Here is a 47,654-nt window from a genome sequence, read left to right as displayed (position 1 = left end):
ATTGTAAGACTACTTCGGTAGCAGAACCCAGCGAAGCGTCAAGAATCACTGCGGCTTTAGCCCGGTGAGTATTTCAAGATAATTCTCAAGGTAGAGATAACAGCACCCCAGGAACCAATCACTCTTAAATTAGACCCTGGCTCCAAAACCACGGGAATTGTATTAGTGCAAGGAGAGGACGTAATTTTTGGTGCAGAACTAACTCACGCCCGGTCAAGCGATTAAAACCAGTTTGGAGTCTCGCCGTTCCCTGCGTAGAGGCAGGAGAAGTCGTCATACTCGTTATCGAAAAGCAAGATTTCTAAATAGAACTCGTTCTAAAGGATGGCTGGCTCCAAGCCTACAACATCGTGTTGAAACAACCCTGACATGGGTAACTAGATTAATGAAGGTCGCCCCCATTAGTTTCATTGTTCAAGAACTTGTGCGATTCGACTTACAACAACTAGAAAATCCAGAGATTAGTGGATTAGAATACCAGCAAGGCATTTTATGTGGTTACGAGATCCGCGAATATTTGCTGAATAAGTGGGACAGAAAATGCGCGTATTGTGGAGTTACTAATACACCATTACAAATCGAGCATATTCATCCCAAAGCAAAAGGCGGTTCTGAGCGTATTTCTAATCTTTGCCTTGCTTGCGAGAATTGTAATACTCGGAAGGGAACTCAAGACATTGAGCAATTCCTCTCCAAGAAGCCAGATGTTTTGAAGAAGATTCTATCTCAAGCAAAACGCCCTTTAAAAGACGCAACAGTAGTTAATTCAACTCGCTGGGCGTTATTTAACCGACTCCGCATGACTGGCTTACCAGTTTCTACTGGCAGTGGTGGCTTGACAAAATTCAATCGCACTCGTCTGCAGCTACCTAAATCCCACTGGTTAGATGCTGCGCCTGGAGGCAAAGTCGAAGAATTGAAAGTGCTAACTTTTCAACCGCTGCTAATCAAGGCAACAGGACACGGTACGCGACAGATGTGCGGCACAAATAAGTTTGGCTTCCCAATTCGTCACAAGTCGAGAAAGCAAATTCATTTTGGTTTTCTTGCCTGGCGATATTATCAACGCGACAGTCACCGCAGGCAAAAAAGTCGGATCTTATGTAGGACGAATCCTTTGCCGTGCATCCGGTTCGTTCGATATCGCCACAATGAAGGGAAGAGTAGCAGGGATTAGTCACAAATATTGCAAATCTATTCACAAAAAAGATGGCTATTCCTATTGAGTTTAATTCAAGGCGACTGAAGTCGCAGCCGCTTTCCTCCCCATGTCTAAAGCCAGGGGCTTCTCGCTCGTTTTTTGGTGAAATGAAAGAATAGGTTGGTTGAAAAAACGATTTTAAAAGGAGTGTTTTTCTGATGTCTGACAGTGACCTCGAACCAATTGGTAAAGACAAACGCCTTGCTTACTGGCGTGCCAATACCGCTTTAATTCGGAATCTCTTGATTGTCTGGGCCCTAGTGTCACTCGTCTTCAGCATCCTGCTGGTTGAGCCATTGAACGCCTTGCGTCTCGGTGGCTTGCCCCTCGGCTTTTGGATGGCACAGCAAGGCTCAATCTTGACTTTTGTGGTGCTGATTTTTATTTACGCCATCCAGATGGATAAGCTCGATCGCAAATACGGTATCAGAAATTGACACTCAGGGCGCGTGAACGCGCCCTGATTCTTGGTTCAACCAGTCGGCTTGCTCGTTGATGTTACCACCAACGAGTAGAGGTCGGTCTGTCCCCAAGCGTTAATTCCGGCGTGCCCCGCCGTATTTATTTGAATTCCTGTTTGTCGTAGAGCTTTAGCTAAAATATTCAGTGCTGCATTGTGGTCGCTGTCTAACACTAATCCACAACTACAAATATGAGTCCTTACTGACAACGACTTTTTAACCGTGCTGCCACAACCCGAACAGTCTTGAGACGTGTATTGAGGGGCGACAGCAACAACTGTTTTCCCGTACACGTTCCCTAAATACTGCAACCACTGAGCAAACTGACTCCAAGCTGCATCGCTGATTGATTTAGCAAGCTTGCGGTTTTTTACCATGTTCTTCACCTGCAAATCGACCTAGGCTACGAAATCGCTAGATTTCACTACGCCGGGCGCCGTCTTAACGGCGAAGTCTTTACGTTGCCTACTAACTTTGAGGTGTTTTCTCCCTAACTTGTTGATAGCCTTCTGGCGATTGGACGACCCTTTCTTCTTTTTAGAAACCTTCCGTTGCAATCTGCGGAGCGCCTTCTCACTTTTACGTAAATAGCGAGGGTTGGGTACGGTGTCTCCGTTACTATCAGTCAAGAAGTGGTTTAACCCAACGTCGATACCAATAGCCTTACCTGCTGGACTGATTTCCTCTGTCCGTTTTACGTTGACGCAAAACTGGACATAGTAGCCATCTGCCCTTTTGACAACCCGGACTCGCTTAATCTCGTCAGGAGCATAGAAGTGTAGGTCACGAGAGCCGACTAATTTAAAAGTACCCGCTGCGAAGCCATCGGTAAAAGTCAATCTTCTTTTGTCAGAAGAAAGCTTCCAACCTGATGTTTTATACTCCACAGAACGCGAGTTCTTTTTGAACTGCGGGTAGCCTTTCTTTCCAGGTTTCTTCGCTTTGCAATTAGCGAAGAAACCTTGGACAGCAAAAATGGCACGTTCTGCCATCGCTTGACGCGCCATCGAGTTAAGTTTTCGGGCCCATTCAAACTCTTTAGCCAATATGGTGCAATGTTTGTAGAGATCGGACAGCTTAACATTTTGATTGTCCATCCAATAACGCAGAGCCTTGTTTCGGATAAACTGAGCAGTTCGGATCGTGTCGTCGATGACCCGATATTGCGCTTGTTTACCTTTTAACTTGTACTCTAGTGTTATCATGCAGCTATTCTAGCACTTTATAGCAACTTGTGGCTATAAAAAGAAAAGCCGTCCTCAACGGACGGGGCTTTAAACCCAGGTTTTCGGTAAAGGTGTGTCATGTCAGTTGAAATTTGGACAATTTTCATAGTCGGTCTCACGTTTGCTCTATATATCTATATCGGTTGGCGATCGCGCGTGCGAGACAGTGCCGGTTTCTATGTAGCTGGGCAAGGTGTTCCCGCAATTGCCAACGGCGCGGCAACTGCTGCGGACTGGATGTCGGCAGCATCGTTTATCTCAATGGCGGGGTTAATTTCTGTATTGGGTTACGACGGTTCAATTTACTTGATGGGTTGGACTGGCGGTTACGTGCTGCTAGCGTTGCTGCTTGCCCCTTACTTGCGGAAGTTCGGTAAATATACGGTGCCGGATTTTGTGGGCGATCGCTATTACTCCAACACCGCCCGTTTAGTCGCCGTTGTCGCAGCCCTGTTCGTTTCCCTGACTTATGTAGCGGGACAAATGCGCGGTGTGGGTATTGTCTTCAGCCGCTTTCTTCAGGTAGATATCAGCACTGGCGTGATTATCGGCATGGTGATTGTTGCCTTCTTCTCAGTGTTGGGAGGGATGAAAGGCATCACCTGGACGCAAGTAGCCCAGTATTGCATTTTGATTACTGCTTTTCTGATTCCCGCCGGCGCGATCGCCTTTTTGCTCACGGGCAACCCGATTCCCCAGTTGGCATTCACCTTCAGCGATATTGTTCCCAAACTCAACCAACTGCAGGTTGACTTAGGTTTCAAGGAATACACTCAACCCTTTGCCAACAAGTCAATGCTGGACGTGCTGTTCATCACGATCGCCCTGATGGTGGGAACAGCCGGACTGCCTCACGTCATTGTGCGTTTTTATACGGTGCCTGACGTGCGATCGGCACGGTACTCTGCGGGTTGGGCGCTACTGTTTATTGCGCTGCTGTACACCAGTGCCCCAGCATTAGCCACGTTCGCTCGCTACAACCTGATTAACACCTTGCACGATCGACCCATCGAACAAGTACGACAGCTAGATTGGGTAAACAAGTGGGAAAAAACCAAGTTGTTGACCTTGGATGACAAGAACAATGACGGGCGCGTTGAGCTGACGGCGGATAAGGCAACTAGCGAGATTACAATTGACCCGGACATTATCGTCCTGTCAACGCCAGAAGTAGCAAAGTTAGCTCCTTGGGTAATTGCTCTGGTTGCTGCTGGCGGACTGGCTGCGGCGCTGTCTACAGCATCGGGTTTGCTGCTGGTAATTTCCAGTGCCATTGCCCACGACGTTTACTACCGCATCCTCCGTCCGGATGCCTCAGAGTCCCAACAGGTGTTTGTCGGTCGCGTGATGGTGGGATTTGGTGTGGCGCTTGCTGGGTACTTCGGCATTAATCCACCGGGTTTTGTGGCGCAGGTGGTTGCTTTTGCTTTTGGTTTAGCTGCATCAAGCTTTTTCCCGATTATTGTTTTGGGTATCTTCGATAAGCGGACAAACCGGGAAGGTGCGATCGCGGGCATGATCACAGGTCTTGTCTTCACGCTGTTCTACATCATCGGGGTGAAGTTCGGCGGTATGCAACCCTGGTTCTTCGGTGTTTCCGCTGAAGGAATCGGCACCCTAGGCATGATTATCAACTTTATTGTCACCTTAGTTGTTTCTCGCCTCACCCCACCACCACCGCCAGAAATTCAAGAGATGGTGGAATATCTGCGCGCGCCTGACGGAGAACGACCTGTTGAGGCGGTTCATTAATTTAAAATGAGGTGGACTGACCCAGAGGTGCGATCGCCACCTTCAAATTATCTCAATGAAGCAATTAAAAAACTTCGTAACAGATGCAGACTAAGGCGCTCAAAATGGCTGCGGTCGATCGCACTCCGACTTAAAATTGCCATTCTCTTGCTGCTTTCCCTTGGCGGAGGCAATCGCAGAAAATATCCTCATGCTGCAGGTAATCACGCCTCGGGCACTTCGCAGCAGTACACTCGTCCTTAAAGCCGATCGAGTATCCGTTAGCGAAGCCGACGCCTTAGCGCATAGCATAAGGTGGAGCAGCCTACACTGTATGCGATAGCAGAGCGTGTAGGAGGATGTCAAGAACTTAGTTTCTCAGGATTTAAAGCCTTTAGAGCTTTTCTTTTTCTCCTGCGGTTTGGACTTTGACTTATTAACTTCACCTAAAGCTTCCTGAAATAAGTTGTGCAGGTGCACGGGAACGCTGGCAATTTCCGGGAGTTCGGGTTCTAAGGGTTTTTTAAACTCTTGCATCAGGGCATCTAAATCGCGATCGAGCTGAAAATTAGTCCGCTGCAATACAGTTTGCAAAATTTGTTCTAATTTCGCTGGATTAACTTTAGCTAACCGTTGCCAAATCCAGGCATTAATTGCAGGATCTTCTAGATAGTTACGCACCAGCTTCTCGTAACCGGGAACGGTTGAAAAGTCTTCTGCTGCTAGCATTTGGGTAAATTGAGCGTAAGTAGACAAAAAGGTTTGTCCCCAGCGAGGATGAGAAAGTGCTGTCACCTGTTCGGCTTTCTTGAAGCGATCGGGCAATTCGACTTTCGGCATTACCATTTTTGAACTAGCATTGCTGTCGAGCATTACCTCAACTGCTTTAACATCGGCACCTGCTGCCGCGATGGCGGCTGCTTTGATTTCTTCTGGATCGACTCCGGCATCTTCAACGAGGTCCGCCAGAGATTTACTTTCATCCATGCCGATATCAGCTAGGCGTTTTTTAGTGATAAATTCCTGAAATTCGGCCAACTGTTTATTCAGGTGATATCCCGATAGCGTCAATTCATCACTGCCAAAAAATTCAGTAAAATCTTCGTGGTAGTGTTCTACCGACTGCCAAGCTTGCTCTAACAATTCCGGCGCATCGCTGTACAGGTTCTGTTTGTGATTTTGCTTGAAATTGCCGATCGCCACCGCCAACTTCGGCTTACCCAATTTCCCCATCGGGATGGGAGAGCTCGAAAGTATCCACCAGTCATCGGTGAGGGGAGCAATCCGAGCCCGCAAGATTTCTCCTAACTTAAAGCGAGACATTTCTGCAAGAAAATTAGGACTGTTGGGTTTGACAATGTAGTGCTTTGCCGTCAGCCAGTTCATCAGTTCAAACCTGTCGGGGAAAAGTTGAGTGATTTCAAATAAGCCTGTGAAGCTTCTGTGCCCCCAACTTTCCAGCAAGCTGCGATCGTTATGGGTTAAATCCGGCTGACTTTCGACAAATAGGTCGATCGGCGTTTTGTCTCCGACTTTACCTTCGACTGTAAAACTGTCAATCACTTGATTTTGCTGAGCTATGTCGTAGCGCTCGCCGGTCGATCGAGCGGCAGCATAAGCTTCCAAAGCTACCGCCAACTCTCCCTCAGCATCCAGCACAAAATCAATTAAATTTTGCTTGAGTGTCCAAGCTCTTTCCAACATTTCATCCACAAGTAATACCAATTTTGAATGAGAGGATTTAGATTAACAATTATCGGACTTGAAGCCACCGACCCTTTACGATCCGGCCCAGATTGAAGAAAGCGCATCGCCAACAATGATAAAAATATGCGATCGCTCCCTCAGTCCTGAATTAGTTTAATTTTAAGGCCAATAGTCAAAAAAAAGTCAATTTTAAACCCGAGCATCCCTCTGGAGCGTAAAAAGCGTTTTTTAGGAGTGCCAACGTCCCGCAAAGCTTTGCCTATACATCTGGCTTCGCGAGTTCACAGCGAACAGTCCTGTGAAATAAAAATCTTGCTGAAAAATGCGATTTCACCTTAACCTAAAAATACCCCTCTCCGATGTAGAGAGGGGTCCAAAATCCCCAAAAACTTCCCTAATCTCGCGTCGAAAACTGTGCAACCTATCAACAACAGTCCAAGACGCAGCAACCGGGTTTTTTTTATCAAAACACTTCCCTGCATTCCGGAACCCGGGTAAAAAACCCGGAACGCTTGATTTGGTGGGCGTCCAAGACTGAAAAATACTTGCTCTGGCCCTTAGCGGCCGTCTTTGTCAATGTCGCCGGGGACAGCGCGTTCCACCCGATCCCAAGCGTCGCGCGTGGCGTGCTTAGCTTTTTCCCAAGTCAGATTAGACTTACCGCGATTTGTTTCGTAGTCGCGCTGCAAATCGTTTTCGACCTCGTTGAAGTTCTTACCAGTACCGCGATAGCGGCTGTATCCCTCATAACCAGTGCGGTATGCCGGCTGATAGTCTTCGTAAGTCACGCTGGTGTCGGCGTAAGGACGGGAACTGTAGTTGCTTTGCCAGTAAGCATCTTCTACCGTAGGGTCGATCGCCTCGGCCACACCTTTGCCGGCCAAACCGCCACTAAACGCACCCACAACAGCGCCTACAACTGCTCCCACAGGTCCGCCCACCGCACCGCCGATCGCAGCACCTGCAGCACCGGCACTCGCCGCACCAATACCCGTTCCTACTGGATGAGCCCCGGTTTCCCCGGAAATCGGGTCGAGGTTAGCATCATGTTCATGTACCGTTTTTTTGTCATCGCTCATGATATTTTTTTCCTTTTATCTAACTGTAACTATTATTAAATTTACCTTTTAAATTCCTATCTATTCATCTTCCTTGAGGATGAATCTGCTAGCTTAAAAATAAGCCGGATGACAAAACCTTTCTCTACGCCAAAATTGATTGGACACCCTACTCTAACGACGTAAGGTGCGCAACGCGCACCCTACATAATTAGGTTCAAGTGAGTCCCGATCTCTGCTCCATTGTGTACTCACAAAATATCAGAATTTACCACCCACTTGAGTTAGATATAAATTTTTAGATTTAGTCCTTCCCCGTGACCTTTTGGATCAGCTCTTCAGCTTTTTTAACTATGGTGTCTTGCGGGTTTTCTGCCTTGTACTCCTGTAAGCTTTCGTCGTAAGATTGCTCGACCTTTGCAGGATCTTGACCGGTTTTGACTATTTTTTCGTAAGCTGCTTGGGGATTGAGATCCTCGAAACTTTTTGCGGGGTCAGTAATTTGAGCTTCTGGCGGCGCCTCAGTCCTATCTTGACCTGCGTAAGCAGCCTGACTTGGTACTACCGCTAGACCTGCCAGAACAATGAAAGCCAGCATACACACCAGCAAAATGCTTTGGCTCAATGTTTTTCCGAGAGCTTTTAAAACCCGCTTCATATCAACTTCTCCTCGTATTTTTTCGCAAAATTTATGGTATTTGTCGCCCCTTCACTGCGATCGCACATTTCAAAATTTAGCGATCGGGGGAACTTTCGTTGCCTGTGCTGCGCCCACATACAGCAAAAGGGATATTTACCGTCTTGTAAAGTATATTAAACTCCTGCTCGTTCACTTTACTTCTACCAAAAGATAGATTAGTTAGACAAGGAGAACTCTTCTCGTGTGAGGGGTACTTGCAATTGATGCGATTTACCCTATCTATGGTTTTTCCCATCAATTGCGGACCCCCTGACTGTTGTCTTACTTCGGGTCATAAGCGTGGGCGCGGTTCGTTTTTAAAAGCCCATTCACCCAACATTTTAAAGTGCTATAAACACCCTAACTAACTACAAAAAAACCTGCTCTTGCTCTATATTGAGGTGGCGGTTTTGCATAGCTTTTTCAAATAAATCGGTAGAAAGAGCTTGTTCTACCGACCAAACGCCTGGTTTTTCCAGTTTTCCTTCTAACATTAATTGAGCTATGCTGCCAGTACCGATGCCAGTAGCGGCGGCAGCATTGGGGTGTATCGCTGTCGAGCAAACTTTAGCGGGTTGACCGTTTTTGAGACCGGTCACTTGCGATCGCACAGCTACACCAACCCCACTAAAACTATTAGTAACACTGGTCATCCCGTAACTGACGTAGGAGAGAAATTCAATCACGGAGTTATTTTTGAGCCAGCTAGCGGGCCAATACTTGGCCACAAACCAGGTAAGGTGATTGTAAAGGTCGGGAGACGTACCGAATTTAGTCACAACTGATTTGACGGGGAAAGTTTCGGGCAAAGTGATTGCTTCCGGCATATCGAACCAGTAAACCCCTGTTTTGCCGTAGGGTGCGGGAAATTCAATTGTTTCGCGCTTGCTGTAGGGTTTTACTTGCTGCCACTTGCGATCGAACCAAACATCAAAAGGCGTTTGCAAGCCTAAAAAAGTAGTTCTCATGACAGTAACACCAGCACCGCCCGAACCTCCGACAACATAACTCAAATGGATGTGTTCTGCTTCATCTAATTGTTCCATATCTCGGCGCACCATGCTGTTAGACACGCCGGGGAAAATGCCCGTATTAATAATAGCAGTAATCCCAGCATTTTTAGCAGTTTCGCGCAATTCTAAAGCTCGGCGAGTAAAACTGCGGCTGTCGCTGACATCAGTATAATTAACACCTGCTTCTATGCAAGTTTTCAGTACACTAGCATCTCGGTAGTGAAAAGGTCCGGCACAGTGAACGACGAGGTTAGAGGATGAAACCGCTTGGTGCAGTGCAGCACTGTCTGCTAAATCTAAAGCTTGATACTGCACCCTATCCGGCGGCAATCCAGGCCCAATAGAGGCTTCAGAGTTGCGTCCGGTAACGGTAATTTCTGCGTCGGTATGGGTAACAAGGTCTTCGGCAACGCTGCTGCCAATTCGTCCTCGGCCCCCGACAATCAAAACTCGGTTTGCCATCGCTCAAAAAAGGGTAACGCTAATCTGAGTGTGTATATTTTCGTGCATAATTTCCATCTGCACAAAGGATGAATTTGCAGTAATATTAGGCATCCGCAGGCGAGATCCCGGGCATCCGCAGGCGATCCCGGGTCCAGCAATTCTCCCATACAACCATGCCCTACAATGAGTTCAACAGTATTGTCCCAGTCAAACAAGCCTTTGGTTTAACAACTGTCTGGTTAACAAAGCGAGTTTTAAAAGATTAAGAATTTTCCCGTTATGCTACAATAAAAGTCAGTCGAACGCGCTAGGTTTGAGGATGCCTCAATGGGCGATTGGCATTTTACTTATTATTTTTAGTATTTAAACACTATGGCCAAACAGAAACATGACTTCTGAAGGCAACGTCGCTGACACGGGGATTTTAAAAGAAGCTCAGCAACTCATGCAAGATGGGTCAGTAGCATCAATGGGTGAAGCGCTGAAAATACTTATGGAAAATGCTGAGCGCAATGATGACAAAGTTAAAATTCAGAAAATAAAAACAACTCAAAAAGCTAAAAGAAAGCGTCGCAGTCGCCACCGATAAAAAAATTAAATTAGAGCAGGTTAAAATTATGAACAAGCAAAGTATTGAACTGCTTCTGGATGATTGCGATTCAGACGAACCAACTAGGCAAGCCGGAGCAATTCTCGATCTAGTTGATGCACAAGTTTATGAGGCTGCACCGAAAATAGTGAGGTTGCTGAAGTCACCAGATGCAGCTATCCGATTCACCGCAGCAGAAGCATTGGGTTATCTGGGAAGCGAGGAAGTAGAGACAGTTGGCCCTGCATTAATGGACTTGCTGGACGACGAAGAAGAACTGGTGAGGTCTGAAGCCGTGGAGGCTCTTGGAGATATTGATTATACCCCAGCAGTTGAATCTATAGAATATTTGCTGAGAAAAGATCCTTCAGCGCTAGTTCGCGCATCAGCAGCAGAAACTCTCGGGTATTTAGGAAAATCTCAAGCCATAAACACTCTCGAACTTTCACTGCTCGATACTAATGAGGATGAAGCTGTTAGATGTTATGCTGCTAACTCGATCGGGCTTTTAGGTACGCCGCAGCTATTGCCAAAACTTGAAGAGTATCTAAAATTAGAGCTTCCTTTATCAGTAAAAGCTGAATTGCTGGGTGCAAGGTACTGGTTAGGTGCGAAAGAAGATATGGCGAAGCTAGTGAATTTGTTGGATAAGGCTGATGAAGATTTTGCTCAGCACATTTTGACTATTTTAACAGATTTGACCGAACGGGAGGAGGAGCCAACATTGGCGAAAGATGCTCCCGATTTAGAAAGGGTACTGAGGGCGATCGCAAATCGTTTTCCCTTCACAGGGAATCAACCAGAAAAAATTCTCGCACTCACAGACCGATAAATCAAAACAAACAAACGCAGATGTCATTCATCTGCGTTTATCTGCGTTCATCTGCGGTTAAAAGATCTTACTTCTCATTACTCCGAAATACCGACTTACCCTTCGCCTTCAGAGAATTAGCCGCATCTGCCAAAGTCTGCGCGAAGGGCTGCTGCGAGTGCATGAAAACGCGAGCCGTATTGCGTCCCGGCATCCCGGAAATCGAGCCGCCCGGATGGGTCCCTGCCCCCGTGAGGAACAAACCCTCGATCGGCGTTTTGTAATTCGCCAACTCCGGTAAAGGACGGAAAAATATCATCTGATCCAGCGTCATGTCAACGTGATAATAATTTCCCTTCAAAGCCCCCAAACGCTCTCCCAATTCCGCCGGACTTTCCACGTGGCGGCCGATAATTGACTTCTTGATATTCGGTGCATATTCTGCTAACTTATCGATGCAGCGATCGGCAACTTTGTTTTTGAGCTCATCCGTCCAACCCGTACCGTGCTGGCCGGTTCCTTCAGCATTTTCGATCATGTAAGGAGCAAAAAATTCAATCCAAGCCGTATGATGTCCGGGGGGAGCCATTGACGGGTCTCGTACCGTCGGAAACACTACATACATCGATGGGTCAGAGTCGGGGATTCGGCCGATTGAAGGGTCGCTGTGAGAAATTTCAACGTGTCTCACCGAGTCTGCAATTAAAACCGACCCGATTAAAAATTCCTCCCGATGATTCCAGCGATCGAATCTAGGCGCTTCACTCAGAGCTAAGTCTATTTTGAGAATAGTCTCGTTGTTATTAACAATTTTGCGCTCCAATCTTTCCCGCAAATCCGGGTCGGCACTGTCAACATCGCTGGAGTCCATTAAGTGCAGAAACAAGCGCTTAGCATCAATATTAGAAATGACACCTTTTGTAGCGCGGTATTCCGTGCCGTTGGCAACTCGAACTCCCACAGCGCGACCGTCATCAACTAATATTTTCTCGACGTGCTGGTCGGTAAGTACCACACCCGAGTAACTTTTCACTACACTAAGCAGCGCTTGCACTAATGCACCCGTCCCTCCGCGCGGTCTTGCCATGCCGGGATTGTGCCTCATTGCCAGCATAATTGCGCCTACAGCCAGGGTTTTTTGCGAAGGAGGCGCGCCGAGTTCTGCAGCGAATCTTGCTAGGGGTGCTTTGATAAATTCCTCGTCAAACCACTCGTTGAGAAGGTCTTCAGCGCTGGTGAGCATCGTGCGAACAAAGTCCAGCGTTTTGTCGGGGGAACCGATGACTGACAATAAATCTTTGATCTTTGAAATATCGTAGTTGCCCAGAATATCTATGAGGGATTTTGGTGGCGCATTAAACATCGGAACCATTGCACCTAAAGCCCGCTGCCAAAAGTCTGTATATTCGGCATATTTTTTAGCATCGCGCTCGTTGTAGCGGGCAATTTCAGCACAAGTTTTTTCTACAGATTTGTGCGCTAAAAAATATTTGCCGTCGGGATGCGGACAAAAGGCAACTGGATCGCAGAAAAGATATTCTAACCCGTGTTTTTCCAGTTCTAATTCTTCTACAACTGGCCCTAAGTGGATAAATTCGTGGTCGATCGCGCACATATTGAATTTAAAGTCCGGCAATTCGGGAATCGCAGCTTCAGTAGTTGCTGCGCCGCCGGGAACCGAACGTTTTTCTAGCAACAGGACGGTATATCCCGCTTTCAGGAGATAAGAGGCGCAGACCAGTCCGTTGTGACCTGCTCCTATGATAATTACGTCATACGTTTGCATAGATGAAGCTCTGGGGATAGGATATTTTACTCATTTTACAAATGTTAACAACTTGGCAGTCTCTATCAATAGAAATAGATTGATTTTCCATCAGCAGTTTTAGGATCTTACAAAAGATGGAGCTTCGATGCAATTCAAATGTGCGATCGCCCTTATTGCTTCTCTAATTTTTTGTCTATAACAAAACTTAAATCGTGTCTTAAGAGATCGATCGCCATAAGTGGGTTTGTAGTGAGGACTTTAGTCCTGGAGAAGCTGCGCACTAAAGTCCTCACTACAAACAGAATTTCAAACAATCTTAATTATTGGCAACAACCGCCAGATAGACTCTTGTTTTATAAACTAAAGAAACCAAGCCTCGATCGTCGCAGTGAGTTTCATAAAGTTCGGTCAAATCCGAGATGATTTTCTCCCAAGCCGGACCGGATTGCGGAATGTAAGAGGCACTTTTTGCTCGCCCGATTAACCCTGCTATATCTACATCTTGACTGTTAGCAAAATCGCAGTGTCTGACATCGGTAAAATGCGAACTAGCTAGCAAAGCGTCGATCGATTGAGCGGGGTTTTCTGCTGGATCATTTTGAGAACCTGGCTTGGTAATTTGAGTGTAACCTAGCGTTACTGGTTCGGAGCGGTCGCGCAGGTTCCCAACTACAGCCAACCGGCCCCCCGGCTTGAGAATTCGCCGAAATTCTGGTAAAGTTAACACCGGGTTAAACCAGTGAAAAGACTGGAAACAAGTTACTAAATCGATCGATGTGTCGGGCAAGTTAGTAGCTTCCGAAGTTCCTGCTCTCAAGTCTACCAAAGCGTGAGGAGCGGCCGCTTGTCTCATTTCAGCATTCGGTTCAATTGCCAACACCCGAAGGCCTCTTTGGGCCAGCAAACGCGAAGAAATCCCCGTACCCGCACCGATATCCGCTGCCGTTAACTGCGAAGGTTCTCCAAGTCCATCTAAAATCGCATCAATTGCCGCAGCCGGATAACTCGGCCGGTATTTGACATAATCGGAGGCGCGATCGGAAAATCGGCCTAGCGGATCCATCTCATACAGTGGCGGTTTGGAGTTATGAGTCATTAGTTATGAGTTATGAGTTATGAGTTATCAGTCATTAGTTATTAGCTATTAGTCAACTGTTATATACGATCGCACAGTGGCAGGATGAAGCATTCTGATATCACGCCTGAAAAAAATTTCAGAGATGAGGGACGGACGCAGTGAAATTTACCGAACGCTTCGGTGAAATGTTCGTCGGTTACTTGTGCGGGATCTAAACCAAGTTTCGGCAACACTTTGTCGTTTTTTCTACTTCTGAGGCCGGCGCGGCAAACCATCCGAGAAACCGGGTTTCTGCGACAATTTACGCCTCCTCACCAGATTGTCTCAAGAAACCGGGTTTCTGAGGCCGGCGCGGCAAACCATCCGAGAAACTGGGTTTCTGCGACAATTTACGCCTCCTCACCAGATTGTCTCAAGAAACCGGGTTTCTGAACCCGCCCCCACGACATCAAAAGCCAGTTTCTCAGTTGTAGCGCCTCGCCCGCCATCAGAAACACTATCAACTATCAACTGTCAACTGACTAATTATTTTAGTTCCTGCAATGCCGCCTCAGCTTTTTCTGCCCCCTCATTGTTGCCTTGCTGGCGGTAAGTGTCGAGGGCTTGTTGAAAAGCTTCAATTGCTTCGGAGTTGCGATCGCCCGCTTTGAGTGCTTTACCCATATTGTAATAAGCTTCTGCCCGGTCTCGATCGAGTTCAATCACTCGCCTAAAAGTGGTAATGGCTCCTAAAAAATCTTGTTTTTCCAGTTGAATTTCCCCGATTCCGGAGTGTGCTTCCACTAAATTCGGTCGCACCGCAACAGCCCGCTGATAAGCTACCAGCGCTCCGTCGAAGTCGTTTTGAGCCTGGAGAAGTTGGCCAATTTCTAGCTGCACTTCTGGATTCCGGGGCTCCAATTTGGCAGCTTCTTCAAAAGCTGCTAGCCCTTCGGAAGTGTTGCCGCCCCGCAGCAAAGCAGTACCCAATTTTAACTGGACGCTGGCTTGTTTGGGAGCCAGTTCGGCAGCCTGCTGGAGTACAGTAACAGCACTGGCAAAATTACCCTGCTGGATCAATACCAAACCCATTGAAGAGTAAGCTTGCCAACTTTTCGGATCGAGGGCGATCGCCTCTTGGTACGCTTTAAAAGCACCGCTGTAATCTTTTTGCTGAAAGAGTACCACTCCGAGACCGATCCGGGCATTGACATTTTTGCGATCGAGCTCAGAGGCGCGGCGGTAAGCTGTGGCTGCTGCGGGATAGTTTTGCAAATTCGCCATAGCATATCCTAAGGCGTATTGGAAGTCAGCATTGTTCGGTTCGAGACCGATCGCTTGTTGGTAAAATTCCACGGAGGCTTGATAGTTGCCCTGACGCGCTTCTAAATACCCCATACCGGAAAAAATGCGCGGGTTTTCCGTATCTAAACGTGCTGCTTGCTGATAAATGGCGATCGCCTTACTGTAGTCTCCTACATCTACCAACTCCCGCCCTTGTCGCAGCAGAGCATCTAAATTGGAATTATTTTGAGGGTTGACTTGAACAGACGTTTCTGCTGAGAGTGCTATCTGCGGCGCTGCGACAGCGAGTCCTGCTACCAAAAGCGTACTGAATACCAAGAGACTTTGTTTGTATACGGCCATTTGTTTCAAAGCGTGTGTGGAATGAAAGAGCGAGTTGCTGTCACCTTGCTTTCGCTGACAGCTTAGGGTTTGCCGGGAATCTGGGAACCGCCAGATGTAGTAAATCTACAGAAGTCGATTAACTCAAAATGTTCGTATTTGAGGCCAACTGATGATTGTAACAACAACTGATATCATCCAAGGAGCAGAAATTCAATCTTACTTGGGAATTGTAACTGCTGAGGTGGTCTACGGCACCAATGCCCTGCGAGATTTCTTCGCGGGCATTCGCGACATCATCGGCGGGCGCACCGGCAGTTACGAGGAAGTGTTTCTCAAAGGACAGCGAGATGCCCTCGCGGAACTAGAAAAACGGGCTCAGCGCCTGGGCGCCAATGCCGTAATCGGGGTGGAAGTTGACACCGGCACGATTAATGTAGACTCCAGCGGAGCTTTGCTGCTGATTACTGCCGTTGGAACGGCTGTAAGATTGCGTTAAGCTGTCTTTCCTATATACATCCGCGAACTTTTCTAACTGGAAAAAATAGTTATCACTCATCAGTCATCAGTCATCAGTCATTAGCTAATAGCGGCTGGGCCAGGGCTGATGACTTTTTCGTTTCTTTCTTCAGACATAGAGACTGGTTATTTCTGCAGGCAGAGATAGTTTCTATCAATCTCAGCCACAATAAATGCTTAAGTGAAAGATTGTTAAAGATTACAGCTACTCTCTGAGGAGAAGAAAAGTTATGTCATACGTAAATAGACCTGTAGATAACGTTGTTAACGAGCCGACATTAGTAAATCAAGTCGTTGAATATCACGATCGAGTGCGGTGGGGCCCGATTTTTTCAGGTTTGGTAATTGCGATCGCCACGCAATTAGTATTAAGTGCATTGGGCGCTGCGATCGGGTTGAGCAACATTGCTAATTCAGGAGCTCCGCGCAGTATTTCAGGAGACGTGGGTAACAGCGTCGGAATTTGGTCAATTATCAGTTTGTTTATTAGCTTAGCCGTTGGCGGTTGGGTAACTGCTCGCGCTTGCGGCCCGATGAATCGCAACACAGCGCTTTTAAATGGAGCAATATTGTGGGCAACTACCTTAACAATTGGCTCTTGGCTGTTAGCAAATGGCGTGGCCGGTACTTTTGGCGTCATAGCTGCGAATGCGGGAGAAGCAATTAATCAAGCGCAGCAGGGGGGGGTAAATTTGCCGAACCAAGCGCCTAACGTATCTGCTCAGGATGCTCGCAATCTTGCTGGTAATGCTGCGAAAGCTGGTTGGTCGTTTTTGTTCGGCTCGCTATTGGGTTTAGTTGCTTCGATGGTAGGAGCATCTGCCGGCGCGCGCACTCCCCGGCATCACTCGTAAAAATTTCGTCAGACAAGGAAAGTTCATATTCATTAAGGCACTTTTTTTAAAGTGCTTTTTTGTTGGTTTATTCCAGGTTCTACCGGGGAACTCATTTCTTGAGGCTCTGCCTCCAGGTTTTTACAGCAAATTGCAATCAATGGTTTATCTCGAACGAATCTTACTGCCCCAGTTATGGAAAGGAGCAATTATAGTGATGGATAACTTACCTATTCATCATGCTAAGACGGTCGAAACTTTGATTAAATCTTTTGGGGTAAACGTGAATTTTTTACCGCCTTACTCCCCGGATTTATCGCCACTTGAATTGTGTTGCTCAAAAATCAAAGGGATTATGCCTTCTGAAGCTGCCCGAAGTTCAGAGATTCTTGATGCCGCGCTCACAAAAGCAATCAATGGGATTACAGATGAAAATGCTCTCAACTGGTTTAATCATTGTGGTCTATTTTTAGAACCAATTAGATAATTTATTTTGTGGGACATCTAATAGCAATTTGCTGTAAATTAGTCAGTTCTAAATGTTTAGCGACCACGGCAGGCGGGTGTGAGTTTGGACTCTTTGTCATGGTAGCGGTAGGTTAAGAGAATTTATTAAGAAAACATTAAGAAAACTGAAAACACTAATTTGATGACTCTATACTCCTCATAGTAACTACGAAAACTTGATAAAAATACCGTAGTTAAAGAAAAAGTATCGGTGAATCCACAACAAGTTTGGCAAAATTCAGTGACTTCGATCGTTCAGTCTCTAAAATTTGCGATCGCAGCCAGTTCCCAATTGGTGCGATTTTCAGGGCAATTTCTCAAAAAAGCTCAGCATCTAGGACGCTCAGCCCAAGCGTACACCGTCTTGTTTTTACTAGGTGTAATTCTAACTGCGTCAATTGCTGCTTGCTCAGCAGCGAGTGGGGCCAATCAAAGCGAGGTCAAGCTCAACCTAGTTTCCTTCTCAGTGACGAAAGCGGCCCATGACCAAATCGTCCCTAAATTTATTGAAAAGTGGAAGAAAGAGCACAACCAAAACGTCATTTTTGAACGCAGTTATGGCGGGTCTTTAGCGCAAACCGACGAGATCATTGCCGGCAAACAAGAAGCTGATGTGGTACATCTTGCCCTGCCATTGGATGTGGTTCGCATCGAAGAAGCTGGTTTGATTAATTTTGGCTGGGAGGACAGAGTTCCTAGACGGGGAGTAGTTAGTCATTCTGTGGCGGCAATTGTTACCCGAGAAGGCAACCCCAAAGATATTCAAACTTGGGCAGATTTAGCCAAAGAAGATGTAAACGTGATTGCAGCAAATCCTCAAACATCGGGTATTGGCGTTTGGCAATTTTTAGGTCTGTGGGGGTCAGTAACCCAAGAAGGAGGCGAACCTCAACAAGCCCTTGATTTTGTAGGCAAAATTTATAAAAAAATTCCCACCTTAACAAAAGATGCCCGGGAAGCCAGCGACTTATTTTTCCAACAAGGGCAAGGAGATGCCTTAGTGACCTATGAAAATGAAGTGATTTTAGCTGGAACAAACCGACCCAAAACCAGTTACTTTGTTCCTCCCCTCAATATCTCTATCGATAATCCCGTGGCAATAGTTGATAAAAACGTTGATAAGCATGGAACGAGGGAAGTAGCAGCAGCCTTTGTCGATTTTCTCTATTCAGACGAAGCTCAGCAAGAATTCGCCAAATTAGGCTACCGTTCGGTCAATCCCTTTATCGCTCAAAGCGCACAGGTGCAATTTCCCCCAATTAAAACTTTGTTCAATGCTCAAGATTTAGGAGGGTGGCCTTTGATAAAAGAGCAGTTTTTTGCAAAGGGTGCCATCTTTGACCAAATTAAGGGAAAGTTGTGAACCTAAAGGCCTAATTCACTTTCATTTTTCCAAAGTTACACTCAAATTCTATGAAATTTTCTCGTTGGTTTTACCTAATCCCTCTCATCGTCATGGGCAACCTAATGACGAGTTGTGGCAATTCAGGAGAGAAGGAACAGCAAATCAGTATCGATGGTGGTGCTGTGGGCTTTAGCGTTTCCCTCGCCGTCGCCGAAGAATACCAAAAACTTTATCCCAATGCCCAAGTCAGCGTCGCTGCCAGCGGCACAGGGGGAGGGTTTAGCAAGTTTTGTGCTGGAAACCTTGAGATTGCGGGGGCTTCTCGCACCATCAGAGAGGAAGAAATCAAAAAATGCGCCCGCAAAGGAATCGAATTTATTGAACTGCCGATGGCTCTTGATGGTCTTGCGGTAGTGGTTAATAAGGAAAATAACTTTGCCAAGTGTCTAACGATTAAAGAATTAGACATAATGTGGAATGCCAAATCCGAAGGCAAGATTACCAGTTGGAAGCAAATCAATCCCGACTTCCCCGACGAAAAACTGTTGCTGTTTGCCCCTCCTTCCGATACAGGAACCTTTGATTATTTCACCCAAGCCGTAACGGGTAAAAGGAAAAATAGTCGTACCGACTTTACCCCCAGTCGCAACCAAAATACCCTCGTTCAAGGGGTGATTGGCAATAAATCGGGAGTGGCCTATCTGGGAATTGCCTTCTTGCTCCAAAACCAAGACAAATTGAACGGGGTGGCGATTGAAAATGCGGATGGAAAATGTGTTAAACCAGTTCCCCTTGATAATGTTCTGAGAAATATCTATAGCCCCCTCTCTCGCCCCCTCTTTATCTACGTCAATAAAAACGCCCTTGAAACCAATCCTTCCCTGGAAAGATTCGTGAAATTCTATCTAGAAAATTCTTGGAAATGGGTAGATGGTGTGGGCTATGTGGCGTTACCCGATGAAGCTTATGTGAAAACTAAGCAAAAATTTGAGCGGCGTGAAACGGGAACGAAATTCAAAAAAGCCAAACCCGGTGAACCCATTACTAACTTTATTTAAGGAGGAAATCTCAAGCCCATGACCCTAACTCCTAGTTCCTTTGATGACTCCCTTTTCTCTGCGGATGACTCCTTGCTTAAGAAGGGTTCGGAAGATGTCCCAGAAAAGATTATTGGCGCGGTTTTATTTGCCTGCGCCTTCGTGTCCGTTGCCACAACCTTTGGTATTGTCTGGATCATTTTCCAAGAGACTTTGGGTTTTTTCCAAGAAGTTTCTTTAGCCCAGTTTTTTCTGGATACGCGATGGACTCCCCTGTTTGCCGAGGCCCATTTTGGCATCTGGCCGCTGCTGAACGGAACGTTTTTAACCTCTGCGATCGCTATGGCTGTGGCGGTTCCTTTGGGTTTGTCTTCAGCCATTTACCTGAGTGAATATGCCCAACCGAAAGTGGCAGCCGTGTTACGCCCTGCTGTGGAGTTATTGGGGGGAATTCCCACAGTAGTTTATGGTTACTTTGCTTTGCTTTTTGTCACTCCGGTTCTGCGGCATCTTTTCCCCTTAGAGATTTTTAATGCCCTCAGCGCTGGGTTGATGATGGGCATTATGATCACCCCCACCGTCGGTTCCATCAGCTTAGATGCTATTCAATCGGTTCCCCGTTCTCTGCGGGAAGGTTCCTATGCCTTGGGCATTACCAAACTAGAAACCATTTTTAAAGTGGTGCTTCCGTCAGCCTTGTCTGGGATTATGGCTTCGATTATTTTAGGCGTTTCCCGCGCCGTGGGAGAAACCATGACCGTTCTGATTGCGGCTGGATCGCAGCCTCGCATCACCGTCAATTTCATGGAATCCGTCGCCACCCTGACCGCTTTTATGGCGGAGATTTCGGGGGGAGATAGTCCCAGGGGTAGCCTCAGTTTTAAGACTTTGTATGCGGTGGGGGCAGTTCTGTTCGTGATTACATTGTCTCTCAATATGGCCAGCTTCTGGATTTCTAGTCGCTTTAAGGAAAAATACGACTGATTGCTATGGTTAAATCAACTTCAACAAACAATTCTGTCAAAACTGCCGAATTTACCGATAACCTAGAACGCCGAGAAGCGATCGGTAAAGTCTTTGAGTATCTATTCTTAATTGGGTTACTCATCGGTTTATTTGTCCTCGCCTTACTGGTTCTTAATATCCTTCATGATGGACTTGGCAGATTGCTAACACCGGGGTTTCTCACGGAAACACCTTCCCGTTTTGCCGAACGCGGAGGTATCCGTCCAGCGATTATTGGGAGTTTCTTTCTGGGACTGATCGTCCTTCTGGTTGCGGTTCCCATTGGGGTAGGGGCTGCTTTGTACCTAGAGGAATATGCCCCTAAAAAGTGGTGGACTGCCGTGATTGAGATAAATATCGGGAATTTAGCGGGGATTCCTTCTATTGTCTATGGCTTACTGGGTTTAGGGGTCTTTAACTATTTACTAGGGTTTGGGCCTACCTTGATTTCGGGGGCATTAACTCTTGCCCTATTGTCTTTACCTGTGATTATCGTCACGGCGAGGGAGGCGATCCGCGCCGTTCCCGATTCCCTGAGAAATGCTTCCTATGGATTGGGAACTACCAAATGGCAAACCATTCAACACCATGTCTTACCCTATGCCATTCCGGGAATTCTTACGGGGGTGATTATTTCTGTCTCCCGCGCTATGGGGGATGCTGCTTCTTTGGTGGTCGTGGGTGCTGTCAGTTTCCTCACGTTTAATCCGGGTTTATTCCAACGATTTATGGCGTTACCCATTCAAATTTTCAGCTATATCACTCGTCCTGAACCGGGGTTTGCCAGTGCAGCCGCAGCGACGATTATTGTGCTGATTATCTTGATTTTGGGGCTTAATGGCGTCGCTATCTATCTGCGCCAACGCTATTCCAGCCATTAATTAACTTGAGTTGTCAAGATTAAGGAGACTATTTCAGATGACTGACAGTAATACCAAACTCAAAACGGGCGATAGTGTGTTTGATGCAGAAGGCGTAAAGGTTTATTACAATGGCTTTTTAGCCCTTGTCGATGTCTATATCAAAATTCCCCGTCAAAAAATTGTGGCCTTTATCGGCCCTTCAGGCTGTGGCAAAAGTACCTTATTGCGTTGCTTCAATCGCATGAATGATTTAATCCCTGCTGCCAAGGTGGAAGGGAAACTCATTTACCGCAGCCGTAATATTTACGATGCGCAAGTGAATCCCGTCAAATTGCGGCGACAGGTGGGAATGGTGTTTCAAAGACCGAATCCGTTTCCCAAGAGCATTTATGAAAATATTGCCTATGCCCCCAGAACCAACGGATATCAAGGAAATCTGGATGAATTAGTGGAATCTTCCCTCAGACAAGCAGCTCTCTGGAATGAGGTCAAGGATAAGCTGAAAGATAAAGGAACGGCGTTATCTGGGGGACAACAACAACGGCTTTGTATTGCCCGGGCGATCGCTATGAAGCCGGATGTTTTATTGATGGATGAACCTTGCTCTGCTCTCGACCCCATTTCTACGCGACAGGTCGAAGAACTGTGCTTAGAACTTAAGGAACGATACACAATTATTACAGTGACTCACAATATGCAACAAGCGTCAAGAATCGCGGATTGGACGGCTTTTTTCAATACAGAAACGGACGATCAAGGCAAACGACGCGGCAAATTGGTGGAGTTTGGGCCCACTGAACAAATTTTCCGTTCTCCCCAAACCAAAGAAGCCGAAGAGTACATTAGCGGACGCTTTGGTTAAACGCAAGTGTCAGATTTAGGCGTTACGCATTGTCAGCAATGACATTACCTTCTGGGCCAATACTCCGGACAGTTTTGGGAACGATACTACAAGCTTTACTGCTCTAAGTGGAGCCAAGCCTCGGGAGCTGCGTTACCAGGAAGAGCCTGGTAACGAGTATAATTCACCGAGGAATGTGCGCGGGGCGCACCCTAGAAATTAAGCGGTGAAGTATTTGGCTGCTGGGTGATAGGTGATAATTGCGGTTGTTGATTGTTCCGGATAAAGTTGTTCGCTTTCATCCATGTAGAGGTTGATGCGATCGCACTTTAACAATTCCAGTTGCTTGTACTGATCCGCCATGTTCGGACAAGCCGGATAGCCGAAACTGTAACGCGAACCGCGATATCTTTGCGCTAGCATATCGCGAATGTTGTCCGGTTCTTCGCTAGCAAATCCCAATTCGCGCCGAATTCGCGCGTGAGTCCATTCTGCTACGGCTTCCGCTGTCTGTACCGCTAATCCGTGAAAGTAGAGATAGTCGCTATATTGATTGTTAGCAAATAGCTGTTGCGCGTACTCTGTAGCAATTTCTCCGACTGTTGCTACTTGCATGGGAAATACATCGATTTTACCCGATTCTTTGGGCGCGAAAAAGTCGGCAATGCAAAGCCTGCGCCCCGATTTTTGGCGGGGAAATGTGAATGTTGCAGCGGGTGTCGATACATCTTGCCCGCCAGCCATGATTTCTGGGTCGTACAAATACAAAGAATTGCCTTCAGCTTGACAGGGAAAATACCCGTAAATTGCTTGCGGATGCAGTAACTTTTCGGCGATGACTTTGTGTTTCCATTCTTCCAAGATGGGATAAACTGTTTCAGCTAAGAAAGCATCGTATTCTTCCCGCGATTGGTCTTTTGGCTTGCGGAACTGCCACTGACCGGCAACTAAGGCTTGCAAATCTAAGTGCCAGAAAATTTCCTCAAAGGGGATGTCTTCCGGCTGCAAAAGTTTCGTTCCCCAGAAAGGAGGATTCGGGCGATCGATATCTGCTGCAACTGCTTCGGACCGCCTGGTATCTATCACCACAGGAATGTCTGCTTTCTTGGGATCTTCTACAGAAGTTTCTGGCGAAGCTTTAGCTTCTTTAACCGCCCCATTTTCTTTTCCTATTTCATCTAAAAATCCTTGCAAATCTTCCCATTTACCCGCAGCTTTTGCTGGCATGAGTTTGTCCATAAAGTGCAAGTCGGAAAACGCATCTTTGCCGTAAACGACTTTACCTTTGTAGGTATTTTGGCAGTCTTCATGTACAAACTTGGGAGTCAAAGCCGCGCCGCCCAAAATTACCGGAACCGTGATTCCTTTCTGGTTGAATACTTCCAGATTTTCTTTCATGAATGCGGTAGATTTTACCAGCAAGCCACTCATGGCGATACAGTCGGCTTTGTGCTTTTCGTAGGCTTCGATGATATTGTCAACTGACTGTTTAATACCCAAGTTAATCACTCGGTAGCCGTTGTTTGATAGGATAATATCAACCAAGTTTTTGCCGATGTCGTGCACGTCGCCTTTGACCGTAGCGATGATAAATGTTCCTTTGGCGTTGTCCCCGGATTCGGACTTTTCCATGTGCGGTTCTAAATAGGCAACTGCAGCTTTCATTGTTTCTGCTGACTGCAATACAAATGGCAGTTGCATTTGTCCCGAACCGAACAATTCTCCGACTACTTTCATGCCGTCTAGCAAGAAGGTATTGATAATGTGGAGGGGCGGATAGGTTTCTAATGCTTTGGCGAGTTGGATGTCGAGCCCAATGCGTTCGCCGTCGATGATGTGCTGCTTGAGGCGTTCTTCGACGGGGAGGTTTGCGTCTTCTGTACGATCGCGCTTGGTAGTTTTGCCCGCAAACACCGTTGTCAGGTCGCCCAAGGGGTCGTAAACGCAAATATCGCCGTCAAACTCCCGTTCGTCGTAAATGAGTTTACGGCAGATTTCTTGGTGTTGGGGGTCGATTTTGGCCAGGGGCAAAATCTTATTAGCGCTGACAATTGCCGAGTCCATCCCCGCTTGCATTGCTTCGTGCAAAAACATGGAATTCAAAACTTGCCGCGCCGCCGGATTCAAGCCGAAGGAAATGTTAGAAATCCCTAAAATTACGTGACATCCTGGCAATTCTTGGCGGATGCGGCGGATGGCTTCGATGGTAGCTTTGCCGTTTTTTCTGTCTTCTTCTATCCCGGTAGAAATTGGCAAAGCTAGGGTGTCAAAAAAGATTTCCTCGGCGGGAATTCCGTAGGCGACGGCGGCGTTATATGCGCGCTGGGCGATCGCAAATTTTTTGTCGGCTGTTCTGGCCATCCCGTCTTCGTCAATTGTACCGATAACTATGCCCGCGCCGTATTTTTTCGCCAACTCTAAAACTTGATAAAAACGCGGTTCTCCGTCTTCGTAGTTAGTGGAATTCAGCAAACATTTGCCGCCCGCAACTTTTAAGCCGGCTTCCATCTTTTCCCATTCTGTGGAATCCAGCATTAAAGGGAGAGTGGCATTAGTCACAACGCGGGAGACTAATTCTTTCATGTCTCGCACGCCGTCCCGGCCGACATAATCTACGTTAACATCGAGAATGTGCGCGCCTTCTCGCACTTGTTCCCTGGCCATTGCCACTAAACCGTCCCAGTCTTCGGCGTTTAGCAAATCGCGGCATTTTTTGGAACCGCTGGCGTTGAGTCTTTCGCCGACAATTAAGAAGGAATTTTCTTGTTCGTAGGGTTGGGCGGTGTAAATTGAAGCGGCAGAAGGTTCCCAAGTAAATTCGCGGACTTTGGGTTTAAGAGTTTTGCCAATTTCTGATAGTTCGCGGATGTGATCGTAGCGGGTGCCGCAGCAGCCGCCGATGACTTGCACGCCTAAGTCTTCGACAAAGCGCATCAAGGCCATTTTTAATTCTATTGGCGTTAGTTTGTAGTGCGCGTGCCCGCCGATGTTTTCGGGTAAACCAGCGTTGGGAACGCAGGAAACTACGAAGGGCGAATGTTCGGAAAGGTATTTGACGTGTTCGGCCATGCGATCGGGCCCGGTGGCGCAGTTCAGGCCTAAAATGTCGATCGGGTACGGCTGCAAAATGGCTAGGGCGGCGCTGATGTCGGAACCGACTAACATTGTGCCGGTGGCTTCCATTGTGACTGATACCATTAACGGAATTCGCGCACCTTTTTTCTTAAATACTTCTTCAATCGCATTTAATGCTGATTTAATTTGCAGCACATCTTGACAAGTTTCGACAATAAATAAGTCAACGCCGCCGTCATAAAGTCCTTCTGCTTGTTCGGCAAAAGCGGCGGTGAGAGTGTCAAAATCAATGTGTCCTAATGTTGGCAATTTGGTACCTGGCCCGATCGATCCTGCGACAAATCGAGGTTTTTCAGGCGTGGAAAATTCGGCGGCGATACCCTTGGCAAGTTCGGCGGCAGTTTTGTTGAGATAATAGGCTTTGTCTGCCAAATCGTACTCGGCTAGAACGATGGAAGCCCCGCCAAAGGTGTCTGTTTCGATGACATCGGCCCCTGCTTCGAGGAATCCCCGGTGCACGTTGGCGACTGCTTCCGGCTTGGTGTGGACGAGATATTCGTTGCAGCCTTCGTATTCTTTGCCGCCAAAGTCTTCTGCAGTGAGGTTTTGGACTTGCAGGTTGGTTCCCATCGCGCCGTCGAAGACGATGACGGGGCGTGAGGGGTGGTGGAGTCGATCGAGGAATCTGCTATTCATAAGCGGTAAAAAAAGGTAGGTGCTATATATTTACAATTTTATCTATTGTGCAATATTGTCAACAATTATGTGAATGTTGGGGAACTAATGACTGAAGGATTTAATGCTGCTGACAAGAGTTCGATCGTACCTGTAATTTTACCGCTGACCCTGGATAATTGTCAAAATTCTGTTGTGGGCTCGGCTGCGGGGGGAAAAGGGGCGATTAAGAGCGGGATAGCTGCGCTTCACGGCTGCGAGGGGTTTTTCCGGTTAACTGTTGAGGAATTTTGCCAAAATGCGATCGCCACAATTAAACGAGTGATGTTCGAGGGCGATCGCATTCTCTTGCAGCAAGCCGGGGAAGATATCGCCGCGATAATTTTGGAAACAGAGTTTCACAAGCTAAACTATCTGATTGCCGAACTCAAACCTTCACAATTCTTGCCTGACGAAGAAGAATATTATGAACATGAAGGAGGAATCCACTGCATTTACCCGGACGAACTTTTAGACGACTTTGATAATATCTTAGCCGATGTCACTGAATTTAACGAATTATTTGGCTTGCTACCCACAGAAGAAATGGGAGAGGATGTTGATATTTTTATGCCTGTAGCTATTCTCATGTCTGTCCATAGATTTTGGATATCTGAGTACCTAATAGCTGAGAAGCTAAGATTAAAAAGGCTATGAAATTATTTTAACTTTTTCGCCTTGGGCCGCACACATAATACAGATACGTAGCAAGATTAGCGCGCCAACAGTAACTTTTTTACTCCCGCAAAAAAGCCCATTATCCGCAACTAAAAGGTTGTTGGAAAAGGCGTTAGCTGGCAAATTTTTCAGGCGTTGCCGACAAGCGAATTTCAAAGTTGGTACCCGCCACGTAATTTATCCGTGGAATCAATCCAAAATCTCAAATCGAAAATCCTCAAGCCCCCGCATTTATCCCTGGGGTCAATCTAAAATCGAAAATCGAAAATCGAAAATCGATAATCGATAATCGAAAATCCTCAAGCCCCCGCATTTATCCCTGGGGTCAATCTAAAATCTAAAATCTAAAATCTAAAATCGATTGACCGATGTCGGAGAAGCTCGCGCTTGGATAATAGCTTAGGACAATGGAGTATTAGAAATCCGAACGCCGTACCAAGGACAGGAATTTCCTGTAATCATCCTAGCGTACTTGGTGAACGCCAGAGCCGACGAGTTAGAAAGTGAGGCAATGCAACTCGGCGCGCGGTTGCTGGAAAAGGAGGAATTGGAGCGCGCGATCGCACCGGACACCTGTTTCTACATTCAGCATCAAGCTTTAGTTATAAGCAAAGTTGCGGAGAGTGAAAGTTTTTTAGTGAACGCAGGAATTAGCCCTGACCGTACATTTTTGTTCGACTGCTAATGACACCCCTACTGCAATGAAATAGCATGAGTACCCGGCGTTTCCAAAAGACCGAGATTATAAAGTTGGGATGCTTCCGTTTATACTCGAATTCCTTCGATTATGCTCACATCATCCTGTGTCGGAACAATTCTTGTGAGCTTGAATCCTGCCTTTTCAAAAAGCGCTCTATACTCCGCTTCTGTACGTTCGCGTCCGCCGTCCGTCATTACTAGCATATTCAAGTCAATGAGCTTGCCAGTAAAGGGTTGATTGCCCGGTGGAATAACCTGTTCGGCTACTAACACTTTGCCGTTGTCCGGCATTACCTTGTGACACTGTTTGAGAATTGCAATCGCCCTTTCATCATCCCAATCGTGAATAATGTGTTTGAGAATGTAAGCCTCACCCCCTTCGGGTACAGACTCGAAGAAATTACCTGCAGCCTGTTGGCAGCGTTCTAAGAGTCCTTCCGCTTCCAAAAAACGCTTTGCCCTTTCGATTACATAGGGTCTCTCGAAGAGAACGCCCTTGAGTGTGGGGTTAGACTTAAGAATCGAGGCAATCAGAAGCCCCTCTCCGCCTCCAACATCAACTAACGTTTGGATGGATGAAAAGTCATAGCTGGCAGCGATGGTAGCACTTTCAATCGCTGAGGCATTAGTCATTGACTCATCAAAAATTTTTGCCGACTCTGGGTTTTGAGCCAAGTACTCAAAGAGATTCATGCCATATACATTCTCAAAAGGGCTACCTCCAGTCTGTATACCATGCAATAAGTCTCCCCACGCTCGATAGTGTTCTTCATCGCCTAGCATGATTACAAACGCACGAACTGAGCCAGGAACGTCGCTCTGAAGACAAGCAGCAAGAGGCGTTAGAGTGAAGTGATTCACTTGAGTCTCAGCAAAAACCCCCAGACTTGCGAGCGCTCGCAAGAGTCGATAGAGTGAGGGGGCGTTTGTTCCTGTAGCAGTGGCTAGTTCATCACAACTCTTTGGGCTATCTTTTAACAAGTCGGCGATACCAAGCTTTGCCGCCACATAGATCGATTGGGAAACCCAGTATCCAGTGGCCATTTGGAGTATTGCTAGCTGGGGTGGCATGGCTTGATTCGGTTGGGGAGTTTCTGGTTGAGGCATAGTTTTTTCTTAAATGTTCTCCTCAACAGTTTATAAGGTTGTGGTAAACGCTTTCATTGAGTTTTAGTTATGCTATTGCTACTCACACCCCTACTGCAATGAAATAGCCTGAGTACCCGGCGTTTCCAAAAGACCGAGATTATAAAGTTGGGATGCTTCTGTTTACACTCGAATTCCTTCGATTATGCTGATCTCATCCTGTGTCGGAACAATTCTTGTGAGCTTGAATCCTGCCTTTTCAAAAAGCGCTCTATACTCCGCTTCTGTACGTTCGCGTCCGCCGGAAGTAATCACTAGAATATTCAGGTCAAGTAACTTGCCCATAAACGGTTCATTACCCGGTGGAATAACCTGTTCGGCTACTAATATTTTGCCGTTTGCAGGCATTACGTTGTGACACTGCTTGAGAATCGCAATCGCCCTTTCATCATCCCAATCGTGAATAATGTATTTGAGAATGTAAGCATCACCCCCTTCGGGTACAGACTCGAAGAAGTTACCCGCAGCCAGTTGGCAGCGTTCTAAGACTCCTTCCGCTTCCAAGAAACGCTTTGCCCTTTCGATTACATAGGGTCTCTCGAAGAGAACGCCCTTGAGTGTGGGGTTAGACTTAAGAATCGAGGCAATCAGAAGCCCCTCTCCGCCTGCAACATCAACTAACGTTTGGATGGATGAAAAGTCATAGCTGGCAGCAACCGCAGCACTTTGAATCACTGACAAATTAGTCATTGACTCATCAAAAATTTTTGCCGACTCTGGGTTTTGAGCCAAGTACTCAAAGATATTCATGCCGTATATATGCTCAAAAGAGCTACCTCCGGTTTGTACGCTATGCATGAACTCTCCCCACGCTTGATACTGTTCCCCTTGCATGATTACACACGCACGAATTGAGTTAGGAGTGTCGCTCTGAAGACAAGCCGCAAGAGGTGTTAGGGTGAAGTGATTCGGTTGAGTCTCAGCAAAAACCCCCAGACTTGCGAGCGCTCGCAAGAGTCGATAGAGTGAGGGGGCGTTTGTTCCTGTAGCAGTGGCTAGTTCATCACAACTCTTTGGGCTATCTTTTAACAAGTCAGCGATACCAAGCTTTGCCGCGACATAGATTGATTGGGAAACCCAGTATCCAGTGGCCATTTGCAGCACTACAAGCTGGGGTGGCAGGGCTTGATTCGGTTGATTCGTTTCTGGTTGAGGCATAGTTTTTCCTTAAATGTTCTCCTCAACAGTTTATAAGGTTGTGGTAAAAACTTTCATTGAGTTGTAGTTATGCTATTGCCTCATTGCTGTAGCTTATTAACCTGCGCTGCATCCTAGTTTTCTGCATTTTTGTCAAGCTTAGAATAGGCTTGAACACAAGTCCAGGTAACGCCGTTGCTATCTGTAATTTCTCGTTCCATGACTATTCTTTGAGTTACTTTACTTTTGTAAGGTTGGGAGCGATCGCCTCTTGATGTTGCTCGATCGAGTTTCAGGCCCATTGCAAGGGTAAACCTACTCCTTGGGTAGCTTGTTCATCTTGCGGGCGATCGCCTACATACAGCGAGTTTTGCCGAGTATGTAGGTGTCTGAGCACTGCTAGTTGCAATATGCTCGATCGCGGTTTACCGTACTATCGAGACAACTTAGTTTGGGTATGGTCATACCCCCTGCTGTGCTTGAATTTCATTGAGCAACATCTCATCCGAGTAGGATTTTTCCCATTCGCCCTGAAGTTTGAGCCGCACCGACTTAGCGCCGCCGCTGGGCGTACAAACGACCCAGTAGGTATCCTCCTCTCCTTTAACCTGAGCCGCCTCCTGGTTTTCTGCATTGTGGGAAAGCCCAGAATAGGCTTGAACACAAGTCCAGGTAATGCCGTCGCTATCGGTAATCTCTCGTTCCATGACTATCCTTTGAATTATAGTGTCTGTGTATTTTGATCTAACCATACCGAATATTTTTACTTTTATATGTAAGGTGCACAGCGCGCACCTTGCCGCTATAACTAGCGCATCAAACTAGAGAAAACATCTCCTTATTTCTTTCTCATCCTTTTCTGCGATCCTCTTTTATGCAGTCGCTTAATTTCAGTTTTGTCTCCTAGAAATTCTCCTTCTTCTATAATTTCTAAATCGACACCTTTAACATCGCTTCCGGTCATTTCTTCCTCTTCCTCACTTCCCTCAAAATCCCGTGAATTTTCTATTAACTGCACGTCCAACCCAGGATTTTGAATCGGCAGTTGTGCGATTTCTTGACTAATTTCAGCTTCTCCAATCCCATTCTCAATTTCCGCCGCCGCTAAATCTTCCTCCGAAGCAGGAATATCATCAATTTCTTGACTAATTTCAGTTTCTCTGATTTCCTTCTCTACTAGCTGCATGGATAACTGCTGCTTTTCCATTAACAATTGCTCAACCCGAGCCGCAAGGATTCTAATCTGTTCGTTGAGAAGGCGAATTTCTCGGTTTTGCTGCTGAATGAGTTCTTCGGCATCAGCAATAGTTCGATTTCTCTCTAATATCACCTCATTTTTAGTTTCTAATTCCAAAGCGCTCATTGCCGCTTTAATCACATTATAAAAATGCGGCTTAGATACATCAACTTGTTTAGCATTATGGCGGCTTTTCCCCAAAAGTCCAATCTTTTCTCCTTGCTTAACTGCCAAGACAAAACCTTGATGATTTTTAATTTTTAATTCTTTGACAAAATCAACTTGAACTAAACTGCAAATATATTTGTGACAGTCAAAATAAAATTCTGCTTTCATCAAAAAGCGCCCCTTTCTGCTACAGTCCCGCAGAATTATACCACAAACAGAGTTTTTGCGGGCAATAAAAAGAAATAAATAATCAATAGCCCATTTTGGTCAAAACTAAATTTCATAATCAACAACATCTTCCGGCAACTCTACCACACCCGCAATCAACTTCCAACAAGGGTCATCTCCCTCCCAATCATCGGGCCGCCAAGGCATACTCAAACTCACTGTTACCAAACAAGCTTTTTGCGGTCGATACCTCAATTCTAACCATTTGGGACATACTACTACTCATTCTGGAGAATGTCTTGGGTATTGCCATAAATTATATTTTATGGTATGTATAAACATATTACTAGCTATTGCTTCAAAAAATACAATTATCAAGACTAGATATTATGGAAACAAAAAAAATATTAATTGCAACTAAGACCTATCCATCAATTAGTACAAAATACCGAGAAACCGTATGCACAGCGGGAGTTATATTGGATGAGGAAGAAAAACCACTTAAGTGGGTTCGCATTTATCCTATTCGCTTCCGACAATTAGATTTCGATCGGCGCTATCCAAGATGGTCTATTATAAGTGCTAAAATTGAAAGAAATGATAAAGATTATAGAGTGGAGAGTTTTCGGATAGATGATGAATCAATAGAAGTTGTGAAAAAAATTGACACGAGTAATAACTGGAGTGAACGAAAAAAACTTGTTTTACCACTACAGTTCAGATCGATTCGGGATATACAAAATCAAGATAAGTCTCTAGGGATTATTAAACCACGAACTATTAAAAAGTATTTCTGGGAAGAAACCACACGTGAGTGGAGTCCAAAGCAGCAAGGAGTTATCGATCAGTTAGATTTGTTTGAGCCAACAATAGAACTTGAAAAAATCCCATATAAGTTTGGGTATAATTTTATTGATGAAGATGGCGACGAACATCGGTATAGTATTAGTGATTGGGAAATTAAAGAACTTTATAGGAAATGTAGAGATAAATCTCAGAGTTTAACCCCACTTGCCAAAGAGCATGATGCCCGCGAAAAAGTAAGGCAAAAACTAGAGGTTGAATTTTTAGGCAATAAGGATTTATACTTTATAGTAGGAAACTTAAAAAACCATAAAAAAAGTTTTATGATAATTGGCTTATTTTATCCGCCCATAGTTTCTCATACTCAGCTTACCTTGTTCTAATTCTAAAATTACGATGGATAAACTTATTTGCACCAAAAATCAATCTTCTCAATCCCCCCAAATTTCTCTTAGCACCACGAGTGAAGAGGAAGTTGAAGATTTTTGTAAGAGAGGTAATGAATCGGAATTACCTGAAAATGAATACATTTTTACCTTTGGTTATGGAAATCGCACAAACTACGACTTATTTTTAGCATATCTGCAAAATTATGATATTAAATATGTCATTGATGTTCGGAAAAATCCTCGCGCTTGGACTCGCAGATGGTATGGGGATAAAATTAAAGAATTTTGCTTTTCACAAAACATTGAATACATTTCCAAAATCGATTTAGGAAATACATCTGGCACCCAAAAATGGATGCCGCCCAATAAAAAAAAAGCCAAAGCTGCTTTGCGTGAAGTTGCAGAAATCACTCAGCAAGGCACAGTTTTATTGTTATGTGCTGAAATGAATCCCGATAAATGTCACCGGGTAGATGTTGCTGAGAAATTAGCAAAATTAGTTTCACTACCAGTTAAGCATTTGCCGTGACAATAAATAATTGCACTGATATTTACTTGGTAAGAGACATAACGCTTAAACACCAGAAGATCTATCGGTTTTTTTCACGAACTTTTGAATCAAAAGTTGCAAAGCTAGCAGCATCAAACCCAAAGACGCAAAAGCAAAAACACCGGCACCCAAAGCGACAATCCCCATGACTAAAGTTCGCACAGCCGCCGCAATATTAATCGCAGTTACATTGTCAGAATGAATGGGCGCATTTGCAAAGGTTTGGACGATCGACAAAGTTAGGGCGTACAAAGCCGCCGCAAAGCCGCCCGCGATCAGCGAACCGATCGCGCACCGCAAAATCGTCGGCGCATCAGAAGATGCAGAGGTTGCATCCCCAGCCGAACTCAGAGGTTTAGAACTAGAATTTGGATTAGTTAAATCAGCCATTGCGATTTTAGATTTTAGATTTTAGATTTTAGGTTTTTGGTTAATTAACCAAAACTAAAATCGGTGTTTCATGCCATTTTATCAGTTCTTCGATCTCAATAGACTCTGCGCAAAGTTAGATTCATCTTGACCATCGCCGGTGAGACGCGTTTAACGGGCGATCGCGATCGCACCATTTGCGAGTTACACCCTCGAAATCGGCGGTTTCGTATCATTTCCCTCCGAAAAAATCCGAATCCCAGTATTGCTAAACTTTGCTACCCAAAAATCCAAATCGGGAGAAGCGATCGCACTTTTAACCCGTTCCAAAATCTGCTGAGCCTGCTCGGGAGACTCCGCCAGCGCAAACACCGTCGGTCCGGAACCCGACATCATCGTTCCCAGAACCCCCGCCGACTCAAAAGCCTCCTGCAACTGCAACACCTGCGGGTACACAGGCAAAGCAACTTTTTCTAAATCGTTGTGCAGCAATTCACCAATTTTCGATCGATCTTTTTGGGCGATCGCCCCCACCATCGGCCCCGAATGTAGCCGTTCCCGGCGGCAATCCAAATCCTGGGCTGCACAATAGGAACTACTGAACTGCTGGCGATAAGTTTGATACGCCCATGCCGTAGAAATACTGAGATTGCGGTACTTCGCCAGCACCACAGACAAACCGCCCAAATCCGGCAGCGGCGACAGTTTATCCCCGCGGCCGGTTGCCAAAGCCGTACCTCCAGCAATACAAAAAGGCACATCCGAACCCAAAGTTCCTCCCAACTCTTGCAACTCCGACTGAGTAAGTCCCAATTGCCACAGCAAATCCATCCCGACTAAAACCGCAGCCGCATTTGCAGAACCGCCTGCGAGTCCCGCCGCCACCGGAATCTGCTTGTGAATGGCAATCTCGACTCCGCCGTATTTCGCCAAAGCATCGGGGAATTGCTTCGCCAACAAATCCGCCGCCCGGTAGGCCAAGTTATTCTTATCAGGAGGGACTTGCGGGTGATCGCAGCGCACGCGAATCGTGTCCGTCCCGATCGCGCGCAAGTCAATTCGATCGGCTAAATCTATGCTTTGAAGTACCATCGCCAGTTCGTGATATCCGTCGGGGCGATCGCCTATGATTTCCAGATACAGATTGATTTTTGCTGAAGCTAGTAGAGAATATGAACGCATAGGTGATTAAGCCGCAGGTGAAAGAAACCCCTGGTTGAAATTAATTGACACCAGTCCGAGTCCATTTTCTCACAACTCAAAGGAAATATTATGCAGGAAATGTGGAAAACTTTTTTTAGTTCCGGGTCATTTATTCCTCACGGTCACTGCTATCTCTGGCATACCCCGTTAGTCTGGCTTCACGTTGCCTCAGATTCTATAATTGCACTGGCGTATTTTTCCATCCCGATTACATTGGTTTATTTTATTTCCAAACGCGAAGATTTGCCCTTTGATTGGATCTTTGCTCTGTTTGGAGCCTTTATCGTCGCCTGTGGGATCACTCACCTATTTGAACTCTGGACACTTTGGCATCCTACCTATTGGCTTTCAGGAACAATGAAAGCAATTACTGCCCTTATTTCATTTGCTACAGCCATACTTTTGGTAGACTTAATGCCTCAAGCCTTAGCACTTCCCAGTCCCGCCCAGTTAGAATCCGCCAACCGACTCCTAGAAGCTGAAATTGTAGAGCGCCAATTAGCAGAACTTGCCATCCAACAAGCTAAAGAAGAATTAGAAATTCGAGTCGAGGAACGCACCGCAGAGTTAAAGTCTCAAACTCAACATTTAGAATTTGCCAACCGACTCCTAGCAGCGGAAATTGTCGAGCGCCACTTAGCAGAAGCTGCACTACAAAAAGCTAAAGAAGAATTAGAAATTCGAGTCGAGGAACGCACTGCAGAGTTACAGTTTCAAACTCAACAGCTAGAACAAGCATTGTCTGAATTGAAGCAGGCTCAATCCAACCTAATTCACAGCGAAAAAATGTCCTCTTTAGGGCAATTAGTCGCTGGTATTGCTCATGAAATCAACAATCCGATTAACTTTATTTACGGCAATATTACTCACACTCGCGAGTATGCCTATAGTTTGGTAGAAGTAGTGAATCTATATCAAGAGCAGTATCCGACTCCCGTACCCATTGTTCAAGAAAAAATCAAGTCTGTAGATTTAGATTTTATCATTTCTGACCTGCCAAAGATATTAACTTCTATGAAAAACGGCGCCGAGCGAATTTTTGGTATTGTCAAGTCGCTGCGAATTTTTTCTCGCCATGACGAAGCAGAAAGGAAATTAGCCGACATTCATGAAGGAATTGACAGCACACTGATGATTTTGCAAAGCCGATTGAATTCTAAGCCCGGTTTGGGCAGCATTCAAGTTATCAAAGAATATGGCAATTTACCGAAAATAGAGTGCTATCCCGGACAGCTAAATCAAGTATTTATGAATATCATCGCTAATGCTATTGATGCTTTAGAAGAGGACAACCGCAGCGAGTCGATTGCAGCGAATGAAGCTAATCCCCGCATCATCAAAATTTCTACTAAACTTTTAGACAGTAAAGTGGTAGAAATCAGAATTAGGAACAACGGCCCAGAAATAACTGAATCGGTGATGAAGCAGTTATTTAATCCATTTTTTACCACTAAACCAGTAGGTAAAGGCACGGGATTGGGTTTATCGATCGGCTATCAAATTATCACAGTAAGACATCAAGGCGAATTGCAGTGTATTTCTGCACCCGGTCAAGGTGCGGAATTTATTATTAAAATTCCGATTAGCCTGCAATAAACCTTTAAAAATCCACAACAAACCTAAATTAAACCATTTGTAGTCAGGCAGAAAAATCCTTATTTATAAAAAGGTAGTGATGCACAGTAATGGTTTAATAGATTAAATCCACATAAATTTCAGAGGTCAAAGTATGGAATATCCTAATTGCCCAAGCGATTTTTTTATTAAAAATGGAAAGACTTATTACAGAAAACAGCGATTTAAATGTAAAAACTGTAGTCGTCAAGAAGATTGAAAATTCTAAAGAGAAGGAATGAAAAACAAATAAGTTGATAATTATCGGTTTTATTAAAAAAAGTGCGCTTATTGCAATTTTTACCAAAACAGAGATTAACTCACAACAAATTTTTCTACTTAACTCCTCTAATTTGCGTTTAAACCCATGTTTTATTCTAATTCAATTGAGTCAGAAATGAAAAATTTTTATAAATCCTTATCAGAAAAGGATAAAAGAAGGTATGCAGCTATAGAATCTCAAAAATTGGGGTGGGTGGAATTAGCTATGTAATGAAACTTTTGGGATGCAGTCGAAATACCAAAATCAAGGGATTGGAGGATTTAGAAAAAATGGACTCAGAGACACTAAATAGTTCCAGGATCAGAAAGAAAGTCGGGGGCAGAAAAAGTATTCTGTCTACTCAAATCGGCATTGATGCAGCATTTTTAGAAGTTTTAAAAAATCACACAGCCGGAGACCAAATGAATGAGTTAATCAAATAAACTAATTTGACGCATAAAGAAATAGCTTCTGGATTACGCTCAGCAGGTTTCACCATTAGTTTACCCTTAGTTGCAAAGCTATTAAAAAAGCATGGATATGTGAAACGAAAAGCCCAAAAAAAGCAAACAATAGGAAGCAACAAAAATCGGAACGCTCAATTTAAAATATTGCGAGACTTGATACAGAGTATAGAGAAGCCAGCAATCCTATCCTACGCTTTGACACCAAAAATAAATTTTAGGAAATTTGTATCGTCCGGTAACTCTTTATACAAAGGAGCATATCACTACTTTCGATCATAATTTTTGGAGTTTAGGTCACGGTAAAGTGATCCCACATGGGGTTTATGATTCTCAACAAAACCGAGGATATATAACATTAGCAAATAGTAAAAATACCAGTGAATTCGCCTGTAAGTATTTAAAAAACTGGTCGAATAATTATGGAAAAGCCACCTACCCTAACGCTAATTCTATCTTGGCTAAATGTGAGGGTGGAGGTAGTAATAATGCTAATTATTATATTTCAAAGAAGATTTGCATAAATTAGTTAATGAAATAGTAATTGATATCAGACTTGGTCATTACCCTCCTTATACATCTAAATATAATCCCATAGAACATCGACTTTTTCCTCATATTACCAGGGCTTGTCAAGTAGTGATTTTTACAAGCTGATAATTAGTCAAAGCTCTGGTAGAAAGAACTCAAACTAAAACGGGGCTATCTGTAGCTGTAAATATCCTTAATAAAGTTTTTGAAACTTGCCGAAAGGTAGCTAATAATTTCACAAATACTATGGAAATTGTTTTTGATGAATATTTGCCCCAATGGAATTATCGAGCCGTACCTCGACCTGAGTAATTGATTAAGTTATTTATTTTTCATGCCTTAAGCAGATTTCACTCCTCGACTAAAGCCTTAATTGAGCTGCTGATTTTAGAGAAAAATTCTCAAGCCGGAATTGCTAGAGCTACGGGGCTATCTATTCGATGGCTTCAGAATTATCTAAATAAAAAGTATGCCGAAATTTCCCCATAAATTCGGTGAAGAAAAAAGCTCCCATGTCAGTTGACTTTAAAGCTAGATGAAATGTGGTCATTTGTCAAAAACCAGCGAAACAAGCAAGGGATATGGATAGCTTTAGATCAAAAGACCCGTGAACTTGTTGGGCTTTATATTGGAGACCGCTCAAAAAAATCTGCGGAAAAGCTCTCGCAATCTTTACCTCCTGTCTATAGACAATGTGCTGTTTGTTATACTGATTTTTGGGAATCTAGATGAGGAAGTGCTACCGTTTAAAAGACATCGACCTGTAGGCAAAGAATCGGGAAAAACCACCCATATTGAAAGACTTAATAATACTTTACGGCAGCGAATTTCTCGTTTGGTTCGTAAAACCTTGTCTTTCTCAAAAAAACTGCTTGCACCATATTGGGGCAATTTTTAACTTTGTACATCACTATAATTCTTGCACCAGAAAAGGATATCATTACTGTGCATGACTACCCAAAGACTTAATAGCAGCCAAACGGCGATTAACAGTAGATTCAGCCAAACCTTTATCAATTAGCTTGGCTTTATTAGGACTTACGCAGGCTTAAGGCTGTAGGAAGGCTTTGAGATTGCTAAGCCCGCTCCGGGCAGGCTTCGCTCGCAATGACAGCATTAAATTGTCTATGCCTAAGTCCAGTTTTAATTAAAAACGTCAGTGACGTATTTCTCAAATTGATAAATCCACTCATAAATTTCAGTGAGAGTTATCTTAGCATCTCTTTTGGGTTGCCATCCAGTGGCATTCATCACTTGGCGGGAGTCTGTAATAAAAATAGGAATATCACCGATGCGGTTTTCTAGAATAGGATTGATTGTAATTTTATGTCCCGTAATTTCCTGACAAAGCTGAGTTGTTTCATAAAGCGAAAGCGTGTTGTTAACCCCACCACCCACATTAAAAATTTGTCCTTTTAATTTTTCTAAATTGTCAATTTGTAAATCTATCAATTCTAGTAAATCTGCTATATGCAAAAAGTCTCTGACCTGTTTGCCTGTCCCTCCATAACCGATGTATTGTAAGGGTTTTTGGAAGTAGTGAAATGCTATCCACAAGGCAAAAATACCTTGATCTACTTTGCCCATTTGCCAGGGGCCAGTCAACACGCCACACCGATTAATTAGAGTTCTTAATCCATAGGCATCCGCATATTCAGTAATTAGTAATTCTGAGGCTAATTTGGTTGAACCGTAGAGAGAACGAGCTTTATCCAAGGGAAATTCCTCTGAAATACCATGACTAGAAGCTCCTCGTAAAGATTGTTGCTCTAAAAGTTGAAAACGGGTTTCTGCTTCTGTGAAGTTTAAAGCATTAAGATAAGCAATAGGATAAATTCGACTGGTAGACAGAAAAATAAAATCTGCGTGAGTTTGACGAGCTAATTCTAAACAGTTAATGGTTCCGACTAAGTTAGTTTGTAATACATAACCAGGAGAAGTGTATCCTGCTAAAACCGATGGTTCCGCAGAACATTCTAAAATTAAATCTGATTGCAATACTACCGGATCTAAATCTTCTGGATTTCGGATATCACCATGAACAAACTGAATACCTGCTTGCTTGAGCCGGGGTAAATTTAATTCTGAACCCCTTCGCCTCAGATTATCTAAGGCCGTAATTTGCCAGTCGGGATGGCGTTGGGCCAGTCCCAAACCAAGAGAACTGCCTACAAATCCTGAACCCCCAGTAATCAAAACTCTTCTACTCATAATTGTTTACCTCACTGATTGTTAGCGTCAAAACCTCTAGGTTGAAAATATATATAATTTTTTAACCAGTTTGGCAATGTTAATATTGTACTGTAAACTAAAAATAAAAACAATAGCCAATTGAGCAATTCATCTAAGTAGTAAACTTGGTCACTTTTACTGCTTAACCAAGTAGTTAAAATGATTACCATTAATGCTAGACCGGAGATCGACTCAAATTGAACTTGAGTCTTTAGCCACGCCAAGATTTGTGGAATAGTAAACAGTAAAAATATGAGCCTATAGTCCCAATTATTACCTATTAAGAAAGTTCCGATATATATACTAGAACCTACCCTAAAAGCTTCAATTTGATTAAGATTTAGTTTGTTATTTTGAAATAAATTCTGTGTGTGCTTAGCCAATAAATAAGATATCAACAAAAATAAGGCTATGGTCAAAGAAAATAGTAATAACTTGATTTTATTAAAATATTGTGGAATATGATAATTATTAAAACTATAAAAATATCTGTCTAATTCATCAAAAATAACATCAAATATTACCTTTCCCCCATAAGAAAGTATTGTACCTCTGGGTGTCGCCTTACTAACAAGAATAATACTTTCATAATTTGTAACTACATAAATTCCAAAAACTATAAATATCGACAAAAAAATAACAGTAAAAATTCGCTTTTTTTCTTTAAGAGCAGTTATTAAAGCAAAAATAGGGTAAAGTTTTAAAATGGCAGCAAACATTATTATTATGTAAGAAAAATAACGCCAAATAGCGGTTTTATTTTTCATTATTAATAAAGATAAAGATAAAAGAATAAAAATAATTAGATCGTTGTTACCCCGTTCTATGGCCAACATTGCTGAAGGAGAACACAAAATTAGTGCATAAAACAAAGCTTCAATATAGTTCAATCGTTTAATAGTAATAAAGACTAAGCTAAAAAATAGCAATCCGAACAGAATTCCCAAAATAACTGTATGACTTTGATCTAATCCCCAGGATGCAGGGACTGACCAAATTCGTGGATAGTTCATCGGACGCTTCCAAGGATCGCAGGGATTCGAAACGAGAACATCATAGCCTAAGCGAATACATTCAGCACCAGCCGTGATCACCCTTAGATCGGCAAAGGGAGGGAGGAGTTTTCCAACTAATGGATATATTAAATTAAATTTAATCCCTAGGAAATTAAAATTTTTAATCCATGAATCAGGGTAACTAGAGAAAAAATTTGTAGCAAGAGCTATGGGCATAAAATATGCAATTAAAATTGCCAACAATAAGAGGCGTCCGTCAAATTTAGTGGTTTTGGATAACTGATGGTTAAAATAGTTGTGAAAGCTTTGTAAAACTCTATGCATAGATTATTTATTTCTCCATTTGTTTGAGGATGGTTGTTTGAGTTTGCTTGCGAACATAATCTCCCATAGAAAAATGTTTTTCTAGCCAAATATAAAGAACAATAAATAAATATCTGCTTCCCATTTCTTTGATTTTTAGCTTAGATACTCCTGCTTTACGATTTTGCCATGTAATAGGAATAATTTTGTATGAATACCCCCTAACAATTGCCTTGAGAGGAATTTCAACAGTTAAGTTAAAGTGATGAGATAGCAGCGGGTAAATACCTTGAATTACCTCTCTACGGTAGCCTTTAAAGGCATTAGTTGTATCATTTAATTTTAATCCGAATATGATTTGAATAAATAAATTAGCTAACCGGTTTATGAATAACTTATGAGGGGGATAATCAACAACTTTACTGCCCTTGATGAATCGAGAACCAAACACGCAATCATAACCTTCTTGCAGAAGATAATAGTAATCAACAATATTTTCCGGAGAATCGGAACTATCGGCCATAACAATGGCTACAGCGTCTCCTTGAAAATTCTCTAAACCGCAGCGAATAGCAAAACCAAAGCCGTTAGGAAAATAGTTATTTATGTAACGCACTTTGCTGGTTTGAAAACAGAGTTTTTGCAATAATTCTTCTGTGCGATCGCAACTATTATCATTGACTATGATAATTTCATAATTAATTCCCTCTTTCTCTAGTAATTGGGTGATAGATTCAACAGTTTCGACTATACAACCTTCTTCATTATGAGCTGGAATTAAAATCGAAAAAAGTTTAATTTCTGTCGATTTTTCTGATTGAGGCACTTTTATTGAGTAAGAAGAGCTATTTTCCAGTGCAGGAGCCAATCCTTCTGGATAATATATTTCTGGAGGAAAAAGTGTTGGTTTCTGAGTTTGTTGAAGTGGAGTTTTAAAGACGAATCGATCACTAATCTGATAATTTAGAGATGCACTCAAGAGTACACCTACCAAGGTATTAATTACGTAATTTATATTTAACCAATCTAATAAAGGAAATAGCAGGAAGATGCGAGCGATTACGGAAGTACCAGCCGAGAGATGGTACAAGGGAATTTGTCGCCACAATACCTCTTGAAGTGTCCACGAACCTCCTGGCACAACCCAAATTCGATAGATAAAAAAACTTGCTAAAAGTGAAAATTCAATTGAGATTACATTAGCAATATTGCGTAAGGTGGGTGTATCAAACCCTAGCTTGTCAATTAGCAAAAAAATCAAAATCAAATTTATGATTGCTGATACACCATCGCTTAAAATAAATTTAAAAAGTTTTTGCAGAAATAGCTTTTTTAGCATATTGAAAAAACCTAAAAACTACATTATTTCTTTTTTTCTTTTTAAGCTTTTGACATTCCTACCCCTTCAAGGGTAAACTTTCGTGGCATTTTATCTGTAAAATTTTTACGGTAGCCACATTGTAAGGGATAAGATCACATAAAATGCGAATATTCACATTAAGAGTTGTAAAAATTTTGCCTTGGGGTTGCGATCGCGAACCCTGACATACTGGGGACTGGGGAATGTTCAATTATAACAGGACTTACGCAAAAATACCCGTAACGCCGCCATCCTGGCGGTTCTTTACCGCCAGGATGGCGGCGTTACGTAAAGCGTGCGTAAGGCCTGCATAACACAATACGGGTTACTTAAGACCGAACAAGTGGTACACTAGAGCGTCGGTACAGTATTAGAAATTGACAAAAAAAGAGATCTATGAATTTACCCGGTCAAGGAATTCAACTCTATGCCCGGTTGAATTGGCGCAACCTTAGAGATTCGAGCAATAACGTCAAGGTTATGGAAAACAGCGACTCGACGTAGTTCGAAGAGATTTTTCCGTTGTCGCTCGATACCGAGCACGATCACCCTGCCCATGACCAATAGGGGCTAATGAGTGTTCAACAGTAGTACGCCTTCTCAAGTCGAGACGACCAGAGGCAGTAGATTGACCCGATCGCAACTCTTGCATTAAGGCTTCATCAGGATGAATGGATACAGTCCGTCCTTTTTTACTGTTTGTGCAGTCGGCTCTTAAAGCACAAATTGTACATTTCGCTTTTTTCATCACCGAAATTTCCCCAGAAATTTCTGCATACTTTTTATTTAGATAATTCTGAAGCCATCGAGTTGATACCCCCGCAGCTCTAGCAATTCCGGCTTGAGAAATTTTTTATAAAATCAGTCGCTAAATTAAGGTTTTAGTTTCAAAGTTAAATCTGCTTATATTTAGAATTTTCAATTTTCTTGACCGCCACAGTTTTTACATTTAAATCGCTGTTTTCTGTAATAATTATTTCCCTTTTTAAGCTGAGGAGCAGCTTAATTTAATAAATAGCATTTCCTTTATTTTTAATTCTTATAGAGCAATTAATTATAAGCTGTCCTTCATTTAACAATTTATTTAATAACTCTTCTAACTGGTTTACAGATTCAAACAGCCTATGAGCAATATATTCTTTGGCGGAGTGCCAAACAAGTTCAATTAAATTAAAATCCGGGCGTAAAAAGGTAAAAACTCTAGCCTAATGTTCGGCATTTCTGCCTCTATTTTAGCTAATACATATTTTCTTTTATGAAAACTAGCATTGTCTAAAATGATAACAATTTTCTGCCCCAAGTCTTGAAAATTTTCTTGGGGTTTCCCTGTCTCTACCCATTCTTTCCTGAGTAAGGTATGCAAAGCTTTAATCTGTCGATAAAATGTATCTGCATCTCCTTTTTTAATGACAAACTTTATTCTTTTTTGATCGTTATATCGTAAGCCTCCCATCATATTTACTCTTCCTCTTCTCCTTTGACCAGTTACTTTCTTGTGGCTACCTTTTTGACCCCATGTTTTTCTCCTAATCACCCTTAAGCTAAATCCACTCTCGTCCCAAAACCATACCTGTAGACGTTCTGGAGCTTCTTGGGATATTTTCAAATACTCTAATAATTTCTCTTTAAACGCTTTCCTCGCTCGCTGGATTCTGTTTGTCTTCTAAGCTGTACTTTGCCCAAAGGTAGACGTACTTTTTTCTCTCTAATATTCTCCTGACTTGAGAACCACTTAACTTAATTGCTGTTGCTTGCTCTAGATATGTTGCCAATCTATTTGCTGTCCATCTACCAAATTCGTATCCATATTCTAATGGCTCTTTTTCTACCACCTCTAGTAATACTTCTTCATATTTAGGAGTGGCTTTCCGAAAGTTACCCTGACTTCTTCCGTCTATAAAGCTTTCCATTTTATCTGGGTCGCCATTAACTGCCCAGTCTGCTACTGTTGGATATGAAATTCCTAAAAATTTTGCTATTTGTTGGTATGTTTTTCCCTCATTTATGAGCAGTAAGATGAAAACCCTCTCTCGGATTTGAGGATTTTCATCTTCTTTGATCGCTTTGAGTAGCCTTTATTTTTGCTCTTGAGACAGATGATTTTTAGCTGGCATTTATGTCTGGGTTATTTTTAATACTTAGCATTATATTATAAAATTAAGCTGCTCCGCAGCTTAATAAAAAAATCGCTTTGGCAATTAGGACATTCCATACTTCGGTCTCTTAAATTTATGTGGATTTAATCTATTAAACCATTACTGTGCATCACTACCTATAAAAAAACAGAAGATCCAGATACCAGACTTCTTTAAGAATTCGGGTATCTAACTGAATGGTTAACGTCAAACCTCGCACATAATATTATTACTCAAATTTACCCATTGCTCCACGCTTAAATCTTCAGCGCGAGATTGAGGATTTATCTGTAACTCTTCTAACAATTGAACGAGTTTATCTAAATCCACAGCCCCTTTCAAATTATTTCGCAGCATCTTGCGCTTGCTACCAAATCCCAACTTAACTAAATTCTCCAAATAGCGCGGATTAACCGCCGCAGTTTCTATCTGTCTGGGAAGCAGCCGCACCACGGCAGAATCGACTTTTGGCGGCGGAAAAAAGTCTTTAGAGGGCACATCGCAAATTAACTCGCATTCTGCTAAATACTGCACCCGCACCGACAAAGCGCCAAAAGCTGTCGAACCCGGTTTAGCGTAAAGCCTTTGGGCCACTTCTTTCTGCACTAAAAGCACGATCGCATCGAAGGGTTTAGCAGCAGGAACAGATATCGTTCCCAGCAGTTTTTGCAGGATCGGGCCGGTAATATTATAAGGAATATTGGCAACAACTTTATTGGGATTTTGGAATTTGGGAAAGGCTGTTAGTTCAGCCTCTAAGTCCATTTCCAGGATGTCGCCTTGCAGCAGTAAAAAATTGTCGGTTTTGCCGAGTTGTTTGGCTAGCTTGAGACACAAATCTCGATCGATCTCCACAGCAACAACAGACTCAGCCGCAGGCAGCAAACGCCGAGTCAAAATCCCCGTACCCGGCCCAATTTCCAGGACGCGATCGCCATCCAAAGAAGCCGCTTTCACAATCTTATCTAAGGCTTTCTCGCTTTTGAGCCAATGTTGAGCAAACTGTTTCCGGGGTCTGGTCGATCGCATTTTTTGAATTGTGGGAGAAATCTTAGCCTGTCATTTTATCACAGCTCAATATCTTTTCCTAACCTACGGTCAATCGATTTTAGATTTTAGATTTTAGATTTTAGATTGAAGCATTGACCCCACGGATGAATCCGGGGGCTTGTATCCTGGATGCTTTCGGTCATGTTTATTTTTGTTAACAGGCGTTGAATTAACAAAAAAACTTGGGCACTATAAAAGGATAAACTATAAAAAATAAATTAATTTCCAATTACCAATTCCCCAAAAATGCAATTCCAACGAGTATTTGGTACATTACCCCAAACCACAGCCAGCGCGCCCGGAAGAGTAAACCTGCTGGGCGAACACACAGACTACAACGATGGATTTGTACTTCCAACTGCGATTCCCCAGCACACAACAGTAGAAATCGGCTTCAGCAGCGACGCTTTACACCATTTTTATTCAGCAGAATATGACGAACTCATAAATTATTCAGACGACGATGCCATACCGCAACAATTCGTCAGTTATATCTGTGGCTGCCTGAGACTTTTAGAAAAAGAAGGATACAAAGTACCGCCAATAAATCTCTACATTACCTCGAGTGTGCCGATCGGAGCCGGTTTGTCCAGCAGCGCCGCTTTAGAAATAGCAACCCTCAGAGGACTGCGCGCGCTGCTGGATCTCCCCCTAGAAGACGTGCGGCTAGCTCAAATCGGACAGCAAGCCGAAATCCAGTATGCCGGCTTGAACTGTGGCATCATGGATCAAATGGCGTCGAGTTTAGCAGATACCAACACCATGCTATTTATCGACACCCGCAGCCTCGAATGCCGCGCGATACCTTTTCCCCCAAGCACAGAAATTTTAATCATTGACAGTGGCGAAAGCCACAAACTAGCAGCAGGAAGCGGCTACAATCAGCGGCGCGCCGAGTGCGAGGAATCCGCCCGGATATTGGGAGTTAAGGCTCTCAGGGATATCGCCGATCCGCAAGCAGTGGAAGTATTGCCCGAACCCCTCCGGAGGCGAGCGCGCCATGTTGTTACCGAAAACAACCGCGTGCTCGAAGCTGTAAAATCTTTGCCAGCACAGCGTTTTGGCGAGTTAATGAATGCTTCCCACGCCAGTCAGCGCGATGACTACGAAGTTTCGGTGCCGGCAGTAGACGCGCTGGCGGCAATTTTGCAGTCACTCCCCGGAGTCTTTGGCGCCAGGCTGACGGGCGGAGGTTTTGGCGGTGCTTGCGTAGCGCTGGTTGAGAGTGGGGAAGCCGGTGCGATCGCATCCGAGGCGATCGATCGCTACAAGGGCGAGGGTTATAGCGGCCGCGTTTTGGTTCCCTAAGTTAAAGTTAATTCTTAACGCCAGAACTATCTCCCGCCAGGGAAGGCCAGCGCACAGTGACGATCGTAGAATCCTCCTCGGCGGACCAATAATGAGGCACTCCCGGCAGCCACAGAGCATAATCTCCTTCGCGAGACAGCAAGATTTCTCGATCGGGAAATTGCAGGCGAAACCGCCCTTTTACCAGGATAGAAAGCGTGGTGGCTTGCGCATTTACCGCCCACTGAGTCCTGCAATCTCCGGCAGGGTGAGCGCCCCATTTTACCTCTAAAACAGAAGTCGATCGCGGGTCGTCTTCCGGGGTCATAAAGTGACCGGCAAACCACCCGCCGCGACTTGCACCTTCAGCGCCCGCATTTCCAAAAACTACTTCTGAGGACATCAGCTAATCAGGTAAACAACAAATAGCTGGAGAGCACAAACTCTACATTTTGTACTCAAGGACATCCCGCTCGATCGAGCGTGCCGTAGGGACACTCCAAAAGTCAATAGATGTCAACTTAACGTACAACTTAACGTACAACCGATAGTCCGACAGGGGTTGAAACAAGAGCCTCAAAGCTAAAGTCGTCTGAAGACGACTAATGAGTTTTTCAGTCCTCTTTGAGAGGACTTTAGCTATTAGACAGGGAATTCATTCCCTGGCGGACTAACGGGTGGGCGGGAGGACTGGTGGACAAAAAGCTTAAGTTGAACCCCTATAGGCTTGGCCTAAGTCCCT

The 47,654-nt window shown here is 44.2% G+C and carries 46 protein-coding genes and 4 pseudogenes; 24 read left to right on the top strand and 26 right to left on the bottom strand.

Features of this window, described 5'->3' with window-relative positions; all coding sequences use genetic code 11:
* Positions 1–78 precede the first annotated feature (78 nt).
* The 3 genes from QUB56_RS37195 to QUB56_RS13545 all read left to right on the top strand — a co-directional run bounded on the left by QUB56_RS37195 (position 79) and on the right by QUB56_RS13545 (position 1,638).
* Positions 79–225, top strand: coding sequence for an RRXRR domain-containing protein (locus QUB56_RS37195; RefSeq protein ID WP_445243340.1), 147 nt, complete (start codon positions 79–81; stop codon positions 223–225).
* Between the two features lie 7 nt (positions 226–232).
* Entirely contained in the window at positions 233–1,177 is a 945-nt protein-coding gene (gene iscB, locus QUB56_RS13550) for an RNA-guided endonuclease IscB (protein WP_445243339.1), read from the top strand.
* 182 nt (positions 1,178–1,359) lie between these two features.
* The gene (locus tag QUB56_RS13545; RefSeq protein WP_332955751.1) at positions 1,360–1,638 is read left to right on the top strand and encodes a DUF4212 domain-containing protein; all 279 of its coding nucleotides are present in this window, start codon (positions 1,360–1,362) and stop codon (positions 1,636–1,638) included.
* Between the two features lie 35 nt (positions 1,639–1,673).
* Here the strand turns inward: QUB56_RS13545 and QUB56_RS13540 are convergent.
* A pseudogene (locus tag QUB56_RS13540) lies at positions 1,674–2,867 on the bottom strand (RNA-guided endonuclease InsQ/TnpB family protein).
* 99 nt (positions 2,868–2,966) lie between these two features.
* On the opposite strand from QUB56_RS13540, the gene QUB56_RS13535 reads away from it, so the two are divergent.
* A complete protein-coding gene (locus QUB56_RS13535) occupies positions 2,967–4,640 on the top strand; it encodes a sodium:solute symporter family protein (RefSeq protein ID WP_332955749.1) in 1,674 nt (557 codons plus the stop codon).
* A gap of 99 nt (positions 4,641–4,739) precedes the next feature.
* Here the strand turns inward: QUB56_RS13535 and QUB56_RS13530 are convergent, their stop codons facing one another.
* The 5 genes from QUB56_RS13530 to QUB56_RS13510 form a co-directional block, all read right to left on the bottom strand.
* The gene (locus tag QUB56_RS13530) at positions 4,740–4,931 is read right to left on the bottom strand and encodes a hypothetical protein (protein ID WP_332955748.1); all 192 of its coding nucleotides are present in this window, start codon (positions 4,929–4,931) and stop codon (positions 4,740–4,742) included.
* A gap of 66 nt (positions 4,932–4,997) precedes the next feature.
* On the bottom strand, positions 4,998–6,323 hold the full coding sequence (locus tag QUB56_RS13525) for a hypothetical protein (RefSeq protein WP_332955754.1): 1,326 nt from the start codon (positions 6,321–6,323) through the stop codon (positions 4,998–5,000).
* A gap of 560 nt (positions 6,324–6,883) precedes the next feature.
* On the bottom strand, positions 6,884–7,405 hold the full coding sequence (locus QUB56_RS13520) for a hypothetical protein (protein ID WP_332955747.1): 522 nt from the start codon (positions 7,403–7,405) through the stop codon (positions 6,884–6,886).
* Between the two features lie 283 nt (positions 7,406–7,688).
* Complete coding sequence (locus QUB56_RS13515; RefSeq protein ID WP_332955746.1) at positions 7,689–8,042, bottom strand: hypothetical protein; 354 nt, start codon at positions 8,040–8,042, stop codon at positions 7,689–7,691.
* A gap of 389 nt (positions 8,043–8,431) precedes the next feature.
* Positions 8,432–9,538: a saccharopine dehydrogenase NADP-binding domain-containing protein gene (locus QUB56_RS13510; protein ID WP_332955745.1), complete on the bottom strand. Its 1,107-nt coding sequence runs from the start codon at positions 9,536–9,538 to the stop codon at positions 8,432–8,434.
* 370 nt (positions 9,539–9,908) lie between these two features.
* On the opposite strand from QUB56_RS13510, the gene QUB56_RS13505 reads away from it, so the two are divergent.
* Both QUB56_RS13505 and QUB56_RS13500 read left to right on the top strand, forming a co-directional pair.
* Positions 9,909–10,109 carry a polymorphic toxin type 34 domain-containing protein gene (locus tag QUB56_RS13505; RefSeq protein ID WP_332955744.1) on the top strand — a complete coding sequence of 67 codons (201 nt, stop codon included), beginning with the start codon at positions 9,909–9,911 and terminating at the stop codon, positions 10,107–10,109.
* Between the two features lie 28 nt (positions 10,110–10,137).
* Complete coding sequence (locus QUB56_RS13500; RefSeq protein WP_332955743.1) at positions 10,138–10,941, top strand: HEAT repeat domain-containing protein; 804 nt, start codon at positions 10,138–10,140, stop codon at positions 10,939–10,941.
* A gap of 67 nt (positions 10,942–11,008) precedes the next feature.
* Here the strand turns inward: QUB56_RS13500 and crtO are convergent, their stop codons facing one another.
* The 4 genes from crtO to QUB56_RS13480 all read right to left on the bottom strand — a co-directional run bounded on the left by crtO (position 11,009) and on the right by QUB56_RS13480 (position 15,392).
* On the bottom strand, positions 11,009–12,706 hold the full coding sequence (crtO, locus tag QUB56_RS13495) for a beta-carotene ketolase CrtO (protein ID WP_332955742.1): 1,698 nt from the start codon (positions 12,704–12,706) through the stop codon (positions 11,009–11,011).
* 298 nt (positions 12,707–13,004) lie between these two features.
* Positions 13,005–13,784, bottom strand: coding sequence for a class I SAM-dependent methyltransferase (locus QUB56_RS13490; protein WP_332955741.1), 780 nt, complete (start codon positions 13,782–13,784; stop codon positions 13,005–13,007).
* Positions 13,785–13,843: 59 nt separating this feature from the next.
* Complete coding sequence (locus tag QUB56_RS37190) at positions 13,844–14,041, bottom strand: protein adenylyltransferase SelO family protein (RefSeq protein WP_445243338.1); 198 nt, start codon at positions 14,039–14,041, stop codon at positions 13,844–13,846.
* Positions 14,042–14,291: 250 nt separating this feature from the next.
* Positions 14,292–15,392: a tetratricopeptide repeat protein gene (locus QUB56_RS13480; RefSeq protein ID WP_332955740.1), complete on the bottom strand. Its 1,101-nt coding sequence runs from the start codon at positions 15,390–15,392 to the stop codon at positions 14,292–14,294.
* 151 nt (positions 15,393–15,543) lie between these two features.
* Between QUB56_RS13480 and QUB56_RS13475 the strand changes: the two genes are divergently transcribed.
* The 8 genes from QUB56_RS13475 to pstB all read left to right on the top strand — a co-directional run bounded on the left by QUB56_RS13475 (position 15,544) and on the right by pstB (position 22,342).
* Positions 15,544–15,870 carry a YbjQ family protein gene (locus QUB56_RS13475; protein WP_172184303.1) on the top strand — a complete coding sequence of 109 codons (327 nt, stop codon included), beginning with the start codon at positions 15,544–15,546 and terminating at the stop codon, positions 15,868–15,870.
* Between the two features lie 250 nt (positions 15,871–16,120).
* Positions 16,121–16,744, top strand: a complete 624-nt coding sequence (locus QUB56_RS13470) for a hypothetical protein (protein ID WP_332955738.1) — start codon at positions 16,121–16,123, stop codon at positions 16,742–16,744.
* Positions 16,745–16,883: 139 nt separating this feature from the next.
* Positions 16,884–17,210: a transposase gene (locus QUB56_RS13465; RefSeq protein WP_332955737.1), complete on the top strand. Its 327-nt coding sequence runs from the start codon at positions 16,884–16,886 to the stop codon at positions 17,208–17,210.
* Positions 17,211–17,441: 231 nt separating this feature from the next.
* Positions 17,442–18,593, top strand: a complete 1,152-nt coding sequence (locus QUB56_RS13460) for a sulfate ABC transporter substrate-binding protein (protein ID WP_332955736.1) — start codon at positions 17,442–17,444, stop codon at positions 18,591–18,593.
* A 50-nt stretch (positions 18,594–18,643) separates the two neighbouring features.
* Positions 18,644–19,633 (top strand): PstS family phosphate ABC transporter substrate-binding protein, encoded by a 990-nt coding sequence (locus QUB56_RS13455; protein WP_332955735.1) that lies wholly within the window; start codon positions 18,644–18,646, stop codon positions 19,631–19,633.
* Between the two features lie 18 nt (positions 19,634–19,651).
* Complete coding sequence (pstC, locus tag QUB56_RS13450) at positions 19,652–20,596, top strand: phosphate ABC transporter permease subunit PstC (protein ID WP_332955734.1); 945 nt, start codon at positions 19,652–19,654, stop codon at positions 20,594–20,596.
* 5 nt (positions 20,597–20,601) lie between these two features.
* Positions 20,602–21,498: a phosphate ABC transporter permease PstA gene (gene pstA / locus QUB56_RS13445; RefSeq protein ID WP_332955733.1), complete on the top strand. Its 897-nt coding sequence runs from the start codon at positions 20,602–20,604 to the stop codon at positions 21,496–21,498.
* A 37-nt stretch (positions 21,499–21,535) separates the two neighbouring features.
* The gene (pstB, locus tag QUB56_RS13440; protein ID WP_332955732.1) at positions 21,536–22,342 is read left to right on the top strand and encodes a phosphate ABC transporter ATP-binding protein PstB; all 807 of its coding nucleotides are present in this window, start codon (positions 21,536–21,538) and stop codon (positions 22,340–22,342) included.
* A gap of 198 nt (positions 22,343–22,540) precedes the next feature.
* On the opposite strand, the gene metH is transcribed toward pstB, so the two are convergent.
* Positions 22,541–26,092: a methionine synthase gene (gene metH, locus QUB56_RS13435; protein WP_332955731.1), complete on the bottom strand. Its 3,552-nt coding sequence runs from the start codon at positions 26,090–26,092 to the stop codon at positions 22,541–22,543.
* A gap of 87 nt (positions 26,093–26,179) precedes the next feature.
* Between metH and QUB56_RS13430 the strand changes: the two genes are divergently transcribed.
* On the top strand, positions 26,180–26,767 hold the full coding sequence (locus QUB56_RS13430; RefSeq protein WP_332955730.1) for a type II toxin-antitoxin system Phd/YefM family antitoxin: 588 nt from the start codon (positions 26,180–26,182) through the stop codon (positions 26,765–26,767).
* Positions 26,768–27,263: 496 nt separating this feature from the next.
* On the top strand, positions 27,264–27,473 hold the full coding sequence (locus QUB56_RS13425) for a hypothetical protein (protein WP_332955729.1): 210 nt from the start codon (positions 27,264–27,266) through the stop codon (positions 27,471–27,473).
* Positions 27,474–27,553: 80 nt separating this feature from the next.
* Here QUB56_RS13425 and QUB56_RS13420 read toward each other — a convergent pair whose 3' ends face one another.
* The 6 genes from QUB56_RS13420 to QUB56_RS13395 form a co-directional block, all read right to left on the bottom strand.
* Positions 27,554–28,594, bottom strand: a complete 1,041-nt coding sequence (locus QUB56_RS13420; protein ID WP_332955728.1) for a methyltransferase — start codon at positions 28,592–28,594, stop codon at positions 27,554–27,556.
* Positions 28,595–28,756: 162 nt separating this feature from the next.
* Positions 28,757–29,791: a methyltransferase gene (locus QUB56_RS13415; protein WP_332955727.1), complete on the bottom strand. Its 1,035-nt coding sequence runs from the start codon at positions 29,789–29,791 to the stop codon at positions 28,757–28,759.
* A 113-nt stretch (positions 29,792–29,904) separates the two neighbouring features.
* Positions 29,905–30,072 carry a hypothetical protein gene (locus tag QUB56_RS13410; protein ID WP_332955725.1) on the bottom strand — a complete coding sequence of 56 codons (168 nt, stop codon included), beginning with the start codon at positions 30,070–30,072 and terminating at the stop codon, positions 29,905–29,907.
* Between the two features lie 159 nt (positions 30,073–30,231).
* On the bottom strand, positions 30,232–30,477 hold the full coding sequence (locus QUB56_RS13405; RefSeq protein ID WP_332955724.1) for a hypothetical protein: 246 nt from the start codon (positions 30,475–30,477) through the stop codon (positions 30,232–30,234).
* A gap of 131 nt (positions 30,478–30,608) precedes the next feature.
* Positions 30,609–31,343 (bottom strand): hypothetical protein, encoded by a 735-nt coding sequence (locus QUB56_RS13400; RefSeq protein WP_332955722.1) that lies wholly within the window; start codon positions 31,341–31,343, stop codon positions 30,609–30,611.
* A 105-nt stretch (positions 31,344–31,448) separates the two neighbouring features.
* Positions 31,449–31,598, bottom strand: a complete 150-nt coding sequence (locus QUB56_RS13395; RefSeq protein ID WP_332955721.1) for a hypothetical protein — start codon at positions 31,596–31,598, stop codon at positions 31,449–31,451.
* A 134-nt stretch (positions 31,599–31,732) separates the two neighbouring features.
* Between QUB56_RS13395 and QUB56_RS13390 the strand changes: the two genes are divergently transcribed.
* Entirely contained in the window at positions 31,733–32,530 is a 798-nt protein-coding gene (locus QUB56_RS13390) for a hypothetical protein (protein ID WP_332955719.1), read from the top strand.
* Between the two features lie 13 nt (positions 32,531–32,543).
* Positions 32,544–33,065 (top strand): DUF488 domain-containing protein, encoded by a 522-nt coding sequence (locus QUB56_RS13385; RefSeq protein ID WP_332955718.1) that lies wholly within the window; start codon positions 32,544–32,546, stop codon positions 33,063–33,065.
* Between the two features lie 45 nt (positions 33,066–33,110).
* Here the strand turns inward: QUB56_RS13385 and QUB56_RS13380 are convergent, their stop codons facing one another.
* Complete coding sequence (locus QUB56_RS13380) at positions 33,111–33,476, bottom strand: DUF3082 domain-containing protein (protein ID WP_332955717.1); 366 nt, start codon at positions 33,474–33,476, stop codon at positions 33,111–33,113.
* A 183-nt stretch (positions 33,477–33,659) separates the two neighbouring features.
* The gene (gene ispE, locus QUB56_RS13375; RefSeq protein WP_332955716.1) at positions 33,660–34,637 is read right to left on the bottom strand and encodes a 4-(cytidine 5'-diphospho)-2-C-methyl-D-erythritol kinase; all 978 of its coding nucleotides are present in this window, start codon (positions 34,635–34,637) and stop codon (positions 33,660–33,662) included.
* Between the two features lie 90 nt (positions 34,638–34,727).
* Between ispE and QUB56_RS13370 the strand changes: the two genes are divergently transcribed.
* The 5 genes and pseudogenes from QUB56_RS13370 to QUB56_RS13345 all read left to right on the top strand — a co-directional run.
* The gene (locus tag QUB56_RS13370; RefSeq protein ID WP_332955715.1) at positions 34,728–36,254 is read left to right on the top strand and encodes an ATP-binding protein; all 1,527 of its coding nucleotides are present in this window, start codon (positions 34,728–34,730) and stop codon (positions 36,252–36,254) included.
* 133 nt (positions 36,255–36,387) lie between these two features.
* A complete protein-coding gene (locus QUB56_RS37185; RefSeq protein ID WP_445243337.1) occupies positions 36,388–36,492 on the top strand; it encodes an IS1/IS1595 family N-terminal zinc-binding domain-containing protein in 105 nt (34 codons plus the stop codon).
* A 491-nt stretch (positions 36,493–36,983) separates the two neighbouring features.
* Complete coding sequence (locus QUB56_RS13365) at positions 36,984–37,280, top strand: ISAzo13-like element transposase-related protein (RefSeq protein ID WP_332955714.1); 297 nt, start codon at positions 36,984–36,986, stop codon at positions 37,278–37,280.
* Positions 37,225–37,841, top strand: a pseudogene (locus QUB56_RS37180) (ISAzo13 family transposase). The gene QUB56_RS13365 and the pseudogene QUB56_RS37180 overlap by 56 nt, the downstream one beginning before the upstream one ends.
* A gap of 48 nt (positions 37,842–37,889) precedes the next feature.
* A pseudogene (locus QUB56_RS13345) lies at positions 37,890–38,482 on the top strand (IS1 family transposase); the annotation flags it as partial.
* 190 nt (positions 38,483–38,672) lie between these two features.
* Here the strand turns inward: QUB56_RS13345 and QUB56_RS13340 are convergent.
* The 6 genes and pseudogenes from QUB56_RS13340 to rsmA form a co-directional block, all read right to left on the bottom strand.
* Positions 38,673–39,740 (bottom strand): NAD-dependent epimerase/dehydratase family protein, encoded by a 1,068-nt coding sequence (locus tag QUB56_RS13340; protein WP_332955712.1) that lies wholly within the window; start codon positions 39,738–39,740, stop codon positions 38,673–38,675.
* An 11-nt stretch (positions 39,741–39,751) separates the two neighbouring features.
* Positions 39,752–40,993, bottom strand: coding sequence for a glycosyltransferase 87 family protein (locus QUB56_RS13335; RefSeq protein WP_332955711.1), 1,242 nt, complete (start codon positions 40,991–40,993; stop codon positions 39,752–39,754).
* Between the two features lie 115 nt (positions 40,994–41,108).
* Positions 41,109–42,419, bottom strand: coding sequence for a glycosyltransferase (locus tag QUB56_RS13330; RefSeq protein ID WP_332955710.1), 1,311 nt, complete (start codon positions 42,417–42,419; stop codon positions 41,109–41,111).
* A 499-nt stretch (positions 42,420–42,918) separates the two neighbouring features.
* Complete coding sequence (locus QUB56_RS13325) at positions 42,919–43,188, bottom strand: transposase (protein WP_445243336.1); 270 nt, start codon at positions 43,186–43,188, stop codon at positions 42,919–42,921.
* Between the two features lie 259 nt (positions 43,189–43,447).
* Positions 43,448–44,500 (bottom strand): annotated as a pseudogene (locus QUB56_RS13320) (IS630 family transposase).
* Between the two features lie 282 nt (positions 44,501–44,782).
* Positions 44,783–45,604 carry a 16S rRNA (adenine(1518)-N(6)/adenine(1519)-N(6))-dimethyltransferase RsmA gene (gene rsmA, locus QUB56_RS13315; RefSeq protein WP_332955709.1) on the bottom strand — a complete coding sequence of 274 codons (822 nt, stop codon included), beginning with the start codon at positions 45,602–45,604 and terminating at the stop codon, positions 44,783–44,785.
* Between the two features lie 267 nt (positions 45,605–45,871).
* On the opposite strand from rsmA, the gene galK reads away from it, so the two are divergent.
* The gene (galK, locus tag QUB56_RS13310) at positions 45,872–46,933 is read left to right on the top strand and encodes a galactokinase (RefSeq protein ID WP_332955708.1); all 1,062 of its coding nucleotides are present in this window, start codon (positions 45,872–45,874) and stop codon (positions 46,931–46,933) included.
* A 7-nt stretch (positions 46,934–46,940) separates the two neighbouring features.
* Here galK and QUB56_RS13305 read toward each other — a convergent pair whose 3' ends face one another.
* On the bottom strand, positions 46,941–47,315 hold the full coding sequence (locus tag QUB56_RS13305; protein ID WP_332955707.1) for a signal peptidase I: 375 nt from the start codon (positions 47,313–47,315) through the stop codon (positions 46,941–46,943).
* Between the last annotated feature and the right edge of the window lie 339 nt (positions 47,316–47,654).

This window comes from Microcoleus sp. AR_TQ3_B6 (genome assembly GCF_036702785.1).
GTDB lineage: Bacteria > Cyanobacteriota > Cyanobacteriia > Cyanobacteriales > Microcoleaceae > Microcoleus.
This window is presented reverse-complemented; position numbering and strand designations above follow the sequence as displayed.

Excerpts from the sequence above, each read along its gene's own strand:
- QUB56_RS13505 (WP_332955744.1), top strand. The coding sequence starts at position 9,909 with ATGACTTCTGAAGGCAACGTCGCTGACACGGGGATTTTAAAAGAAGCT.
- QUB56_RS13405 (WP_332955724.1), bottom strand. The coding sequence starts at position 30,477 with ATGGAACGAGAGATTACCGATAGCGACGGCATTACCTGGACTTGTGTT.
- crtO (WP_332955742.1), bottom strand. The coding sequence starts at position 12,706 with ATGCAAACGTATGACGTAATTATCATAGGAGCAGGTCACAACGGACTG.
- QUB56_RS13305 (WP_332955707.1), bottom strand. The coding sequence starts at position 47,315 with ATGTCCTCAGAAGTAGTTTTTGGAAATGCGGGCGCTGAAGGTGCAAGT.
- pstA (WP_332955733.1), top strand. The coding sequence starts at position 20,602 with ATGGTTAAATCAACTTCAACAAACAATTCTGTCAAAACTGCCGAATTT.
- QUB56_RS13465 (WP_332955737.1), top strand. The coding sequence starts at position 16,884 with ATGGTTTATCTCGAACGAATCTTACTGCCCCAGTTATGGAAAGGAGCA.
- QUB56_RS13400 (WP_332955722.1), bottom strand. The coding sequence starts at position 31,343 with ATGAAAGCAGAATTTTATTTTGACTGTCACAAATATATTTGCAGTTTA.
- QUB56_RS13455 (WP_332955735.1), top strand. The coding sequence starts at position 18,644 with ATGAAATTTTCTCGTTGGTTTTACCTAATCCCTCTCATCGTCATGGGC.
- metH (WP_332955731.1), bottom strand. The coding sequence starts at position 26,092 with ATGAATAGCAGATTCCTCGATCGACTCCACCACCCCTCACGCCCCGTC.
- pstC (WP_332955734.1), top strand. The coding sequence starts at position 19,652 with ATGACCCTAACTCCTAGTTCCTTTGATGACTCCCTTTTCTCTGCGGAT.
- QUB56_RS13390 (WP_332955719.1), top strand. The coding sequence starts at position 31,733 with ATGGAAACAAAAAAAATATTAATTGCAACTAAGACCTATCCATCAATT.
- QUB56_RS13545 (WP_332955751.1), top strand. The coding sequence starts at position 1,360 with ATGTCTGACAGTGACCTCGAACCAATTGGTAAAGACAAACGCCTTGCT.
- QUB56_RS37190 (WP_445243338.1), bottom strand. The coding sequence starts at position 14,041 with ATGGTTTGCCGCGCCGGCCTCAGAAGTAGAAAAAACGACAAAGTGTTG.
- rsmA (WP_332955709.1), bottom strand. The coding sequence starts at position 45,604 with ATGCGATCGACCAGACCCCGGAAACAGTTTGCTCAACATTGGCTCAAA.
- QUB56_RS13335 (WP_332955711.1), bottom strand. The coding sequence starts at position 40,993 with ATGCCCATAGCTCTTGCTACAAATTTTTTCTCTAGTTACCCTGATTCA.
- QUB56_RS13525 (WP_332955754.1), bottom strand. The coding sequence starts at position 6,323 with ATGTTGGAAAGAGCTTGGACACTCAAGCAAAATTTAATTGATTTTGTG.
- QUB56_RS13515 (WP_332955746.1), bottom strand. The coding sequence starts at position 8,042 with ATGAAGCGGGTTTTAAAAGCTCTCGGAAAAACATTGAGCCAAAGCATT.
- QUB56_RS13500 (WP_332955743.1), top strand. The coding sequence starts at position 10,138 with ATGAACAAGCAAAGTATTGAACTGCTTCTGGATGATTGCGATTCAGAC.
- QUB56_RS13420 (WP_332955728.1), bottom strand. The coding sequence starts at position 28,594 with ATGCCTCAACCAGAAACTCCCCAACCGAATCAAGCCATGCCACCCCAG.
- QUB56_RS13380 (WP_332955717.1), bottom strand. The coding sequence starts at position 33,476 with ATGGCTGATTTAACTAATCCAAATTCTAGTTCTAAACCTCTGAGTTCG.
- QUB56_RS13415 (WP_332955727.1), bottom strand. The coding sequence starts at position 29,791 with ATGCCTCAACCAGAAACGAATCAACCGAATCAAGCCCTGCCACCCCAG.
- ispE (WP_332955716.1), bottom strand. The coding sequence starts at position 34,637 with ATGCGTTCATATTCTCTACTAGCTTCAGCAAAAATCAATCTGTATCTG.
- QUB56_RS13490 (WP_332955741.1), bottom strand. The coding sequence starts at position 13,784 with ATGACTCATAACTCCAAACCGCCACTGTATGAGATGGATCCGCTAGGC.
- pstB (WP_332955732.1), top strand. The coding sequence starts at position 21,536 with ATGACTGACAGTAATACCAAACTCAAAACGGGCGATAGTGTGTTTGAT.
- QUB56_RS13530 (WP_332955748.1), bottom strand. The coding sequence starts at position 4,931 with ATGCTATGCGCTAAGGCGTCGGCTTCGCTAACGGATACTCGATCGGCT.
- QUB56_RS13470 (WP_332955738.1), top strand. The coding sequence starts at position 16,121 with ATGTCATACGTAAATAGACCTGTAGATAACGTTGTTAACGAGCCGACA.
- QUB56_RS13520 (WP_332955747.1), bottom strand. The coding sequence starts at position 7,405 with ATGAGCGATGACAAAAAAACGGTACATGAACATGATGCTAACCTCGAC.
- QUB56_RS13385 (WP_332955718.1), top strand. The coding sequence starts at position 32,544 with ATGGATAAACTTATTTGCACCAAAAATCAATCTTCTCAATCCCCCCAA.
- QUB56_RS37185 (WP_445243337.1), top strand. The coding sequence starts at position 36,388 with ATGGAATATCCTAATTGCCCAAGCGATTTTTTTATTAAAAATGGAAAG.
- QUB56_RS13370 (WP_332955715.1), top strand. The coding sequence starts at position 34,728 with ATGCAGGAAATGTGGAAAACTTTTTTTAGTTCCGGGTCATTTATTCCT.
- QUB56_RS13410 (WP_332955725.1), bottom strand. The coding sequence starts at position 30,072 with ATGGGCCTGAAACTCGATCGAGCAACATCAAGAGGCGATCGCTCCCAA.
- QUB56_RS13480 (WP_332955740.1), bottom strand. The coding sequence starts at position 15,392 with ATGGCCGTATACAAACAAAGTCTCTTGGTATTCAGTACGCTTTTGGTA.
- QUB56_RS13475 (WP_172184303.1), top strand. The coding sequence starts at position 15,544 with ATGATTGTAACAACAACTGATATCATCCAAGGAGCAGAAATTCAATCT.
- QUB56_RS13535 (WP_332955749.1), top strand. The coding sequence starts at position 2,967 with ATGTCAGTTGAAATTTGGACAATTTTCATAGTCGGTCTCACGTTTGCT.
- QUB56_RS13340 (WP_332955712.1), bottom strand. The coding sequence starts at position 39,740 with ATGAGTAGAAGAGTTTTGATTACTGGGGGTTCAGGATTTGTAGGCAGT.
- QUB56_RS13430 (WP_332955730.1), top strand. The coding sequence starts at position 26,180 with ATGACTGAAGGATTTAATGCTGCTGACAAGAGTTCGATCGTACCTGTA.
- QUB56_RS13510 (WP_332955745.1), bottom strand. The coding sequence starts at position 9,538 with ATGGCAAACCGAGTTTTGATTGTCGGGGGCCGAGGACGAATTGGCAGC.
- QUB56_RS13325 (WP_445243336.1), bottom strand. The coding sequence starts at position 43,188 with ATGAAAAAAGCGAAATGTACAATTTGTGCTTTAAGAGCCGACTGCACA.
- galK (WP_332955708.1), top strand. The coding sequence starts at position 45,872 with ATGCAATTCCAACGAGTATTTGGTACATTACCCCAAACCACAGCCAGC.
- QUB56_RS13330 (WP_332955710.1), bottom strand. The coding sequence starts at position 42,419 with ATGCTAAAAAAGCTATTTCTGCAAAAACTTTTTAAATTTATTTTAAGC.